This window comes from Methylorubrum sp. GM97 (assembly GCF_024347855.1).
Classification (GTDB): Bacteria; Pseudomonadota; Alphaproteobacteria; order Rhizobiales; family Beijerinckiaceae; genus Methylobacterium; species Methylobacterium extorquens.
In genome coordinates, this window is record NZ_AP025942.1 from 1,705,422 (window position 1) to 1,761,157 (window position 55,736).

Consider the following 55,736-nt stretch of genomic DNA (forward strand, 5'->3'; position numbering starts at 1 on the left):
GAGGGCGCGTAAGGGGCGGTCCACCAGGGAGGCCTGCGCCTCGATATGATACTGCGGCAGGTTCTCGTCGGCGTCGAGGAAGCCGAACCGCGAGGTCGTCTGTCCCTCGGAGCCGTCGGCGTGGAAATGGGCTGCGTCGTCCTGTGCCGCCATGCGAAGCGCCTTTTTGCCGTTGATCCGATGCGAGCGAGGTGACCCTCGCAAATCGAAGGCCGCCGATCGCCTCGTAGCGACCGGCGGCCCTGTCGGACCCATTCAGTTAGGCGCTCTGCCGGCCCCGGCGAGGGCCGGGGCGGGTTTTCGTCGAGCGGTTAGGCCGGCATCGCGGCGACGTGGATCGGGCCGTGGGCCGTACCGTTCAGCTCACCGTACTGGGGCGAGAAGGCGCCGGCGGCGGGCATCTTGAGCACGTTTCCCTGGCCGGCCAGGAGCTGCTCGTAGGCCGAGACGTACTTGCGGACCATGACCTCGGCGGTGAAGCGGCCCTCGAAATGGGCGCGGACGCCGGCACGCGGCAGATCCTTGACCTTGCGGCACGCCTCGATCGCCTCGTCCATCGAGTTGACGATAAAGCCGCTGACGCCATCCTTGATGACTTCCGGTACCGAGCCGTTGCCGAAGGCGATCACGGGGGTGCCGGCCGACATCGCTTCGATCATCACGAGGCCGAAGGGCTCCGGCCAGTCGATCGGGAAGGCGAGCGCGAGGGCGTTGCCGAGGAAGTCCTTCTTCTGCTCCTCATTGATCTCGCCGATATACTCCACCAGCGGGTGGTGGATCATCGGCTCGATCTTCTCGTCCCAGTACTCCTGGTCGGCCTTGTCGACCTTGGCGGCGATCTTCAGCGGCGTGCCGGAACGGATCGCCATCTCGATCGCGCGGTCGGGGCGCTTCTCGGGCGAGATGCGGCCGAGGAAGGCGAGATAGCCGCCCTTGGCCTCCGGATAGTAGGGGCAGTTCTGCTTGGGCAGGCCGTGATGGATCGTGGCCAGCCAGTTGGAGCTCTCCGGCATCGGATCGCGCTGGTTGTCCGAGATCGAGACCAGGGGCATGCCGGTGAAGGTGTTGTAGACCGGCATGAAGTCCGGCACGTCCAGGCGACCGTGCATGGTCGTCAGGCACTTGTGATAGAGATCCTCGAACATCGGATACTGCAAGAGATCGATGTGGAAGTGGATCACATCGAACTCATGCGCCCGGCGATGCACGTGATGCAGCATGGCGAGGTGGCCTGCGGTGTGATCGCGGTAGCCGAGAAGGCGCAGGCCCTCCGGGTGGCAGGCGGCAAGCTTGGCCGAAGTCTGAGAATCACCGCTCGCGAACAAGGTCACGTCGTGACCCTGGCGAACGAGTTCTTCCGTGATCCACGACACGACACGCTCGGTGCCGCCATAGAACTTCGGCGGCACGGCTTCCGCGAGCGGGGCAACCTGGGCAATGCGCACGAAGACGTCTCCTGTGACAGGAAATAGGGATGTTGGCGAGACTAATGGGGGACGCGGCCTGAGCGGGACATGAACGAAACAGACAGCCAAGGTTTATGGTTCCGCCCCGCGCCTGGGGCGAGCGGCAATCTTTGCAACCCCACGGAATACCAGTTTTCCACATATGTTGGCCGGCGACTTCGGCTCCGGCGCGCCCACGCCTAGACGGTAACCGCGACGCAATGAGCGTGCCTCCACGCGGGCGGCTCGGGCGCGCTCGCACGCGGCGTTCCTCCAAGGGCTCAATCGACAAAGGCCGAGTCGATTGAAACCGGCGGATGTTTCTGCCATAAGCCGCCCGCGTCGAACCGCCCGGCCGATTAGGGCTGCCGTGGCGGTTCCCGTTGCTCCAGCAGCATCAAGCGCGAAGTCCCGGCCGCCGGCCGGATCGCTGTCGCGTTTCAGGAGAGCGAAATGCCCAAGCTGAAGACGAAGTCGGGCGCCAAGAAGCGCTTCAAGATCACCGGCACCGGCAAGGTGATGTACGCCCAGGCCGGCAAGCGCCACGGGATGATCAAGCGGACCAACAAGCAGATCCGCAACCTGCGCGGCACGACGACCCTGTTCGAGGGCGATGCTGCCAACGTGAAGAAGTACTTCCTGCCGAACCAGCGGTAAGTCCTTCCACCCCTCGCGATCTGTTTTGTCTTAACGTTCCAGGAGATCTCCCATGGCCCGCGTCAAGCGTGGCGTGACCAGTCACGCGAAGCACAAGAAGGTTCTGAAGGCTGCCAAGGGCTATTACGGCCGCCGCAAGAATACGATCCGCATCGCCAAGCAGGCGGTGGAGAAGGGTCTGCAGTACGCCTACCGCGACCGCAAGAACAAGAAGCGCACCTTCCGCGCTCTCTGGATCCAGCGGCTCAACGCGGCGGTGCGCGAGCACGGCCTGACCTATTCCCGCTTCATCAATGCCCTGGCCCAGTCCGGCATCGAGGTGGACCGCAAGGCGCTGTCCGAACTCGCCATCCACGAGCCGGCCGCTTTTGCCGCCGTCGTCGAGAAGGCGAAGTCGGCCCTGCCGAAGGCCGCCTGATCGCTCCGCCGAACGGCGGAACGCTCGAAGCTCTGACAAGGCGCGGCGCGGCAAGCGCCGCGCCTTCTTCATTTCGGGCCGGGGCGTGTCTGCCCGACGGCCCCGGTCCGCCCCCTTCGCGCGCTTGCAGGAATGCAAACGACGCGCGAAGGCAGCCCCGGACGACTGGCCAAGGACAGCGGTAATGGATCTCGACGCTCTCGAACGCGATCTTCTCGGGCAGATCGAGCAGGCCGGGGACGAGGCCGGCCTCGAAGCCCTGCGCGTGGCGGCGCTCGGCAAGAAGGGCAGCGTCTCGGAGTTGCTGAAGACGCTGGGCGCGATGACGCCGGAGGAGCGCAAGGAGCGCGGCCCCCTCATCAACGGTCTGCGCGACCGGGTGCAGGGCGCGATATCTCAGAAGCGCGAGGCGCTGGCCAACGCCGCCCTCGATGCGCGGCTCGCCGCCGAGCGGATCGACGTGACGCTGCCCCTTCGCGAGGCGCCGGAGATCCGCGGCCGCATCCACCCGATCAGCCAGGTGATCGAGGAGATCACCGCGATCTTCGCCGATCTCGGCTTCTCGGTGGCGGAAGGGCCCGATATCGAGACGGACGAGCTGAACTTCACCGCGCTCAACTTCCCCGAAGGCCACCCGGCGCGGGAGATGCACGACACGTTCTTCTTACGCCCCGACCATCTCGGGCGGCGCAAGCTTCTGCGCACCCACACCTCGCCGGTTCAGGTGCGGACCATGCGCGCCAAGCAGCCGCCGATCCGCGTAATCATGCCCGGCCGCACCTACCGGCACGATTCCGACCAGACCCACACCCCGATGTTCCATCAGGTCGAGGGCCTCGTCATCGACCGCTCGGCCAACATCGCCAACCTGAAATGGGTGCTCGAATCGTTCTGCCGCGCCTTCTTCGAGGTTGAGAACGTGACGATGCGCTTCCGTCCCTCGTTCTTCCCCTTCACCGAGCCGTCGGCCGAGGTCGATGTTCAGTGCTCGCGCAAGGGCGGGGAGCTACGCTTCGGCGAGGGCACCGACTGGCTGGAGGTTCTGGGCTGCGGCATGGTCCACCCCAACGTGCTGCGCAGCGGCGGCCTCGACCCGGATCAGGTCCAGGGCTTCGCCTTCGGCATGGGCATCGACCGCCTCGCCATGCTCAAATACGGCATGCCGGACCTGCGCCCCTTCTTCGAGGCGGATGTGCGCTGGCTGGAGCATTACGGCTTCCGGCCGATCGACGTGCCGAGCCTGGTCGGCGGCTTGACCGCCTGAGCCCCGCCGCCCTGATTTTCGATCCCGGCCCGGTCCGCTCCGGCGGCCGCGAGGATGTTCTGAGATGAAATTCACCCTCTCCTGGCTCAAGGACCACCTCGACACCGAGGCTTCCCTCGACGCGATTGCCGAGACGCTGACGCGGATCGGCCTCGAGGTCGAAGGCATCGAGGACAAGGCCGCCGCGCTTCGCCCCTACGTGATCGCGCGGGTGATCTCGGCCGAGCAGCACCCGAATGCCGATCGCCTGCGGGTCTGTCAGGTCGATGCCGGCGACGGCCAGCCGCTCCAGGTCGTCTGCGGAGCGCCGAACGCGCGCGCCGGCATGCTCTCGGTCTTCGCGCCGCCCGGCACCTACGTGCCGGGCAAGGCCATCACCCTGTCGGTCGGCACGATTCGCGGGGTCGAGAGCCGCGGCATGCTCTGCTCCGGCGCGGAACTCGGTCTCGGCGACGACCATGACGGCATCCTCGACCTGCCCGCCGACGCGCCGGTCGGCACGCCCTATGCCCTCTGGGCCGGGCTCGACGATCCGGTCATCGAGATCAACCTGACGCCGAACCGCTCGGACTGCACCTCGATCCACGGCATCGCCCGCGATCTCGCCGCCACCGGCCTCGGCACCCTCAAGCGCGAGCCGATGCCGCCGGTGCGGGGCGAGGGGCCCTGCCCGGTGCCGGTCACACTCCAGTTCGACCCGCACGACAAGGGTCTCTGCCCGCTCTTCGCGCTCCGCCTCGTGCGCGGCGTGACGAACGGTCCGTCGCCCGAGTGGATGCAGAAGCGCCTGCGGGCGATCGGCCTGCGCCCGATCAACGCGCTGGTCGACATCACCAACTACATGACCTTCGACCGCGGCCGGCCGCTGCACGTCTTCGACGCGAAGAAGGTCGCGGGCGGCCTCACCGTGCGCCGGGCCGAGGAGGGCGAGAGTCTCGTCGCGCTCGACGGCAAGACCTACCGGCTCGATTCCGATGCGGTGGTGATCGCCGACGGCAACGGCGTCGAGTCGATCGCCGGCATCATCGGTGGTGAAGCCTCGGGTTGCGACGAAAGCACCACCGACGTGCTGATCGAGTCGGCGCTCTGGGATCCGCGCAACATCGCCCGCACCGGCCGGCGCCTCGGCATCATCACCGATGCGCGCTACCGCTTCGAGCGCGGCGTCGATCCGGCCTTCACCCTGCCGGGGCTCGACCTCGCCACCCGCCTCGTGATCGACCTGTGCGGCGGCAGCCCGAGCGAGGCGCGCATCGCCGGCGAGATCCCGGATCTCGACCGCGTCATCGATTTCCCCTGGACCGAGGTACGGCGGCTGGCCGGCATCGAGCTGTCGCGGGCCGAAATGAAGGTGACGCTGGAATCGCTCGGCTTCCACATCTCCGGCTCGGGTGACCGGGTGAAGGTGCTGCCGCCGTCCTGGCGGCCGGACGTGGAGGGCAAGGCCGATCTCGTCGAGGAGATCGTGCGCATCGCCGGCCTCGACCGGATCGAGCCGAAGCCGTTGCCGCGCGTCGAGACGGTGGCGGTCGAGCCGATGCTCACCGTGCTGCAGCGGCGCGGCCGCCTCGCCAAGCGGGCGCTGGCGGGCCGCGGCATGCTGGAGGCGGTGACCTATTCCTTCGTCGCGCACGAGGATGCCCGGCTGTTCGGCGGCGGCGGAGCGGATCTGGCCCTCGCCAACCCCATCGCCGCCGACCTCTCCGACATGCGCCCGAGCCTCGTGCCGGGCCTGTTGCGGGCCGCGCAGCGCAACGCCGACCGCGGCTTCCCCGACACCGCCCTGTTCGAGGTCGGCCAGTGTTTCGCCAGCGACGAGCCGGAGGGCCAGAGCCTGCGCGCCACCGGCCTGCGCCGCGGCACGGCGCGCCATGCCGGCTCTGGTCGCCACTGGAGCGGCGCGGCGGAGACGGTCGATGCGTTTGAGGCCAAGGCCGACGCGCTGGCGCTGCTCGCGGCGCTCGGCGTGCCGACCGGCGGGCTTCAGGTCGTGGCCGGCGGGCCCGATTGGCTGCATCCCGGCCGCTCGGGCGCGCTGCAATTCGGGCCGAAGAACGTGGTCGGCCATTTCGGCGAGCTGCACCCGCGGCTCCTGAAGGCGATGGACCTCAAGGGCACCCTGGTGGCCTTCGAGATCACCCTAGATTCCCTGCCGCTGCCGCGCCACCGGCCGACCAAGGCGAAGCCCGCCCTGGTGCTGCCCGACCTTCAGGCGATCTCCCGCGACTTCGCCTTCGTCGTCCCCCGCGACGTGGCCGCCGCCGACATCCTGAAGGCAGCGCAGGGCGCCGAGCGAAAGCTGATCACCGGGATCGAGGTGTTCGATCTCTACGAGGGCGCCGGCATCCCGGACGGGTCGAAGTCGGTCGCGGTCGCGGTGCGGCTGCAACCCTCCGAGCGCACCCTCACCGATGCGGAGATCGAGGCGGTGAGCGCCAAGATCGTCGCCGAGGTGTCGAAGAAGACCGGCGCGACCCTGCGCTCCTGATCGAGTCCGACGGAGGGAGACGGCCATGGATGCGGAACTCGTTGCGGTTCTCACGCAGGAGAACCATCTCCCGGCCGAGGCGCTGAAGCGGGCCGCCCAGAATCCCGAGGCGATCGCCGAACCGGTGCTCGCCCTGCTGGAGCGGGCGGCGGAGGATGCCGAGGCGATCGCGGACGAGGAGACCAACCTCCTGTTCTGGGGGCTGCACGCCCTGGCCGCGGCGCGCGACACGCGAGTGTTCCCGCTGCTGATGCGGCTGATGCGCCAGGACGGCGAGGCGGTCGACGGGCTTCTCGGCGACGCCTCGTCCGAGACGCTGCCGGCCGTGATCGCCTCGACCTTCGACGGTGACACCGCGGCGCTCGCCCGGCCGATCCTCGACAGCACCGCCGACGACTTCCTGCGCAACGCGGCCTTTGCGGCTTTGGGCTTCCTGACCCGCCAGGGCCGGATTCCGCGCGACGAGGCGGAAGCGCTGCTCGTGCGTTTCGACGAGGCGCGGGCGGCGGTCGAGGAAGCACCGGCCTGGATCGGCTGGGAAGAGGCGGTCGCCTATCTCGGGCTGAGTGCGCTCGCGCCGCGGGTGGAGGCGGCCCGGCGCGACGGTCGCATCACCGACGAGTTCAGCGACCTTCCGTGGTTCCGCAAGGCGCTCAAGCAGGCCAGCGCCACGCCGCCGGACCTCAGCGCCTTCGATGCCCACCGCTATACCTATCTCGACGATCCGGTCGGCGCGCTGGGCTGGACCGCGGAATCCTTCGGCCAGCCGATCAAGAACCCGTTCAAGGATGTCGGCCGCAACGATCCCTGCCCCTGCGGCTCGGGCAAGAAGTACAAGAAGTGCTGCCTCACCGCGGCGGAAGCGGGTGCCCCGCCGCCTCGGCTGCCGGGCCTGTCCTGACCCCGTTCAGCGGGTTGTCCGGGTCCCAGGCATAGGCCAGCGTCTCGAAGCGCATCGAGCGGGCATCCACCATCAGCAGGCGCCCGACCAGGGGCTCGCCGAAACCGGCAAGTGCCCGGATCACCTCCATCGCCATCAGCGAGCCCATCACGCCGGCGAGCGCCCCGAGCACGCCGGCCTCGGAACACGGCGCGACGCTGCCCGGCGGCGGCGGGCTCGGGAACAGGCAGCGATAGGTCGGGTTCGGCTCACCCGTCGGCCCGGTCTCGTGCGCGCGGATCGTGGTGAGCGAACCGTCGAAGGCGCCGAGCGCCGCGGTCACCAGCGGTTTTTTGCCGGCAAAGCACGCATCCGAGACGGCGTAGCGGGTGGCGAAATTATCGGAGCCGTCGGCCACGAGATCGTAGTCGGCAAGCAGGGCAGCGGCGTTCTCGGGCGTCAGGCGGCAGGCATGGGTCTCGACGCGCACATGCGGGTTGAGCCGGGCCACGGCCTCGGCCGCGCTCTCGACCTTCGGGCGGCCGAGATCGGGCGTGCCGTGGATGACCTGCCGCTGCAGGTTCGAGAGCGAGACGGTGTCGTCATCGACGATGCCGATCGTGCCGATGCCGGCGGCGGCGAGATACTGGATCAGCGGCGCGCCGAGCCCGCCCGCGCCGATGACGAGCACGCGCCCCGCCTTCAGCCGGGCCTGACCGGGGCCGCCGACCTCGCGCAGGACGAGGTGGCGGGCGTAGCGTTCAATCTCTTCGGAGTTGAGGGCCATGCGCGCCATGTAAGCCGCTTGGACGGGGAGCGGAAGCGGTCGGGGGCTTGCTGCGCGCGGAGCAGGTGCGTGCTAGGGCTTACCCCTTCGACGATCGCCGCTGTTTCCCACCCGCTCCCTCATCCTGAGGTGCTGCGGAGCAGCCTCGAAGGATCCTCCAGAAGCCGCGCGGACGCTGGAAGATCCTTCGAGGCCCGCTGACGCGGGCACCTCAGGATGAGGGACAGGGTTGGGAGGAGCCGTCCTTCCCCGAGCCATCTTTCCCGAGCCACCGGTGCCGCCCTTGTCCGACCATTCCCCCCTCGCCCTCGCCCAGGCACTGATCCGCTGCCCCTCCGTGACTCCGGAGGAGGGGGGGCTCTGTCGTTCCTGGCGGATCGTCTTTCGCGGGCGGGCTTCTCGGTCGAGCGTCCCGTCTTCTCCGAGCCCGGTACGCCGGACATCCAAAACCTCTACGCCCGCATCGGCACCGCAGGGCCGGTCCTTGTCTTTGCCGGCCATACCGACGTGGTGCCGCCCGGCGAGACGGAGGCCTGGACCCACGGGCCGTTCTCGGGCGAAGTCGCCGACGGCTTCCTCTACGGGCGCGGCGCGGTGGACATGAAGGGCGGCATCGCCTGCATGCTCGCCGCAACACTCGCCTTCCTCGACCGGCACGGGCCGGATTTCGGCGGCTCCATCGCCTTCCTCGTTACCGGCGACGAGGAGGGGCCGGCGGTCAACGGTACGGTGAAGCTGCTCGATTGGGCGAAGGCGAGGGGCGAGCGCTTCGACCATTGCCTGCTCGGCGAGCCGACCAACCCCGACACCCTCGGCGAGATGATCAAGATCGGCCGGCGCGGCTCTCTGACCGGGCGCATCACCGTGCACGGCCGCCAGGGCCACGTCGCCTATCCCCACCGGGCCGAGAATCCGATTCCCGGCTTGCTGCGCCTCGCCTCGGCGCTCACGGCTGACCCCCTCGACGGCGGCACCGCGCATTTCGACGCGTCGAACCTCGAATTCACGACGATCGATGTCGGAAACCCGGCCACCAACGTGATCCCGGCCTCGGCCAAGGCCGTGTTCAACGTGCGCTTCAACGATGACTGGACGGCGGACACCCTCGGCGCCGAGATCCGGCGGCGGCTGGAGGCGGCGGCCGGCAACGCAGTGCGGTTCAGCCTCGACCTTCAGCCCTCGAACTCGCCGGCCTTCCTGACGCAGCCCGACGCCTTCGTCGATCGGGTGGCCGATGCGATTGAGGCCGAGACCGGACGGCGCCCGGCGCTCTCCACCACGGGGGGCACCTCGGACGCCCGCTTCATCAAGGATGCCTGCCCGGTGATTGAGTTCGGCCTCGTCGGACGGACCATGCACGAGACCGACGAGCGGGTGGCGGTGGCGGATCTCGACCGGCTCACCGCGATCTACGGGCGGGTGCTGGACGCTTACTTCTGACGCATCGTCCCGAAAGGTGGTTGCCGGCTTGTCTGAAGAGACGATGCGCCGACGCTAGGGATAATCGACACCCACAAACGTCAGCCCGCAGGCCGGCGCCAGCGGCCCGCAGCGGTGCTTGGCCCCTGTCGCCAGGATCTCCGCCACGTCGTCGGCGGAGAGGCGTTTGCAGCCGGCGAGCATCAGCGTGCCGGCCATGGCGCGCACCTGATGGTGCAGGAACGAGCGCGCCGAGGTCGCGATCACGATCTCCTCGAACAGGCCCATCCGCTCGCGGGTCACGTCGAGCTGTTCCAGCGTGCGCATGGGCGACTTTGCCTGGCACTCGGCGGCGCGGAACGCCGAGAAATCATGGTGGCCGAGGAGCCGTTGCGCGGCCCTGTGCATCAGCTCGGCATCGAGCGGCCAGGGCACCTGCCAGACATGGGCACGGGTGAGCGCGGCGGGGCTGCGCCGGTTGAGGATGCGGTAGCGGTAGTGCCGCCGGATCGCCGAGTGCCGCGCGTCGAACTCCTGTGTCACCACCTCGGCGGAAAGGATGGCGACGGGCTGCGGCCGCAGATGCGCGTTCAGCGCGTCGCGCACGGTGTCGGTGCGCCAATCCTTCGCAAGGTCGAGATGGGCGACCTGATGGATCGCGTGCACGCCGGCATCGGTGCGACCGGCGCAGGTGAGCCGCGCCGTCTCGCCGGAGAAGCGCGTCACGGCGGTCTCGATGGCGGCTTGCACGGTCGGGTCGTCGGCCTGACGCTGCCAGCCGCGGAACGGCGCGCCGTCGTACTCGATGACGAGCTTGTAGCGGGGCATCAGGCTTGCGCGCTCACCCGAGCCGCGCCCCCGCCGCCAACCGGGCGCCGCGCAAGAACTCCTCGCCGCTGGCGGTGCCGCCCTTGCCGGCCCGGCGCAGTTCGAGGAGTCGCACCGCACCCGTGCCGCAGGCAACCGTGCCGGCGGCATCGAGCAGCGTGCCCGGCGCGCCGGAGCCCTCGGCGGTGACGGCCCGCAGCACCTTCACCCGCTCCAACCCCTTGCCGAGATCGGCCTCGACATAGGCCCCCGGAAACGGCGACAGCCCGTTGATGTGGCGCGCAACCTCCGCCGCCGGGCGCGACCAATCGATCCGCGCCTCTTCGTTGGTGATCTTGTGGGCGTAGACGACACCCGCCTCCGCCTGCGGCGTGAAGGTCAGGCCGTCCCGCTCCAGCGCGCGGATCGCCCGCCCCATCAGGTCGGCGCCGAGCGGCATCAGCGCATCGTGCAACTCGCCCGCATTCATGCCCTCGGAGATCGGCACGCGCGCTTCCATCGCCACCGGCCCGGTATCGAGCCCGGCCTCCATCCGCATCACACCGACGCCGCTCTCCGCGTCGCCCGCCATCACCGCCCGCTGGATCGGCGCGGCCCCGCGCCAGCGCGGCAGCAGCGAGCCGTGCAGGTTGAGGCAGCCGAAGCGCGGAAGGTCGAGGATCCTTTGCGGGAGCAGCATGCCGTAGGCCACGACCACCGCCACCTCCGACCCATGCCCGGCGAAGGTCTCGGCGGCCTCCTCGCTCTTCAGCGTCGTCGGCGTCAGAACGGGAAGGCCCAGAGCCTCGGCGCGGGCATGGACCGGAGAGAGCTTGAGCGCCATGCCGCGGCCGGCTCTGGCCGGGGCGCGGGTGTAGACGGCGGCGATCGTGTGCCCGTCGGCGTGGAGACGATCCAGGGTGGGAACGGCGAAATCCGGCGTTCCCATGAAGACGATGCGCATCGGACCTTCGTCAGGCGGCGTCGCGCTTGGCGGCCTTGGTGAACTTCTTCATCACCCGGTCACGCTTCAGCTTCGACAGGTGATCGATGAACAGGACGCCGTTGAGGTGGTCGATCTCGTGCTGGAGGCAGGTCGCGAGCAGGCCGTCGGCCTCCTGCTCCACAATCTGCCCGTCGAGGTTCATGTAGCGCACCCGGACGCGGTCCGGCCGCTCGACCTCACCGTAGAATTCGGGGATCGACAGGCAGCCCTCGTCGTAGACCCGCTTCTCCTCCGACACCCAGACGATCTCCGGGTTGAGGTAGACGGTCGGGTTCTTGGCGTTCTCGTCCTTCGAGGTGTCGATGGTGACGACCCGCTTGGCCACCCCGATCTGGATCGCGGCGAGGCCGACGCCGGGGGCGTCGTACATCGTCTCGATCATGTCGCGAGCAAGCGTCCGGATCTCGTCGGTGACGGCCGCCACCGGCTCGGAGGTGAGGCGCAACTGCGCGTCGGGCAGGATCACGAGGGGGCGGACGGTCATGGCTTCCGGGCTGGGATGGGCGAGAGCGCGAGCAGGAGCCTGAAAAGGCGTTTCACCACCCGCAGATAGGCGGCAGCGCCGGGGTGGTCAAATATCCCCGCGTGCAACGAGGGTGATCGCTTCAAGCGATCACCCTCGTTTTATTCTGGCCTCAAGTGCCGGCGGCCGCTCCGCTCGATGCCTTTCACGACCGAAGGTCCTGAAAAGCCCGCCCCGCGCGACGCTCTTCGCGCTCTGGCTCTGGGTGCATCTCCGTCACAGCGCCGCAGACGCCTGCAGCGCGGCCGCGGCCGGATCGGTCTGTAATGCCGAAGCCGGAGCCCGCTCTCGCCGCAGGACGTGCCACATCAAGGCGAGCAGGATCAGCAGAAGCGGACCGGGCAGCGACAGCGTGACGAGAGGTTCCGCTCCCACCGGAACGAGGTGCTCGTTGATCGTCCCGGCGACGAAGCCGTAGCCGCTGGCCACCCAGCCGAGACCGAGCAGGGCGGCCTGTTCGCGGCGGCTCGCGCGATCGAGAAGATCCGGAAGCAGCAGGGCCAGGCCGACGCCATAGAGCGACAGATCGTAATCGTAGGCGTAGGGGCTCACGAGCAGGCCCGCCACGGCGGCGAGGCCGACCACCTGACGCCGCGCTACGCCGCGCCGGAGCGCGAGCAGGACGAGGCCGAGCGCCGTGACGGCCGTCACCACCTGCGCCGCGAGTGCGACCGCGGCCGGCAGATCGAGGCTGCGCAGCGAGGCGTAGACCGAGACCATCCGGAACAGGGGATAGAGGCCCGCGGCCAGGTTGGCCGATGCCTCGTCGGCGCCCCGTAGGAAGGCCGGCCAGATCGCCGGGCCGAGCACGGCGGTGGCGAGCGCCGCCGCGAGGCCCGCGGTGACCGCGGCCACGGCCAAGCACGCCCATCGCCGTAGGGCCAGGGCACAGACCGCGACGCCGACGGCGAGATGCGGCTTGATCACCATCAGGCCGAGCGGCAGGCCGGCCGAGGCCCTCCCATGCACCAGCCCGAGACAGGACAGGCCGATCAGCGTGCCCGTGAGGAACCCGTTCTGGCCGCAGGACACCGTGATGAAGAGGGCTGGAAACAGCGCGATCAGGAGGGCGGGGAAGAACGGACCGGCGATCCGGCGCAGCACGAACAGGAACGCGGCGAGCGTCGTGCCGGTGAACAGCAGGTAGGCGAGGCTGACCGGCAGGGTCGCGAGCACAGCCACCACGAGGTTGAACGGCGGCGGATAGGCCCAGGGCAGGAAGTCCTGCTGCCCCGTGAGGTCCTGCTGGACCCGCAACAGGGCAGGAAGGTGATAGGCATCCGCGATGTCGCCCCGCCACACCATCCGGCCCGCGATGTGGAGGATGTCGAAATCCGAGAGCCCGATGGGGCCGAAAAGGCCGGTAAACCGCGCCGTCCGGCCCAGGATCACCACCGTGAGGGCCGCGAGAAGGGTGCGCACCACCAGCGGCGTCGCAAGCCGCTCGTAGACCGTCGCCGGGCGGGGCCGACTCTGCTCCGCTGGCAACGATGCGGTTCGCATCCCAGACCACCCGACTTGGACAGGACCGTCGCGCGACGGCCGATGCCGGGCTTTTATCGTGTCGCGACTTAAGGGGCGGTTAGAGCCTCGTTCCGGCCCGCGCCGACCGCCGGGTCAGAACGCCGTGCGGCTGCGGATCGCCGCTGTCAGAGTGCCCTCGTCGAGATAATCGAGCTCGCCGCCGACCGGCACGCCGTGGGCGAGGCGGGTGACCGTCAGCCCGAAAGGCTTGATCGACTCGGTGACGTAGTGAGCCGTGGTCTGGCCGTTGACGGTGGCGTTGAGCGCCAGGATGATCTCCTTCACCCCCGGCTCGCCCGCCCGCTCCACGAGACGGGCGATGGTGAGGTGCTCCGGCCGCACCCCGTCGAGCGCCGAGAGCACGCCGCCGAGCACGTGGTAGCGCGCCTTGACCGCGCCGGACCGCTCCAGCGCCCAGAGATCGGACACGTCCTCCACCACGACGAGGGTGGTGGGGTCGCGGGTCTCGTCCCGGCAGATCGTGCAGGGGTCGCTGGTATCGACGTTGCCGCAGGAGCGGCACACCACAATGCGCTCGGCCGCGACACGCATTGCGTCGGCCAGGGGCGCGAGCAGGGTCTCGCGCTTCTTGATAAGCTGGAGCGCGGCCCGGCGGGCGGAGCGGGGCCCGAGCCCCGGCATGCGCCCGAGAAGCTGGATCAGGCGCTCGATCTCGGGGCCGGCGACGGCTTGGGGCATGCGGGTGCGAAACGGCTGTGACTGAGGAGGAGCGGCGGGCGCCTTCCCTCACATAAGCCTTCCGCCGGGATTTTGCCGCCGGGATTTTGCCCGTTCAGGTTTGCGACAGCTTGGCCGCTGCATGGGGAGCCGGCGCGCAAATTTTATTTGAGCCCATACCAAGGATTAGTTGACGGCCAAGCCGGAGACCGATCCATTGAACGGACGGGGCGGAGAACCTGCGTGCGGCGGCCCTGAGCGACCGCACGGACGCCCCACCGACAACGCGAAACAGCCGGATCGACCGGCGTGGCGGCGCGATCAGGGGCCGTGAGGGAGGAACACCCCGTGAAGACCATCGGTGAATTCAACGCGGCCCACGGTCCGGAGGCGATCGGCCTGACCGATCTCGCCGCCGTCCACTGGAACCTGGAGGCGCCGCGCCTCTACGAGGAGGCCCTGCGCCGGAACGAGGCGCAGCTCGCCCGCGGCGGCGCGCTGGTGGCGACCACTGGCAGCCATACCGGCCGCTCGCCCAAGGACAAGTACGTGGTGCGCGATGCCGGCACCGAGAACGAGATCTGGTGGGACAACAACGGCTCGATCACGCCCGACCAGTTCGCGACGCTGCTCGACGACTTCCGCGCGCATGCCCGCGGCAAGGAACTGTTCGCCCAGGATCTGTTCGGCGGCGCCGACCCGGCCCACCGGGTGCGGGCGCGGGTCTATACCGAGCTCGCGTGGCACTCGCTGTTCATCCGCAACCTGCTGATCCGCCCCGAGCGCGCCGATCTCGCCGCCTACGTACCGGAACTGACGATCATCGACCTGCCGAGCTTTCAGGCCGATCCGGCCCGGCACGGCTGCCGCTCCAAGACCGTCATCGCCATCGATTTCAGCCAGAAGATCGTGCTGATCGGCGGCTCGGCCTATGCCGGCGAGATGAAGAAGTCGGTCTTCACCTATCTCAACTACGTGCTGCCGGGCACGGGCGTGATGCCGATGCACTGCTCGGCCAATGCCAGCCTCGACGAGACCGGTGATTCGGCCCTGTTCTTCGGCCTGTCCGGCACCGGCAAGACCACGCTCTCGAACGATTCCTCGCGCCAACTGATCGGCGATGACGAGCACGGCTGGAGCCGGGACGGCATCTTCAACTTCGAGGGCGGCTGCTACGCCAAGACCATCCGGCTCTCGCGCAACGCCGAGCCGGAGATCTACGCCACCACCGAGCGCTTCGGCACGGTGATGGAGAACGTGGTGATCGATCCGCTCACCCGCGTGCCGGACTTCGACGACGCCTCGCTCACGGAAAATACCCGCTGCGCCTATCCGCTGGATTTCATCGCCAATGCCAGCGCCACCGGCCGGGCCGGGCATCCGAAGAACATCGTGATGCTGACCTGCGACGCCTTTGGTGTGATGCCGCCGATCGCCAAGCTGACGGGTGCCGAGGCGATGTACCACTTCCTCTCGGGTTACACCGCCAAGGTGGCGGGCACCGAGCGCGGCCTGACCGCACCGGAGGCGACCTTCTCGACCTGCTTCGGCGCGCCGTTCATGCCGCGCCACCCGAGCGTCTACGGCAACCTGCTGCGCGAATTGATGGCCGAGCACGGCGTCGATTGCTGGCTCGTCAACACCGGCTGGACCGGGGGCGGGGTCGGCACCGGCCGGCGTATGCCGATCCGCGTCACCCGCCGGCTGCTCTCGGCGGCGCTCGACGGCTCGCTGGCGCAGGTCGAGTTCCGCCGCGACCCGTATTTCGGCTTCTCGGTGCCCGTCGAGGTGCCCGGCGTCGAGACGCAGGTGCTCTCGCCGGTCGAGACCTGGACCAACAAGGCGGCCTTCGCCGACACCGCCACGCGCCTCGTCACGATGTTCCGCGAGAACTTCAAGCGCTTCGAGAGCCACGTCGATGCCGACGTGCGCGCCGCCGAGCCGGTCGCCGCAGCGATCGCGGCCTGAGCGGTCACAGCCCCTCCCCGCGCGAGCGGGGAGGGGACAAAAGAATCAGTCGACCTGATCGGCGTAGACGGCCTCGGCGCCCATGCCCTCTTCGAGCATCAGCCGGGCGCGGGCGCGCAGCTTCTCGGTCTCGCTCTTGAGCTGGCCGCAGGCCGCCAGGATGTCACGCCCGCGCGGGGTGCGCACCGGCGAGGCGTAGCCGGCGGTGAAGACGATCTCGGAGAAGCGCTCGATCCGCTCCCAGTCCGAGCACTCGTATTTCGAGCCGGGCCAGGGGTTGAACGGGATCAGGTTGATCTTGGCCGGGATGCCCTTGAGCAGCCGCACCAGGGCGCGGGCATCGGCGTCCGAATCGTTGACGCCCTTGAGCATCACGTACTCGAAGGTGATGCGCCGGGCGTTGCTCAGCCCCGGATAGTTCCGGCAGGCGTCGAGCAACTGGGCGATCGGGTATTTGCGGTTCAGCGGCACCAGCTCGTCGCGCAGGTCGTCGCGCACCGCGTGCAGCGAGATCGCCAGCATGGCGTTGGCTTCCAGCCCCAGCCGCTCGATCTGCGGCACCACGCCCGAGGTCGAGACCGTGATGCGCCGCCGCGAGAGCGCGAGGCCTTCCTGATCCGACATCACCGCGATGGCATCGATCACCGCGTCGAGATTGTAGAGCGGCTCGCCCATGCCCATGAACACGATGTTGGTGACCAGCCGACCGGGCTCGCCGCCATCCTTGCCCGGCATCTGGCCGGTGAAGTCGCCGAGCGCGTCGCGGGCGACGACGAGCTGCGCCACGATCTCCGCCGTCGAGAGGTTGCGCACGAGGCGCTGCGTGCCGGTGTGGCAGAACGAGCAGGTGAGCGTGCAGCCGACCTGGGACGAGACGCAGAGTGTGCCGCGATCGTCGCCGGGGATGTAGACACACTCGATCTCGGCGCCGCGGTTGTGGTCGTGCGCGCCGGTCGGCGCCATGCGCAGGAGCCACTTGCGGGTGCCATCGCGAGAAACCTGCTCGGTGACGACCTCCGGACGCTCCAGAGTGAAGTGGTCGGCAAGCTGCGCCTTCAGGCCCTTGCCGACATTGGTCATCTCGGAGAACTCGCGCGCGCCGCGCACGTAGATCCAGTGCCAGACCTGGCTCACCCGCATCCGCGTCTCGCGCTCGGGCACGCCGATGCCGATGAGCGCCTGCTTCAGGCCCTCGCGGGTGAGGCCGACAAGGGAGGCCTTGCGGCCGGGCAGGGTCGAGAGGGCCGTGACCTCGGGGGCCTTCTCGATTGCGGGGAGGGCGCGCGATGCGCCCGGGGCGGAGTCGAACGACGCCGTCGCCATGGCTCAAGACCTTAGAAAGCTGGAACGGCTCTCATATAGTCGTATTCGGGCGGGAACGCGACTGCGCCCGCTCCGGCCCTCCCTTGCACCGTGGTCCTTGCGCCGCGTGGGCTCGCTCAGCCCCGCAGTTCCGCCTCCAGGAAGGCCCGCACCTCGGCCGCATCGATGCCCGGCGCGATGAAGCTCTGGCCGATGCCGTGGGCGAGGATGAAGGTGAGCTGCCCGTCGCGGACCTTCTTGTCCTGAGCCATGGCGTCGAGGAGGGCATCCGGGTCGCCGGCCCCGCCGGGCACCTGTTGCAGGCGGGTCGGCAGTCCGGCGAGCGCGAGGTGGTTGGCCACGCGCCCCGCATCCTGGCCGGGGCAGAGGCCGAGCCGGGCCGAGAAGCGGAAGGCCAGCGCCAGACCGATCGCGACGCCCTCGCCGTGGACGAGGCGGGCCGCGTCGTAGCCGGTCAGCCGCTCCAGGGCGTGGCCGAAGGTATGGCCGAGATTGAGCAGGGCGCGCTCGCCGTCCTCCCGCTCGTCGCGGGTCACGACGCCGGCCTTGGCGCGGCAGCAGGCGGCCACCGCCTCGTCGCGCTCCGGCCCGCCGGAGAAGATGCCGGCCCAGTTCGCCTCGCACCACTCGAAGAAGCCCGCATCCCCGATCAAGCCATACTTGGCGACCTCGGCGTAACCCGCCCGCATCTCACGCTCCGAGAGCGTGTCGAGGGTGGCGGTGTCGGCCAGTACGAGGCGGGGCTGGTGGAAGGCGCCGATCAGATTCTTGCCGAGCGGCGAGTTGATCCCGGTCTTTCCCCCCACCGAGGAATCAACCTGCGCGAGCAAGGTCGTCGGAACCTGAAGGAAGCGGACACCGCGCCGCAGGGAGGCTGCCGCGAAGCCGGCCAGATCGCCGACCACGCCGCCGCCGAGCGCCACGACGAGGTCGCCGCGCTCGATCTTCTGGGCGAGCAGGCCGTCGCAAACGCGGGCGAATTCCGCGTAGCTCTTCGAGGCCTCACCCGGCGGCACGGCGATGATGCCGCAGCGCAACCCGGCGGCCTCGAGGCTGGCCCGCACGCGCTCGCCGTAGAGGCCGGCGACCGTCTCGTCGGTGACGATACCGGCAGCCCGGGCGCCGAGATTCCGCGCCTCCGCACCCACCGCGTCGATAAGACCCCGACCGATCCGAATATCGTATTCGCGTCCACCCGACAGGGGAACGTTCACACGCGAGGGTTGCTGCGTCATACTGAATGTCAAATGTTGTGATTGTGTCGTATGAGACGGGTTGATGTGGATATCGAGAGCTTCCATCACGTCCTCCACCACGCGGTCGTGGGACACTTCGCGGGACAGCACCGTGACATCGGCTTGGGCATAGACCGGATGGCGCACCTCCATCAGTGTGCGCATGGTCGCCTCCGGATCCTCGGTCTGGAGCAGAGGGCGCGTGTTGCGTTTGCGCACGCGTCGCATCAGCACGTCGAGGTCGGCCTTGAGCCAGACCGAGATGGCCCCCTCAGCGATCCGCGCCCGCGTCGCCTCACGCATGAAGGCGCCGCCGCCGGTGGCCAGCACCATCGGTCCCTCGCGCAGCAGACGCGCGATCACCCGTTCCTCGCCCTCGCGGAAGCTCGCCTCGCCGTAGATCGAGAAAATGTCGGCGATGGTGAGCTTGGCCGCCGCCTCGATCTCGTGGTCGGCATCCTTGAACATCAGCCCGAGACGCCCGGCGAGGCGGCGCCCAACGGTGCTCTTGCCCGCCCCCATCAGGCCGACGAGCACGATCGACCGGGCTCCGAGGCCGCGGCGCAGTCGTGCTTCGATCGGTTCGCCGGGCGGCGGCGCCGGCGGCAGGGGGACGGTCATCGGGCGGTCATAGACGGTTTTGCGGAAGCGGCGAAGCGTCCGGTACCCCCGTCGGCGCCGAGTCGAAAGCCCCACAATCTCGGCTTGACTGCAATCCAAGCGGGATTCGCAGAAAAACCGGTGCCGAGAGGGGTTGCAAAGTGCCGCTCGGAGGGGAAGGCTTGTACGCGAGCGCGTGGGACGGCACCGCTCTCGATCAGGCTCGCTTGGTCGAGTGCACCCACGCTTGTTGTCTCTGTGCCGGGAAAATGATGTTGCCGTACGGATCTTTCACCATCCCCGTCACCCTGGCCGAGAGCGAGAGGGAGGCGAACGATCCAGTTTCCGATCCGCGTGCCGCTCCCTCTCGACCGTCGCGTCTCACCGGCCCGGCCGCCCGCGCCCGGTCCACGCCGGTCTCGACGGACGCGCGGCTGCTCGCCATCGCCACGGAGCACCTGACCCGGCTCGGCCCGAAACGGGTGACGGTGGTGGCGGTCGCGGCGGAAGCGGGCATGACCCATGCCAACGTCTACCGCTACTTCCCCTCGAAGGACGCCCTGCTCGATGCGGTCGCCGGCCGCTGGCTGCGCGATCTGGAAACGGAACTCGCCGGCATCGCCGACGCGCCCGATCCCGCCGACGACAAGATCGAGCGCTTCGTCAGCGCGCTGGCCAGCGCACAGAGCGAGATGCTGACCCGCGAACCGAACCTGTTCGCCGTGCATCTCGACGCCACCGTCGCCTCCCGTCCGATCGCCCGCCGACACCGCGTTCGGCTGCGCGCGCTCGTCGAGCGCGTGGTGGAGGAGGGCATCGGCACCGGCGTCTTCGCCGCCCGCGACCGCGAACGCGCCATCGCCGTCATCTTCGACGCGAGCTACCGCTTCACCCATCCGGTCGCGATCCAGCACGACGCGGACGTGCCCCGCGATCTGCTCGATGCCCGGCTCGGCGCGGTCATCCAATCGATCCAGCGGGCGCTGCGGACCGGTACTTTCTGAATACGGAATATAGTTTCGGTGCTGCATCGCGGCGCGGTCGGGATGTCACTCAATGACAGACTGCAAAACATGTCACCGACCCCTTGCCGGCTGCAGTTCGGCGCGAGGAAAAGAGATAGATCGCTGAAATAGAAGGGTTTTTACTGGCACCCTCCGGGTTCGGCACGTCGTCGGGCCTCGCTGCAGCCCCGCTCACCCGGACCTTCGTCGGGTTGAAGCTCTGTGGCTTTTCCGCCAAACACCGGCCCATCAGAATTGACCGGCGAAGGTTCGGCCGCAGCGCACCATTTGCAACATTGCTGCATCCATTTCCGAACCGTCGCGAATTCCGACCGGAGGCTAGATCATCCATGGCACGCAGCAAGATCGCGCTCATCGGCGCCGGACAGATCGGCGGCACGCTGGCCCATCTCGCCGGCCTCAAGGAACTCGGTGACGTGGTGTTGTTCGACATCGTCGACGGCGTGCCGCAGGGCAAGGCGCTCGACATCGCCGAATCCGCTCCCGTCGACGGCTTCGATGCCAAGTATTCGGGCGCCAGCGACTATTCCGCGATCGCCGGGGCCGACGTGGTGATCGTGACCGCGGGCGTGCCGCGCAAGCCCGGCATGAGCCGTGACGACCTCATCGGCATCAACCTGAAGGTGATGGAGGCGGTCGGCGCCGGCATCAAGGAGCACGCGCCCGACGCCTTCGTGATCTGCATCACCAACCCGCTCGATGCGATGGTGTGGGCGCTGCAGAAGTTCTCGGGGCTGCCCACCAACAAGGTCGTCGGCATGGCCGGCGTGCTCGACTCCGCCCGCTTCCGCCACTTCCTGGCCGAAGAGTTCGGCGTCTCGGTCGAGGACGTGACCGCCTTCGTGCTCGGCGGCCACGGCGACGACATGGTGCCGCTGACCCGCTACTCGACGGTGGCCGGCGTGCCGCTGACCGATCTGGTCAAGCTCGGCTGGACCACCCAGGAGAAGCTCGACGCCATGGTCGAGCGCACCCGCAAGGGTGGCGGCGAGATCGTCAACCTCCTGAAGACCGGCTCGGCCTTCTACGCGCCCGCCGCCTCCGCCATCGCCATGGCCGAGAGCTACCTGCGCGACAAGAAGCGGGTTCTGCCCTGCGCCGCCTACCTCGACGGCCAGTACGGCATCGACGGCCTCTATGTCGGCGTGCCGGTGGTGATCGGCGAGAACGGCGTCGAGCGTGTGCTCGAAGTGACCTTCAACGACGACGAGAAGGCGATGTTCGAGAAGTCGGTCAATTCGGTGAAGGGCTTGATCGAGGCCTGCAAGAGCGTCAACGACAAGCTCGCGTAAAGCGCCGTCAGGCTCGGCGGCGGGAGGCTTGGGCCGCCCGCTCAGCCCTCCCTTCCTGCTCGTCCGACGAGGTCTCGATGAACATCCACGAATACCAGGCAAAGGCTGTCCTGAAGGAATTCGGCCTGCCGGTCTCCCGCGGCGTGCCGATCTTCAAGCCGGAGGAGGCCGCTGCGGCGGCCGACGAACTCGGCGGCCCGGTCTGGGTGGTGAAATCGCAGATCCATGCGGGCGGACGCGGCAAGGGCACCTTCAAGGGCGCGCCCGAGGGCGCCAAGGGCGGTGTGCGCGTCACCAAGTCCAAGGACGAGGTGGTGCAGTTCGCCCGCGAGATGCTCGGGCAGACGCTCGTGACCGTGCAGACCGGCGAGGCCGGCAAGCAGGTCAACCGCCTCTACATCGAGGAAGGCGCGGCGATCGCCGCCGAGTTCTACCTGTCGATGCTGGTCGATCGCGAGACCGGCCGGGTCGCCTTCGTCGTCTCGACGGAAGGCGGCATGGATATCGAGCAGGTCGCCCACGACACCCCTGAGAAGATCGTCACCTTCTCGGTTGATCCGGCCACCGGCATCATGCCCCATCACGGCCGCGCGGTCGCCAAGGCGCTCGGCCTCTCCGGGCCCCAGGCCAAGGAAGCGGGCGCGCTCACCGAGAAGCTCTACGCGGCCTTCACGGCCAAGGACATGAGCATGCTGGAGATCAACCCGCTGGTGCTCACCGGCGACGGCGGTCTCAAGTGCCTCGACGCCAAGATCTCCTTCGACTCGAACGCCCTCTACCGCCACCCCGAGATCGTCGCGCTGCGCGACGAGACCGAGGAGGACGCCAAGGAGATCGAGGCCTCGAAATACGACCTCGCCTACATCGCCCTCGACGGCACCATCGGCTGCATGGTCAACGGCGCCGGCCTCGCCATGGCGACCCTCGACATCATCAAGCTCTACGGCGAGGAGCCGGCGAACTTCCTCGATGTCGGCGGCGGCGCCTCCGAGGAGAAGGTCACGGCGGCCTTCAAGATCATCACCGCCGATCCGCAGGTGAAGGGCATCCTCGTCAACATCTTCGGCGGGATCATGAAGTGCGACGTGATCGCCCGCGGCGTGATCGCGGCGGTGAAAGCGGTCGGCCTCGAAGTGCCGCTCGTCGTGCGCCTGGAAGGCACCAACGTCGAGGAGGGCAAGGAGATCATCCGGAACTCCGGCCTCAACGTGATCCCCGCGGACGATCTCGACGACGCCGCGCAGAAGATCGTCGCCGCGGTGAAGAAGGGTTGAGCTGACAGATGTCCATTCTCATCGACCAGAACACCAAGGTCATCTGCCAGGGCTTCACCGGCAAGAACGGCACCTTCCACTCCGAGCAGGCCATCGCCTACGGCACCAAGATGGTCGGCGGCACGAGCCCCGGTAAGGGCGGCTCCACCCATCTCGGCCTGCCGGTGTTCGACACCGTGGCCGAGGCGCGCGAGGCCACCGGCGCCGACGCCTCCGTCGTCTACGTGCCGCCGCCGGGCGCGGCCGATGCGATCTGCGAGGCGATCCAGGCGGAGATTCCGCTGATCGTCTGCATCACGGAGGGCATCCCGGTGCTCGACATGGTGCGGGTCAAGCGCGCGCTCGAAGGCTCGAAGTCGCGCCTGATCGGGCCGAACTGCCCCGGCGTCGTCACCGCGGGCCAGTCGAAGATCGGCATCATGCCGGCCAACATCTTCAAGCCGGGCTCGGTCGGCATCGTCTCGCGCTCCGGCACGCTGACCTACGAGGCGGTGTTCCAGACCACCGTCGAGGGGCTCGGCCAGACCACCGCCGTCGGCATCGGCGGCGATCCGGTCAAGGGCACCGAGTTCATCTCCATGCTGGAGCTGTTCCTGGCCGATCCCAAGACCGAGTCGATCGTGATGATCGGCGAGATCGGCGGCTCGGCCGAGGAAGAGGCGGCACAGTTCCTGGCCGACGAGGCCAAGCGCGGCCGCAAGAAGCCGATGGTCGGCTTCATCGCCGGCCGCACCGCGCCTCCCGGCCGCCGTATGGGCCATGCCGGCGCGATCATCTCCGGCGGCAAGGGCGGCGCCGAGGACAAGATTGCGGCGATGGAGGCCGCGGGCATCCGCGTCTCGCCTTCGCCAGCCCGTCTCGGCTCCACGCTCGTGGACGTGCTGAAGTCCAGGTGATGAAGAGTCGCTGGGGTCTGTAACCGGGACCTGCGCGGCTGTGTTGCACCGCACGCGAGCTCGGGCGACCCATATGGAAGAACATGTCGGGGCGCGACCGTGCCCCGGCCTGATCCGGAGGCGCGAGGCGGGGTTCTGAGACCTCGCTCGGATCGACGCGCCGGATCGAACTCGACGCGGCGGCCCGCTGTGACAGCGCCGCCCGAGCGGTAGGACAGGCAGCGATGGCACGCCAGGACGCGAACGAAGCGCTTCTTCGAACCTCCTTCCTCTACGGCGCCAACGCCGCCTGGATCGAGGAGCTGCAGGCGGCCTATGCCCGCGACCCGAACTCGGTCGATCCCGAGTGGCAGCGCTTCTTCGAGGATCTGGGCGAGGACGACGCCCTGGTGAAGAAGAACGCCGAGGGCGCCTCCTGGGCCAAGCCGAACTGGCCGGTCGTGGCCAACGGCGAGATCGTCTCGGCGCTCGACGGCAATTGGGGCGCTCTCGAAAAGACGTTCGGCGAGAAGATCCAGGCCAAGGCCCAGCCCGGCAAGCCCGGCGACTCGACCAAGGGCGCGGCCATCGTCGCGGCCACGGGCGTTTCCGTCGAGCAGGCCACCAAGGATTCCGTGCGCGCGATCATGCTGATCCGCGCCTACCGCATGCGCGGCCACCTCCACGCCAAGCTCGACCCGATCGGGCTCGCCCCGCGCGGCGACCACGAGGAGCTGCACCCGCAGCATTACGGCTTCCAGGAGAGCGACTGGGACCGCAAGATCTTCCTCGACAACGTGCTCGGCATGGAATTCTCGACGATCCGCGAGATCGTCGCGATCCTGGAGCGCACCTACTGCCAGACGCTCGGCGTCGAATTCATGCACATCTCCGACCCTGAGGAGAAGGCGTGGATCCAGGAGCGCATCGAGGGCAAGGACAAGGAAATCTCGTTCACGCCGGAAGGTCGGCGGGCGATCCTGAACAAGCTGATCGAGGCCGAGGGCTTCGAGAAGTTCCTTGATCTCAAATATACCGGCACCAAGCGCTTCGGCCTCGACGGCGGCGAGTCGATGGTCCCGGCCATGGAGCAGATCATCAAGCGCGGCGGCGCGCTCGGCGTCGAGGAGATCGTGCTCGGCATGGCCCATCGTGGCCGGCTGAACGTGCTCACCAACGTGATGGCCAAGCCCTTCCGGGCGGTGTTCCACGAGTTCAAGGGCGGCTCGGCCTCACCCGCCGAGGTCGAGGGCTCGGGCGACGTGAAGTACCATCTCGGTGCTTCGTCCGACCGCGCCTTCGACGACAACACCGTCCACCTCTCGCTCACCGCCAACCCGTCCCACCTCGAGATCGTCGATCCGGTGGTGCTGGGGAAGGTGCGGGCCAAGCAGGACCAGAAGGCCAAGCCGAACGTCGAGCGCCGCCGCGTGCTGCCGCTCCTGATCCACGGCGACGCGGCCTTTGCCGGCCAGGGCGTGGTGGCGGAATGCCTCGGCCTGTCCGGCCTGAAGGGTCACCGCACCGGCGGCTCGATCCACTTCATCATCAACAACCAGATCGGCTTCACCACCGATCCGCGCTTCTCGCGCTCCTCGCCCTATCCGTCCGACGTGGCGAAGATGGTGGAAGCGCCGATCTTCCACTGCAACGGCGACGACCCGGAGGCGGTGACCTTCGCGGCGAAGGTCGCGGTCGAGTACCGGCAGAAATTCGGCAAGCCGGTCGTGATCGACATGCTGTGCTACCGCCGCTTCGGCCATAACGAGGGCGACGAGCCGGCCTTCACCCAGCCGAAGATGTACCAGCGGATCCGCAAGCATCCGACTGCACTGGAGACCTACGGCAAGAAGCTGGTCGCGCAGGGGGACCTGACCCAGGAGCAGCTCGACGCGCGCAAGGCCGAGTTCCGCGCGATACTGGAGAGCGAGCTCGAGGTCGCGGGCGGCTACAAGCCCAACAAGGCCGATTGGCTCGACGGCCGCTGGTCCGGCTTCAAGGCCGTGCGCGAGGACGTGGACGATCCCCGCCGCGGCCGCACCGGGGTGCCGCTCGAGACGCTGCGCGACATCGCCACCCGGATCACCACGCCCCCGCCGGGCTTCCACCTGCACCGCACGATCCAGCGCTTCTTCGACAACCGCGCCAAGGCGGTCGAGACCGGCGTCGGCATCGATTGGGCCACCGCCGAGGCGCTCGCCTTCGGCTCGCTGCTGATCGAGGGTCACCGGGTCCGGCTCTCGGGCCAGGACGTCGAGCGCGGCACCTTCTCCCAGCGCCACGCCGTGGTGATCGATCAGGAGAACGAGCAGCGCTACACGCCGCTCAACTCCCTGCGCGAGGGGCAGGCGAATCTGGAGGTCATCAACTCGATGCTCTCCGAGGAGGCGGTGCTCGGCTTCGAGTACGGCTACTCCCTCGCCGAGCCGAACTCCCTGGTGCTGTGGGAGGCGCAGTTCGGCGACTTCGCCAACGGCGCGCAGGTCGTCATCGATCAGTTCATCTCATCGGGTGAGCGCAAGTGGCTGCGCATGTCCGGCCTCGTGATGCTGCTGCCCCACGGCTACGAGGGCCAAGGGCCGGAGCACTCGTCCGCCCGTCTGGAGCGCTATCTCCAGATGTGCGCCGAGGACAACATGCAGGTCGCCAACTGCTCGACGCCCTCGAACTACTTCCACATCCTGCGCCGTCAGTTGAAGCGCGACTTCCGCAAGCCGCTGATCCTGATGACGCCGAAATCGCTGCTGCGCCACAAGCGGGCGGTCTCGAAGATCGAGGACATCGCGGACGGCTCGACCTTCCACCGCATCCTGTGGGACGACGCCGAGCACGATGAGAACGGCGTGAAGCTCGTGCGCGACGACAAGATCCGCCGCGTCGTGCTGTGCTCGGGCAAGGTCTATTACGACCTCTACGAGGAGCGGGAGAAGCGCGGCGTCAACGACGTCTACCTGATGCGCGTCGAGCAGCTCTACCCGTTCCCGCTCAAGGCCCTGGCCAACGAGATGACGCGCTTCCGCAACGCGGAGGTGGTGTGGTGCCAGGAAGAGCCCAAGAACATGGGCTCGTGGACCTTCGTTGAGCCCTATCTCGATTGGGTGCTGGGCCAGGCCGGCTCCGCCTCGAAGCGCGCCCGCTATGTCGGCCGTCCGGCCTCGGCCTCGACCGCGGTCGGCCTGATGTCGAAGCACCTCGCCCAGCTCCAAGCCTTCCTCAACGAGGCGCTGGCGGTCTGACGCCGCCGGCCCTTTTCGACCGATCCACCAACCGGGGCCGCGCCGGCTCGATGCGCGCCCCGAAACCGCGGTGAAGACATATTATGGCGACCGACATCCTCGTCCCCACGCTCGGCGAATCCGTCAGTGAGGCCACGATCGGCCGCTGGTTCAAGAAGCCCGGCGACACGGTGGCCGCCGACGAGCCCCTCGTCGAACTCGAGACCGACAAGGTCACGCTCGAAGTGAACGCCCCGGCCGCGGGCGAACTCGGCGAGATCCTCGTCAAGGACGGCGAGACGGTGGAGCCCGGCGCGGTGCTCGGCTCGATCGTCGAGGGCGGCAAGGGCTCAGGAAAATCGGATGCGAAGCCCGCTCCGAAGAGCGCCGAGCCGGCCGAGACCAAGACGCAGTCCCGCGAGGAGAAGGGCGAGAGCAAGCCCGCCAAGGAAGACGCGCCCGCCCAGGAATCCTCGGCCTCCTACGGCAGCCACGGCGACGCGCCGCCCACGGACGGGCGCCCGGCCGACGACAGCGGCCCGGCGGTGGCCAAGCTCGCCCGCGAATCCGGCATCGACCCGGCGAGCCTCAACGGCAGCGGCAAGGACGGCCGCGTGACCAAGGGCGACATGCTCGCCGCGATCGACAGGAACGGCCAGAAGGCTCCGGCTCAGGAAGCCCGGAGCGAGACGAAGGCCCCGCCGCCGCGCGCCCCCTCCGCGCCGGACGACGCCGCGCGCGAGGAGCGCGTGCGGATGACCAAGCTGCGCCAGACCATCGCCAAGCGCCTCAAGAGCGCCCAGGAAACGGCGGCGATGCTGACCACGTTCAACGACGTGGACATGGGCGCGGTGATGGCGATGCGCTCGCAGTACAAGGACATCTTCGAGAAGAAGCACGGCACGAAGCTCGGCTTCATGGGCTTCTTCACCAAGGCGGTGATCGGTGCCCTCAAGGACGTGCCGGCGGTCAACGCCGAGATCGACGGGCAGGATCTCGTCTACAAGAACTACTACCACATCGGCATCGCGGTCGGCACCGATAAGGGCCTCGTCGTGCCGGTGGTGCGCGACGCCGACGACCTCTCGATCGCCGGCATCGAGAAGAAGATCTCGGGCTTCGGCAAGAAGGCGCGCGAAGGCAAGCTCTCCATCGACGAGATGCAGGGCGGTACCTTCACCATCACCAACGGCGGCATCTACGGCTCGCTGATGTCGACCCCGATCCTCAACGCGCCGCAATCGGGCATCCTCGGCATGCACCGCATCGAGGAGCGGCCGGTGGTGCGCAATGGCAAGATCGAGGCGCGGCCGATGATGTATCTGGCCCTCTCCTACGATCACCGCATCGTCGACGGGAAGGAGGCCGTGACCTTCCTCGTTCGCGTCAAGGAAGCCCTGGAGGATCCGGCCCGCCTCGTGCTGGACCTGTAAGGCCACAATGTCGGCAGCTCCAGCCGATGCGCCCATAGGCTGGAGCTGCCGACACAGACGTCCCGCGGCATGACCCGCGGCTTTACTGACTTTCGATTTAAAACGCATTCCGACGAAGTGGTGACCGGTTCGTCGAAAGAATGCGCGTTGAAACAGAGACCTAGAGACGCCGGCCTGATGCCATCAGGCTGGATACGGCTCTAGCCGCGGTCGCCGCGCTCGCTTGCGATTTTTCATCTCTGCGGGCGTGCTTGTTCGACGCCTCCTCCGACACGTCAGGCAGACTTGATGTCCTACGATCTCATCGTCATCGGCACCGGCCCCGGCGGCTATGTCTGCGCCATCCGCGCGGCCCAGCTCGGGCTGAAGACCGCGGTGGTCGAGAAGCGGGCGACCCACGGCGGCACCTGCCTCAATGTCGGCTGCATCCCGTCCAAGGCGCTGCTGCACGCATCGGAAGCCTTCGAGGAGGCCAACAAGCACTTTTCGGAGTTGGGCATCGACGTGGGCACGCCGAAGCTTGATCTCAAAAAAATGCAGAGCTTCAAGCAGAGCGGCGTGGACGGCAACACCAAGGGCGTCGAGTTCCTGCTCAAGAAGAACAAGGTCGATACCTATCACGGCCGCGGCCGCATCGCCGGGGCCGGCCGCGTCGAGGTAATCTCGGACGACGGCGGCAACCAGTTGCTGGAGACGAAGAACATCGTCATCGCCACCGGCTCCGACGTGACCCGGCTGCCGGGCGTCGAGATCGACGAGAAGACGGTGGTCTCCTCCACCGGCGCGCTCGAACTCGCCGAGGTGCCCAAGCGCCTCGTGGTGATCGGCGCGGGCGTGATCGGGCTCGAACTCGGCTCGGTCTGGCGCCGCCTCGGCGCCGAGGTCACCGTGATCGAGTATCTCGACCGCGTGCTGCCGGGCATGGACGGCGAGGTCGGCAAGCAGTTCCAGCGCATCCTGGCCAAGCAGGGCATGGTCTTCAAGCTCTCGACCAAGGTGACCGGTGTCGAGACCGGCAAGAAGGGCCGCGCCACCGTCACCGTCGAGCCGGCGCAGGGCGGCGAGCCGGAGAAGCTCGAGGCCGACGTGGTGCTCGTGGCCATCGGCCGGGTGCCCTACACGGAAGGGCTCGGGCTCGAGACGGTGGGCGTGGCGACCGACGACAAGGGCCGGATCGAGGTCGATTCGCACTACGCCACCAACGTCACCGGCATCTACGCCATCGGCGACGTGATCGCCGGGCCGATGCTCGCCCACAAGGCGGAGGACGAGGGCGTCGCGGTCGCCGAGATCCTGGCCGGCCAGTCGGGCCACGTGAATTACGGCGTGATCCCGAACGTCGTCTACACCTTCCCCGAGGTCGCCTCGGTCGGCAAGACCGAGGAGGAGCTGAAGAAGGACGGGATCGCCTACAACGTCGGCAAGTTCCCCTTCACCGCCAACGGCCGGGCCAAGGCCAACGGCACCACCGACGGCTTCGTGAAGATCCTCGCGGACGCGCAGACCGACCGGGTGCTCGGCGTGCACATCGTCGGGGCGGATGCCGGCAACCTCATCGCCGAGGTCGCGGTGGCGATGGAGTTCGCAGCCTCCGCCGAGGACATCGCCCGCACCTGCCACGCCCACCCGACGCTGACCGAGGCGATCAAGGAAGCCGCCCTCGCCGTCGACAAGCGCGCGATCCACGTCTGATCCCATCATGGCCGGACCCGGTCCTCGGGTCCGGCTGCGATCCGCCCTGAACCGGCGGCAGCCAAGCTGAGAGACAGCTCTGCGGCATCGTGCCGTTCACGAAGCGCTCAAGCCGTCGCTTCCGATGGAACGAGCCGTCGCCGCATCGGATTGATACGCGCAATCCGACCCAGTGGGTCGTCCCCGCTGGAAAACGTTGATGCCCTCGTCACCGGAGAAGCCCAGGGCACCTGGGCCCAATACGCCTGTCACCGGCAGCGGCGCCTCGGGCGTCGTCGATCAGCATCACGACATCTTCTTCGCGGCCGTCGAGACGACGCGCATGCCGATGATCGTCACCGATCCGCACCAGCCCGACAACCCGATCATCTTCGCCAACCGCGCCTTCGTCCGGATGACCGGCTATTCGGCCGAGGAACTGATCGGATCGAACTGCCGCTTTCTCCAGGGCCCCGATACGGACCGCGACACCGTCTCGGAGGTGCGCGACGCCATCCGAGAGCATCGGGAGTTCGCCGCCGAGATCCTGAACTACCGCAAGGACGGCTCCTCGTTCTGGAACGCACTGTTCGTCAGCCCGGTGTTCAACCGCTCGGGCGACCTCGTCTACTTCTTCGGCTCGCAGCTCGACGTGTCGCGCCGCCGCGACGCGGAGGAATCGCTGCACCAAGCCCAGAAGATGGAGAGCCTCGGCCAGCTCACCGGCGGCATCGCCCATGACTTCAACAACCTGCTCCAGGTCGTGTCGGGCCACAATGAGGTGATGCTGGCGCTGCTCGACCATCCCACCCTCGACGTGTCGCGGATGCGCCGGGCCGGTGAGGCGGTGCGGGCGGCGACCGATCGGGCGGCCAAGCTCACGCATCAGCTCCTCGCCTTCTCGCGCAAGCAGCGGCTGGAAGGGCGGCTCCTGAACCTCAACGGCCTCGTCGAGAGCATGGGCGAGATGGCCGGGCGGACGATCGGCGACGACGTCGTCCTGAAATCCGTCCTCGCGCCGGATCTCTGGACCACCCGCATCGACCCGACGCAGGCCGAGGTCGCCCTGCTCAACGTGCTGATCAACGCCCGCGACGCGATGCCGGAGGGCGGCTCGGTCACGGTGCGCACCGAGAACCTGCTGATCGAGGACGAGGACACCGCCCTCTACAAGACCGTGCCGCCCGGCGCCTACGTGGTGATCTCGGTGACCGATACCGGGACCGGCATGCCGTCCGAGATCCTGGCCCGCGTCATGGAGCCGTTCTTCACCACCAAGGGCGAGGGCAAGGGCACGGGGCTCGGGCTCGCGATGGTCTACGGCTTCGCCAAGCAATCCGGCGGCTCGGTGAAGATCTATTCCGAGGTCGGGCACGGCACGACGGTGCGGCTCCTGTTCCCCGCCTCCGACCAGAAGGCCGAGGAGGAGCAGAAGCCGACGATCCGCGCCGCCGACCGGCACGGCACCGAGACGGTGCTCGTCGTGGACGACCGGCCCGACGTAGCCGAGACCGCCGGCATCATCCTGGAGGATTTCGGCTACAAGGTCACCGTCGTCGACGGCCCCAAGGCGGCGCTCGACATCCTCGACGGCGAGGGGCGCATCGACCTGCTGTTCACCGACCTGATCATGCCCGGCGGCATGAACGGTGTGATGCTGGCCCGCGCCGCACGGGAGCGGCAGCCCAAGATCAAGGTGCTGCTCACCACCGGCTACGCCGAGGCCTCGATGGAGCGCACCGACGCGGGCGGCACCGAGTTCGAGATCATCAACAAGCCCTACAAGCGCATGGAGCTGGCCCGCCGGGTGCGGCGGGTGATCGACGGGCCGACCGGGGTCGGGTAGGGGCGCGAGCCTCGGCCTCTGGGTTTGCCCGCTGCGCGGAAGGCGGGTAGAGGCGGCGGATGGCTGAGACCGCGATCCGCGCCGGAGCGCTGCCCTTGCGACGCCGCCCATCCCGTCGGGTCGCGCGGGGCATCGTGGCCGGTCTCACGGCGCTCGTCGCACTTCCGTTGCCGTCTCTCGGCGCAGGCCAGGGCGCGGCCCCGTATCCGCTGGTCTGCGCTTATTTCCGTCGGGATCTCGACTCGTACGCGCATTGCGCCCGGCGCGAGGACGGGATGGTCCGGGTCGCCCCGGCGCATCTCGCGCGGATGCGTTTCGAGCGCGGCCTCGCCGAGTTGCGTGTGCCGGGGATCGGCTGTCTCTGGGTGCGCCGCGACGGGCTGGCGCTGCCGGTGTTCCTACTCGACAACGGGCCGGACCCGTTCGAGCAGGGCCTTGTGCGCAGTTGGCGCAACGGCAAGGTCGCCTTCTACGACCGCCGCCTGCGGCTCGTCCTCGCCACGCCCTACGACTGGGCCTTCCCGTTCAACGCTCGTGGCGAGGCTTTGGTCTGTGAGGGCTGCCGCTCGGACGGGTGGGAGCCCGCCGCGATGGTCGGCGGGCGCTGGGGCCTGATCGACCGGACGGGACGCCTCGTCCTACCGCTGGCCGAGACGGACGCCGCCGACCGGCGCTATTTCGACCGGCGCTGATCCGCGGCCTCGACCTCGTAGCCGAACTCGGCCGCCGCGTGCTCCAGCCAGCGCCAGAAGCTGCCGGCGAAGCTGCGGGCGACCGCGAGGTCGTAGGTCGGGCCGGCATCGCGCTGCCAGAGCTGCACGCCGATATGGGCGATGCTCGTCACCGCCGCCCGGCCCGGCCCGAAGGCGCGGGGGTGCAGATCGATCGCAACGCCCTTGGCGAGCATGGCACGGGCCTGGGCGCCAGAGATCCGCACCAGGGCGCGGCTGTCGCTCTGGTCGGTGACGGAGGCGACGCCGCGCAGGGCCTCGGGCCAATCCCTCAGATCGCGCGGTGACGGCGCCACCGCGAGCCACTGGCCGGGCGCGGACCAGACCAAACCCGTCTCGCCCTCGAAGAGTGCGGTGCCGGCATCCGGCAGGGACGGGCCGAACCGATCCGCAAGGGCAGTTTGTAAGTCGGCTTCCTTTCCCTCGGTCGCAATGAGCGTGGCGAGGCCGAACCCCTCGCGCAGGCTCAGGCGGATGCCCGCCGGCCCTGCGGCCGCTCCATGGCGCCCGATCCGTGCGGTCCCTTCCCAGGCGCCGCGCGGCTGCCACAGGCTCGTCATCGCCTCAGACACGCAGCTTCTCCTCCTTGGGGTCCACGAAGACGGGCGAACAGATCTCGACCTCGATCTCGGCGCCGCGCACCGGATCGTAGGCGCGCACCCGTTCGCCGTGGCGCTCGGGTCCGCGCCGGATCAGGCCGATTCCGATCCAGGATTTCAGGCTCGGGGAGTAGGCCACCGAGGTCATCACCCCCTCGTCGGCCTCCAGGCTCGGCTCCGCGTCGAGGCCGAGGAAATGCGCCCCCGCCCGGAGCCGCGCGCTCGGATCGACGGGGCGAAAACCCACGAGGATCGGCCGGTCCGGATCGACCAGCGCCGGCCGCTCCTTCATCAGGCGGCCGATATAGTCCTTCTTCTGGGCGAGCATCCCGCCTAGCCCGAGGTCGCGGGCGGTGGTCTGGCCGTTGATCTCGGCGCCGGCCGCGTGGCCCTTCTCGATGCGCATCACCGAGAGCGCCTCGGAGCCGTAGGCGGTGATGCCGTAGGGCAGGCCCGCCTGCATCACCGCTCGCCACGCGGCGTCGCCGTAGGCGGCCGGCACAGCGAGCTCGTAGGCGAGTTCGCCCGAGAACGAGATTCGGAACAGCCGTGCCGGGATGCCGCCGCCGACGGTGACGTCGGCGCAGGCGAGAAACGGGAAGGCGTCGTTGGAGAGATCGAAACCGGGATCAACGATCCGGCGGAGGGTATCGCGGGCGCGCGGGCCGGCGACCGCGTATTGCGCCCATTGCTCGCTGACCGAGGCGAGCTGCACGTCGAGCTCCGGCCACAACCATTGCCGGCAAAATTCGAGATGCTGCATCACCCGCGCGGCGTTCGCCGTCGAGGCGGTCATGACGTAGTGGGTCTCGCCCATCCGCGCGATCGTGCCGTCGTCCAGGATGAAGCCGTCCTCGCGCAGCAGCACGGCGTAGCGCGCCTTGCCGACGGGCAGCGTCGCGAAGGGGTTGGCGCAGACCCGCTCGATGAAGGCCAGCGCGTCGCGGCCCTGGATGTCGATCTTGCCGAGCGTGGTGACATCGCAGATCCCGACGCGGGCGCGCACGGTCTCGACCTCCCGCACCACCGTGTCGAGCCAGTCGGTCTCGCCTCCCTTCGGGAAGTAGGCCGGGCGCAGCCACAGGCCGGTCTCCACGAAGACCGCGCCGTTCTCCTCCGCCCAAGCATGGGAGGGGACGTGGCGGGTGGCGCGAAACTCCTTGCCGCGGTGATGGCCGGCAAACGCGCCGATGGCGACCGGCGTGAAGGGCGGGCGGAACACCGTGGTGCCGACGCTCGGGATGTCCTTGCCGGTCAGCTCGGCCATGATCGAGAGGCCGGCGAGGTTCGAGGTCTTGCCCTGGTCGGTCGCCATTCCGAGGGTGGTGTAGCGCTTCAACAGCTCGACCGCGCGGAACCCCTCGCGGTGGGCGACTTCGACGTCGGAGGCCGCCACGTCGTTCTGGAAATCGACGAAGGCTTTGCCGCGGGGCTTTGGTGCGCGCCAGAGCGGGGTGTGGTCCACGCTTTCCGGGTCGGTCGGCGGAGCGGCCTCGGCCGAGGCGGTGAAGCCGCAATCGCTCGCGGCCTCGGCGCCGGCCCGGGCGCCGGTCTCCAGGCATTCGGCCAGGGTGAAGCGTCCGGCGGCGGCGCCGGCCGCCTGCATGCCGGAGGGGAGGGTGCCCGGCACGAAGGCGTGGATCGCCGCGTCCCAGACCGGCCGGCGCGACAGGTGCGAATCGAGGTGAACGACCGGATTCCAGCCATTGGCCATGGCGAGGCCGTCGCAGGAAATCGTCTCGGTGCTGTTGTCGCCGTCCAGGACCTGGATCGCGCTCAGGCCCAGATGCCCCTTGGTGCCGGCCACGTATCCACCGGCCACCACCCGCGCCCCGGCGGCCTCCGCCATCCGGCGCAGATGCGGGGGGACCGCGGTGCGGGTGTCGATCACCGCCGCGAGCCCGCCGCCCGCGGCCAGGATATCGGCGGCGGTGCGCCAACCGTCGTCGCTCGACGTGAACACGGCCAAGCGGCGCCCCGGCAGCACGCCGTAACGGTTGAGATAGGTCCGCACTGCGCCGGCCAGCATCACGCCGGGGCGGTCGTTGCCGCCGAAGACGTGCGGGCGCTCGATGGCGCCGGCCGCGAGCACCGCGCGCCGGGCCACGATCCGCCACAGCCGCTGGCGCGGGGTGTGGGGGGGCGGCACCGCGAGATGATCGGAGACGCGCTCGACCGCGCCGTAGGCGCCGTGATCGTAGACGCCGAACAGGGTGGTGCGCGACAGGATGCGCACCTCGGGCAGGCTCTCCAGCTCGGCCACCGCGCGCGCGGCCCACGCGACCCCGCTCGCGCCGCCGATCTCGCGCCGTTCCGCCAAGAGGCGCCCGCCGGTGGCGAAATCCTCGTCGACCAGGATGACCCGCGCCCCGGAGCGGCCGGCGGCGAGCGCCGCCGACAGGCCGGCCGGGCCGCCGCCGATGACGAGCACGTCGCAATGGGCGTGAGCGTGGTCGTAGGTGTCGGGATCGGGGGCGTCGGCGGCCCGACCGAGCCCGGCCGCGCGCCGGATCACCGGCTCGTACAGCTTCTCCCACAGGGAAGCCGGCCACATGAAGGTCTTGTAGTAGAAGCCCGCCGCGAAGACCGGCGAGAGCAGCGCGTTGACCGAGAGCGCATCCACGGCGAGCGAGGGCCAGCGGTTCTGGCTCGTCGCCTCCAACCCCTCGTAGAGCTCGGCCATGGTGGCGCGGGTGTTGGGCTCGCGCCGGGCGCCCGAGCGCAGCTCCACCAGGGCGTTCGGCTCCTCCGAACCCGCCGAGAGGATGCCGCGCGGCCGGTGATACTTGAACGAGCGGCCGACGAGGCGCACGCCGTTGGCGAGCAGGGCTGAGGCCAGCGTATCGCCATGGCAGCCGGTGAGGCGCCGCCCGTCGAAGCTGAAATCGCGCGGCCGGTTCCGGTCGATCAGGCCGCCTGTGGCGGTGCGGAACGGCTGGTCGGCGGACGTCACGGAAGCGAGCGCCTCCGCGCGCTGAAGGGCGAGCGTGGTCATGCGGCCTCTCCCGAGCGGCGCGCCCGCGCGACGTCGCGCGCCGGCTCGACGGCTTCGATGGCGTGGGTGCGGGTGTCGCGGGTCACGACCAACCAGGAGCGGCAGCCGGCGGCGTGGTACCAGAGTTCGCGGATCGTCCCGGCGGGGTTGTCGCGGAGATAGACGTAGTCGTGCATGGCCGCCGCCGAGGCGTCGAGCCCGTCGGGACGCTGAGGCGCGGCGTCGCCGAGGTAGCTGAACTCCCCGTTGTCGCGCTCGCCGCAGAAGGGGCATCGGATGCGCATGGCGTGTCGTCCTCTTTTGAGACCGATGCCCGCTCAAGCGGGCATCGCAAGCGCGACTGCGCGTCGCCGCCCATGCGGCGGATGGCGTCGGCCTCGGCCGACGCCGCCAAGGAAGTCTCAATGCAGGTTGGGCTGGGCGCCCATGCCCTTCTCGTCGATGAGATGACCGGTGGCGAAGCGGTCGAGGCGGTAGGCGCGCGCATCCGCGTGGGGTTCGTCGCGGGCGATCAGGTGGGCGAAGCAGAAGCCGGCGGCCGGCGTCGCCTTGAAGCCCCCGTAGCACCAGCCGGCATTGAGATAGAGGCCGCCAATATCCGTGCGGTCGATGATGGGCGAGCCGTCCATCGACATGTCCATGATGCCGCCCCAGTGGCGCAGCAGCCGCAGGCGGCCGAGCCCCGGCCAGAGGGCCATGCCGCCCTCCATCACATCCTCGATGGTGTGGAGGTTGCCGCGGCTCGCATAGGAATTGTAGCCGTCGATATCGCCGCCGAAGACGAGGCCGCCCTTGTCCGACTGGCTGACGTAGAAATGGCCGGCGCCGAAGGTCATCACGCCGTCGATCAAGGGCTTCACGCCCTCGCTGACGAAGGCCTGGAGCACGTGGCTCTCGATCGGCAGGCGCATGTCGACCATGCCGGCGAGCAGCGACGACGAGCCGGCGACCGATAGCGCGACCTTCCCCGCGCGGATGAAGCCGCGGCTGGTCTCGACGCCGGTGACGCGGCCGTTCTCGCGGCGGATGCCGGTGACGGCGCAGTTCTGGACGATGTCGACGCCGCGGTCGCTGGCGGCGCGGGCATAGCCCCAGGCCACCGCGTCGTGGCGCACGGTGCCGCCGCGGCGCTGGAGCAGGCCGCCCTTCACGGGGAAGCGCGCGTTGTCGAAATCGATGAACGGGACCAGCCGGCGCACGCCCTCGCGGTCGAGCAGTTCCGCATCGATGCCGGCGAGCCGCATGGCGTTGCCGCGGCGGGCATAGGCGTCGCGCTGCGCGTCCGAATGGTACAGGTTCAACACGCCGCGCTGGCTGACCATGGCGTTGTAGTTGATGTCCTGCTCCAGCCCTTCCCACAGCTTCATCGACCGCTCGTAGAACGGGATGTTGCCGGGCAGGCCGTAATTCGAGCGCACGATGGTGGTGTTGCGCCCGACATTGCCGGAGCCGATGTGGCTCTTCTCCAGCACGGCGACGTTGGTGAGGCCGTGCTCCTTGGCGAGGTAGTAGGCGGTGGCAAGCCCGTGCCCGCCGCCGCCGACGATCACCACGTCGTAGGCCTCCTGCGGGGCGGCGTCGCGCCATTGCGGGGTCCAATCCCGCTGGCCGCGCAGGGCCTGCCCCAGGACGCTGAACAGGGAGTAGCGCATGGGGTCAGCCGCTCTTGCCCGAGATGTCTGTGTGGTCCCAGACGTAGCCGCGATCGCCCGTGGCAGACTTGCATTTCGCGACACGTTTCCGGCAAATCGCGCAGAAATGCGCCGCCCGTCCTTCGCCTGATCCGAGCGCAGGCCGTATCGCCGAACCCGCATGACGGCCGCATCGGCCATCCCGGAGGGATCGATCGGACATGTCGGACGACACCCCCGAACCGGGCCAGCAAGCCCGACCCCGGCGAAAGCCCGCGCGGGCCGAAGATCCCGCTCCGCGAACGGTCGGCTTCGTGCTGGTGCCGGACTTTCCGCTGATGGCCTACACCGCGGCGGTCGAGCCCCTGCGCGCTGCCAACACCCTGTCGGGCTGCGAACTCTATCGCTGGTGGCACGCCGCGCCCGGCGGTGGGGTGGTGCAGGCCTCGAACGGGCTCGGCATCCTCACCGACGTCGCCGTCGGCGCGCGTGCCAGCGCCGACCGCGTCTTCGTCTGCGCCGGCGGAAACCCGGCCGAGTTCGACGATCCCTCCCTGTTCGCGTGGCTGCGTGGGCTCGCCCGCCACGGGGCGACGCTCGGCGGCATTTCCGGCGGGCCGTATCTTCTCGCCCGCGCCGGTCTGCTCTCGGGACGGCGCTGCACGCTGCACTGGGAGCACGTCCCGGCCTTCGAGGAGCGCTATCCTGAGATCGAGGTGGTCCGCTCGCTGTTCGAGATCCAGGGTGACCGCATCACCTGCTCGGGCGGCATCGCCGCGCTCGACCTGATGCTCGACCTGATCGGCCGCGACCACGGCGCCGGGCTCGCCGCGGGCGTCAGCGACTGGTTCCTGCACAACCAGATCCGTGAGGGGTTGAGCCCGCAACGGATGGACCTGCGCCAGCGCTTCGGCGTGCGCGACCCCCGGCTGCTGCGGGTGCTCGCGGCAATGGAGGCGAACCTCGAAGCGCCGCTCCCGCGCGAGGCCTTGGCCGATCTCGCCCGCGTCTCGGTGCGGCAGCTGGAGCGGCTGTTTCGCGACAGCCTCGGGCGCGGCCTCCACCGGCATTACCTGCACCTGCGCCTCGACCGGGCGCACCAGCTCGGCCGGGAAAGCGCCCTGAGCCGCGCCGAGATCGCCACGGCGACGGGTTTCGCGAGTGCGGACGAGTTGTCCCGGGCCGAGCGGCGTCGGCAGCGGCAAGAGGCGGAGCGTTGAGGCGTCGCCGCGAGCATCATCGAAGCGATGACAGAGCCGGTGTGCCGTCGCGGCGAGCCCTCCGGCTATCAGGCGAGATGTTTCATGAGAGGAAATTTTCGTGCTTGTTAGTTGACGCATCCATCGGAGCATGCGATCCCTCGCGACAGTGATCGAACGGACGGGGCGGCGCCGATGTGCGGTATTGTCGGACTATTCCTCAAGAATCCGGAGCTTGAACCGCAGCTCGGCGCGATGCTTTCCAAGATGCTGGAGACGATGACCGATCGCGGCCCCGACAGCGCGGGCTTCGCAGTCTACGGCTCGGACGGCGCCTCGAATGCCGGCAGCGTGAAGCTGACCCTGCGCGGCCCCGGCCCGGAGGCGCTGCGCGGCGCGGTCGCGAAGATGGAAGCGGCGCTGGCCCTCTCGGCGCAGGCGACCGAGCGCGACACTCACACCGTCCTCGCCGTTCCAGCGGAGCGCGAGGCCGAGATTCGCGCTTGGCTCAAGGACAACACCCCCGGCATCGACGTGGTGAGCGCGGGCCGGCGCATGGAGATCTACAAGGAAGTCGGGCTGCCGGCTTCCGTGGCCGAGCGCTTCGCCCTGGAGGGCATGTCCGGCACCCACGGCATCGGCCATACCCGCATGGCCACCGAGAGCGCGGTGACGACCAATGGCGCCCACCCGTTCTCGACGGGCACCGACGAATGCCTCGTCCATAACGGCTCGCTGTCGAACCACAACGACCTGCGCCGCCGCCTCCGCCACGAGGGCCTGAGCTTCGCCACCCAGAACGACACCGAGGTCGCCGCCGGCTACCTCAGCTGGCGCATGCGCGGGGGCGCCTCGCTGAAGCAGGCGCTCGAATCGAGCCTGACCGATCTCGACGGCTTCTTCACCTTCGTGGTCGGCACCGAGACGGGCTTCGCCGTGGTGCGCGACCCCATCGCCTGCAAGCCCGCCGTGATGGCCGAGACCGACGACTACGTCGCCTTCGGCTCGGAATACCGGGCGCTGGTCGGCCTGCCCGGCATCGACACCGCCCGCGTGTTCGAGCCCGAGCCGGCCAAGGTCTACGCGTGGGAGCGCACAGGTTCCGAGCACGCTTCCGGGGAGCGCCAGTGATGCCGAGCTTCGACCTGCGATCCGCGCCCCTGCGCGAGCTGAACCGGGCCCTGCACGCCCTGCGGCCCGACACCAACGAGACCCACTGGACCGTCACCGGTCCGGACGGGCGCCACGCCATCGCCGCCGGGCTCGACGCGCCGGTCTCCGTCGAGATCGAGGGCAATGTCGGCTATTACTGCGCCGGCATGAACAAGCTCGCCACCGTTCTCGTCAACGGCAATGCGGGCGTCGGCGTGGCCGAGAACATGATCTCCGGCCTCGTCCATGTGCGGGGCGATGCCAGCCAGTCGGCCGGCGCTACGGCCCATGGCGGCATGCTCATCATCGACGGCAATGCGGGTGCCCGTTGCGGCATCTCGATGAAGGGCGTTGACATCATCGTGAAGGGCTCGATCGGTCACATGTCGGCCTTCATGGCCCAGGCCGGCACGCTCACCGTCCTCGGGGATGCCGGTGAGGCGCTCGGCGACTCGCTCTACGAGGCCAAGCTCTACGTGCGCGGCTCGGTGAAAAGCCTCGGCGCCGACTGCGTCGAGAAAGAGATGCGCGACGAGCACCTGCGCGAACTCGCCGACAAGCTCGCCGCCGCCGGCCTCGCCGGGGAGGTGAGCCCGAGCGAGTTCCGCCGCTACGGCTCGGCCCGCACCCTCTACCATTTCCACGTCGACAACGCCGGAGCCTACTGATGGCCGACCGCAAGGATTCCCGCGAGACGCCGCGCACGAAACCGCGCCTGTCGGCGACCTTCACCCCGGACGTGATGTCCGAGATCCGCCGCGCGGCGGCGACCGGCATCTACGACATCCGCGGCGCCGGCGCGAAGCGCGCGCTGCCGCATTTCGACGACCTGCTGTTCCTCGGCGCCTCGATCAGCCGCTACCCGCTGGAGGGCTACCGCGAGCGCTGCGGCACCGAAGTGGTGCTGGGCGCGCGCTTCGCCTCGAAGCCGATCCATCTGAAGACACCGGTCACCATCGCCGGCATGAGCTTCGGCTCGCTCTCGGCCAACGCCAAGGAGGCGCTCGGGCGCGGCGCGACGCTGGCCGGCACCTCCACCACCACCGGCGACGGCGGCATGACGCCGGAGGAGCGCGGCCACTCCAAGACCCTGGTCTACCAGTACCTGCCCTCGCGCTACGGCATGAACCCGGACGACCTGCGCAAGGCCGACGCCATCGAGGTCGTCATCGGCCAGGGCGCCAAGCCCGGCGGCGGCGGCATGCTGCTCGGCCAGAAGATCACCGAGCGCGTCGCCGGCATGCGCTGCCTGCCCCCCGGCGTCGATCAGCGCTCCGCCTGCCGCCACCCGGACTGGACCGGGCCGGACGACCTCGCGATCAAGATCGAGGAATTGCGCGAGATCACCGACTGGGAGAAGCCGATCTACGTCAAGGTCGGCGCGAGCCGCCCCTATTACGACACCGCGCTCGCGGCCAAGTCCGGCGCCGACGTGGTGGTGCTCGACGGCATGCAGGGCGGCACCGCCGCGACGCAGGACGTGTTCATCGAGCATGTCGGTATCCCGACGCTGGCCGCAATCCGCCCCGCCGTGCAGGCGCTTCAGGATCTGGGCCTGCACCGCAAGGTGCAGCTCGTGGTGTCGGGCGGCATCCGTTCGGGTGCCGACGTGGCCAAGGTGCTGGCGCTCGGCGCCGACGCGGTGGCCATCGGCACCGCTGCGCTGATCGCGCTCGGCGACAACGATCCCCGCTGGCAGGCGGAGTACGAGGCGCTCGGCACCACGGCCGGCGCCTACGACGACTGGCACGAGGGCCGCGACCCGGCCGGCATCACGACGCAGGACCCGGAACTCGCCAGGCGCCTCGATCCGGAACTCGCGGGCCGCCGGCTCGCGAACTACCTCGCGGTGATGACCCTGGAGGCTCAGACCATCGCGCGGGCCTGCGGCAAGAGCCACCTGCACAACCTCGAACCCGAGGATCTCGTGGCGCTCACCATCGAGGCCGCGGCGATGGCCCAGGTGCCGCTCGCCGGCACCGGCTGGATCCCCGGCAAGACCGGCATCTGACCTGCAAGGGCCGCTCCTGACGCTTCGAGGGCGGCCCTTTTTCTTTTGTGGCGATGGGGCCGCACCACCAAGCCGGGAGGATTCTTGCAATGACGCATGAACTCGAAACCGCCGCCCGGGAGCGCGGCATCAAGTATTTCCTCGTGTCCTACACCGATCTGTTCGGCACCCAGCGCGCCAAGCTGGTGCCGGCCGCCGCCATCGGCAGCACCTGCCGCAACGGCGCGGGCTTTGCCGGCTTCGCCACCTGGCTCGACATGAGCCCCGCCGACGCCGACCTTCTCGCCATGCCCGACGCGGACGGGCTGATCCAGCTTCCCTGGAAGCCGGAGGTCGGCTGGCTGCCCGCCGACCTCGTGATGAACGGCAAGGCGGTGGAGCAGGGCCCGCGCAACATCCTCAAGCGCCTCATCAAGGAAGCGGCCGAGGAAGGGCTGCAGATGAAGAGCGGCGTCGAGTGCGAGTTCTTCCTGATCACGCCCTGCGGCTCGGAGCCCGCCGACACCGCCGACAAGCAGACCAAGCCGTGCTACGACCAATCCGCCCTGATGCGCCGCTACGAGGTGATCACCGAGATCTGCGACGCGATGCTCAGCCTCGGCTGGAAGCCCTACCAGAACGACCATGAGGACGCGAACGGCCAGTTCGAGATGAACTGGGACTACGACGACGCGCTGATCACCGCCGACCGGCACGCCTTCTTCAAGTACATGACCCGCTCGATCGCCGAGAAGCACGGCTTCCGCGCGACCTTCATGCCCAAGCCCTTCATGGACCTGACGGGCTCCGGCTGCCACGCCCACGTCTCGCTCTGGCGCGACGGTCAGAACGTCTTTGCCGACCGCTCGGACGAGATCGGCCTGTCGCAGATCGGCTATCACTTCATCGGCGGCCTGATTCACTCCGCCGACGCACTGGCCGCGCTCACCAATCCGTGCGTGAACTCCTACAAGCGCATCAATGCGCCGCGCACCACCTCCGGCGCAACCTGGGCGCCCAACACCGTGACCTACACGGGCAACAACCGCACCCACATGATCCGCATTCCCGATGGCGGGCGCTTCGAGTTCCGCCTCGCGGATGGGGCGGCTAACCCCTACCTGCTCCAGGCGGGCCTCCTCGCCGCCGGCCTCGACGGCATCCGGCAGCGGCGCGATCCCGGCCAGCGCCTCGACATCAACATGTACACCGACGGTCACACGGTGGAGGGCGTCAAGCGCTTGCCGCTCAACCTGCTCGATGCCTTGCGCGCGCTCGAAGCGAGCCCCGTCCTCAACGAGGCGCTCGGCGCCTTCGTGCCGAGCTACCTCAAGCTCAAGCGCCAGGAATGGGACGATTACTGCCGCCACCTTACCCAGTGGGAGCGCGACACCACGCTCGACTGCTGAGCGATCCTCCGGCATCCGGCCGATCACTTCGGTCAGCCCCCGATCCTCCCCGAGGGGCCGAACGCGCCCAGGGGGCAGGGCGGCATGAGGTCGGTTGCTCGATCCGGCCCCGTCGGCCTATCGATCGCCCAGCCGCCGTCGCTCCGACGGAGCAACAGGGAGACCCGATGGCCGATGACGTGGCTCGGACGCCTCCTTCTGGCCGCCTTCGCCCTGATCGTGGCCATCCCGGCCGGCGCCCTGACGCTCGGCGCGGGGGTGCTTCTCGACCCAAGCTTCCGTGAAGCGTTGGGTGAACTCGGCCTCGTCGGCCTCTTCGCCGGCCTGTCGGATCTCGCGCAAGGTGTTCCGCCGGACATGGCGGTGATGGCCGTGATCCTCTTCGCCCAGGCGCTCAGCCTCCTGCTGATCCTGCCGCCGACGCTGGCCGCGCTCGTCGGCGAGACGCTCGGGCTGCGCTCCCCGTTCTGGTACGGCGGTGCGGCGGCCGGCCTCACGGCGCTTCTGCCCTGGCTCGCCCGCGGTGGCCCGCCGCCGGCCGCCGGGTCGGTGGCGTCGGCCGCGGAAGCGCGGCTGGCCGCAATCCTCCTCGTGACGGGCGCCGTCTCGGGTCTGGTCTATTGGCTGATCGCCGGCCGCAGCGTCGGCAACCGGACACAGCGGCGCGGCGCCGACGCATTTTAGGGGTGGACAGGCGTCCGCCATCGCTTATGAAAATGGAGTGCTTCCGAAGCCTCGCGCTCGGAATCACCCTCCGGCTCAAGAGCGCCTCACCGCTCCGCGAGCGGCCGGATGCGGGCGTAGTTCAGTGGTAGAACGTCAGCTTCCCAAGCTGAATGTCGTCGGTTCGATCCCGATCGCCCGCTCCATTCCCCTCAAGCACTTAGCGAGGGTCGGTGGTATCCCGGTAACGAGGGATACCACCAGGATACCACCACCAGGTCATCCTTCCGCCTCCGGGGGCACTCGGTTAACCGGGGTCTAGCCATGATGCGCGCCAGCAGGTTACGGGGGCGGACGTGCTTCAGGGGGTCAATGTCTCGCGGGGGCCTTCCGGGTCTGGGTCGTGCTGACCGCGCTCTGGCTGGCGCTGGTCGGGTTCCTGGCGTGGGAGGGGGTCTCCGACGCGACGCGAGGTCGCTACCAGTACGCGGCCGAGCTCAAGGAGGACGTGAAGCCCTGGGAGGAGTACGACAAGAAGAAGCCCATCTCAGAGCTCTTCAAAAAGCCGTCCGAGGCCAAGTGGCCGGCGAGTTTCTCCAAGATCGAATACCAGTACCAGGCCAACTTCGACGCCTCCGTGAAGGATGGCAGCCAGACCGTCGTCGACTTCCCCGACGGTAGTTCGCTCTACCTCTACACCGCTTTCGGCAAGCCGGAGCAGGAGGTCGTCAGCCGGTGGTTCTGGGAGAAGCGCTGGCAGCGTCGCCTGGACGCCATGGGAGGGCAAGGACCTCTGCTCGCGTTCGCCCTCGTCCCGCCGCTGCTGCTGCTCGCGCTTTGGTTCGTCGCCCGGTGGGTGCTCGCGGGATTCCGCCGGACCTAGCGCCCGCTTGAGGCAGGCGGCACGCGCAGGCCGCGGAAGGGGCGGACGACCCGCTCGCCGTCGGCGCGCTCGATCAGCACGTTCCGCGGGCCGCCGCCCTTGCCCCAGCGCACCAGGACCACGACCGGCTTGCCCCGCTCCAGGTAGGTCTTCCCGATCATGCCGCCGGCGGCCTCCCGTGCCGGGTCGTGCCGTCGGGCCAGTCCCAGCGGTGCTCGCAGTCCGGCTCGAACTCGATGCCGACGATGGTGGCGTTCAGCCGGCTGACCTTGTCCCGGAGGTCGTTGACGCCGTTCCGGTCCATCGCGATGCAGCCCGCCAGGTCGCCGAGGATCGCGTAGGCCTGACGGGATGCCTCTTTCAGGCGCTCGGCCTCGGACATGGTCGTGGGGTCCGGCTCGGGCGGGAAGATCTCCTCCAGCTTGGCCCGGCGAACCACGAGGGCTGTCAGCGAGGCACCGACGGACCCTTCCTTGCCGACGACCTTCCAGTGCTCGGCGGTCTCCAGGTGGGCCGCTTCCCCGACGCCCTGGGTGTAGACCAGGACGACGTCGCCGACCGCGTGCCGGTCCCATGGGGCCCGGACGATGACGCCCCGGCCGCGGCCCTGCAGGTCGTGCCAGTCGGTGGCCTTAACCCAGTAGGAGTGCGTGGATCGCGCGGTCATGCCTTGCTCTCCCTTCCGCCCCACGGGGTCTCGTGGACCTCGTCGAGGCTGACCACCTTGCTGGCCAAGCGGTCGATCCTGATGCGCTCGGCCCGCATCTCGTCCTTGCAGGTCCACTCGCCGCATGGGGTGACGTCGCGCGGCCCGGTTTCGACCCGGATATGCACGGACGCCCCGTTGCGGAAGACCCGGCTGTGCCAGGCGGTCGTCACAGGCCACCCATCAGGCCGACCGGCAACTCGGAAACCCTCATCCGAACCTCGATCCTACCGTCCCAGAAAGCCTCGTCGTCGATGCCGACCTGAACCGCGACAGGCATGCCCTCTTCGTCCTGCGAGACAACGAGCGCGGTTTCGTGGCTGAGAGGACCCTCGTCGTCGAGACGCCAGAGCCCCTCCCAAAAGGGACGGAGCTCCTCGGCCGTCTGCGAGGCCTTGCCGTAGTTCGAGACGTAGCCCCAGGTGAGGAGCTGGCCTTTGCGGCCGCACTCAACCCCTTTGCCAGCGGCCACGAAGTCGAGGAACCGGATCGCCTCGTCGGAGACCTGGCCCTCGTGCATGCCGGCCCGGACCTTCGCCGCGAGAGCACGGGTGGATGGGCAGTCAGTGGGATGCGTCTCCGGGTTCACCGGGACGACGATGAAGAACTGATTAGCGCGGCCCATGGCTCTCCCCCTGCAGGATGTCGAGGACTTCCATCGCCCCCTCGGTCGATTGGTCGACGTGCCAGCTAGAGTTCACGATCTCTTCCAGCTTCTCGACCGCCGCCGCGGCGCGCCCGGCCGGGAGCACCCGCTCGATCAGGCGCACCGCATCGGCATGGAGGCCGCAGTCGTTGCCCAGCAGCAGGACCTCCTCGACGCCAGTGCCGTTGAACCAGACCTGCGCCACCTCAGGCTCTGCCTCAGTGCCGTCCGCCTGTTTGACCGCGACCCACCAGGTCTGCCTGCTCGACATCTCAGCCATGGAAGGTCCCCACCTGCGGGAGATCGGCATCTCGGGTGCGGGCCAAGGCGGCCGCGCGGACGGGATGCACCGGCCGCTCCCGGCCGGCGCGATGCTCGGTGATGGCGGCCAGCGTCGCCTCCTGCTCGCGCCGGGCCCGGATGACGGCCCGGGCCTCGGCGTGGGCGGCCCGCTTGGCTGCCCGCAGGGATTTGATTCCTTATCCGTCAGCATGGTCAGGCGGCCTCGCTCAGGGCCCGGTCCATCGCGAAGGACGGCACGTAGCCGTCCAGCACGTTCCCGGTCGGCCGAAGGGTCCGGAGCATGGCCACCCGGAGCTTGGAGCGGGCCTCGTCGGTGGTGGCCTTTCGGAAGGGGAAGACGAACGGGCGGATCGCCTCGGGCACATCGGACAGGCGCAGCCCAAGCTCCTTGTCCGACAGCCCGTCCGCATCCTGCGCGGCATGGCAGACGCTCGCCGCCAACCGGATGAACCGGGTCTGCAGGATGCGGTGGATCGCGTCGAAGTCCGCCCAGAACTCCTCCGGCAGGTCCCGGCGCATCTCGGCGACGTCGCCGCCGGCCGCCATAATGTCCCAGACCGCCAGCGGCGTGCAGCGGGTGATCAAGGCGTGGATGCGCTTGTACTCGGCGCCCTTGATCTTCAGCCGGGAGCCGTCGGCGAACCGGACGACGAAGCCCTCCTTGTCCCCGGGAAGCGTGGTGGCCCGGGCGACCATCTCCCCAATGGACGCGAACGCGTGACGCTGGACGACCCGGAAGGCGAACCGGCACGCCTCGCCGAGGTCCATCAGCTCGTCGTAGGCGACCTCGCGCCCGTCGGCGTCGTAGGCTGCCAGCAGGGCCAGCCCCGCGTCCGGGTACCGGACGACGATGACGTTCTCCGGGTAGATGGCCTCGAACAGGTAGGTCGTCCCGGGCGCCAGGCGCGAGGTGTCCATCGCGTCGAGGCGGGCCTGCGCCCACGCGGCCTGGGAGCTATCGAACGCCCCCTTGGTCGCAGAGCGCCACCGGCCGGCGTGGTGGAAGGCGACGATGAGGCTGCCGTCGAGCTTCTCGAACGCCTCAAACGGCAGGTCGGGGGCCGCGGCGCCGCGCTCCCCGAGGTTGAAGAACTTCGGGAACGGCGTCGCGACGACGGCGCGCGCGGCCGGGTCTAGGATGAGGCCCCGCGCCATCAGCGAGAAGGCGTCCCAACCCTCGTCGTAGACGCAGCGCTGGGTGTAGACGTAGAGGTGCAGGCCCGTCTCGGCGCAGACCTTGCGGCTGACGAAGCCGGCGCGGCGCGCCTGCTCCAGGCCGGCGACCAAGGCATCGAAGCCGGTCGCGCGAGCCGGGTGAATACTGTCCGACATCATGCTGATCCCCATCCCATCAGGGAGGGTACGGGGATCCCCGGATTCGCATAGGGGACGCGCCACAGGCGTTAACGGGATCGCAGAAAGCGCTCTCAGAGTGTCTTCTATAGACGACACGAAACCCGAGCCCCCTCGGGACCCGAAAACGAGTGTCTTCTACAGACGACATTTCCGGTCGTCGCGGGCCGGCCATTCGTTAACGCGAGCTCGCCGCGATGCCTGTCGTCAACTCGTAAACGAGCTACTCCGGGCCGCATGGCCCCGTCTGCAGCAGATCCGAGTTAGGTGCCGCCCGCATTCGACCGGTTCTGTTAACCACGTCCGCCCCGGCCCGTGGTATGCCGGGGGGCATGGAGATCGTGCTCGAATACCTGTCGCCGGAGAACTGGCCGCGCCCCAAGGGCTGGACAGTCGTCGGGCGCGTCGGAACCCTGGCCCTCGCGTTCGACCCTGCGCGGCAGCCCTTCCTGATCGGGGACGGCGAGCCGCATCCGCTCGACGCTGCCGAAGTCAACCAGGCGCTGGTCGCCGCGGTGGATCGGGCCGGGATGACCGTGTGGCCGGGCGGCTGGACGCACGCGCTGCCGGCCGCGTTCGGGCTGAACAAGCGGACGACGCAACGCGACCGCATCGAGCGCCAGGGACTGCACCCGGCGGTCCTCCAGGCCCTAGGTAGCGCGGCCTCATCCTCCGACGCGGACGGCATCGGCGTGCTCCTCGTCGCCCTCGCGTCCTACGCCGACCGGCATGGCGATGGCGGCACCGATCCGCGAAGGGCGCTCGACGACGCGGAGAGAGCGGCGGCCAACGCCCTCGACATCCTGCGCGGGGTCCGGCGCGGCAAGACCTTGCTCAACCGCGAAGGACACGGATGACAATTCTTCATCCGGTAGGATTCCGTTAACGGGTAGGGGTTAGAACGGGAGCTGGTCCTGGCTCGGCATGTGCCGTCCCCGGGGCCGTCGGAGTGTCCCGAGATGAAGAAGCCCCCCCGGGCGGCTTTCGCGCCGACGCGCGAGCTCTACGCCTGCACCGCACCCCTAATCAACGACAGCGTCGCCCAGGACGGCGCCGCTTGGGTCCGCCACACGCTGGCGACCGGGCCCGAGCTCGACATCGCCGTCGGGTCGTGGACCGATCCTGTCGTCCTGCCGTTCCTCCGCGGTGTCGAGCGGTCGTTCGCCGACTGCCGCGCCGCCGGCGAAACGCCCGCTGCCAAGGAGGTGCTCTCCGAGCGCATCGTCGACTACCTCCGCCTCGGCCATGACGTCCTCGTCGACGACGACGGCTTCGACCGCCCCCTGATGCCTGGCGCCCTGGCTCGCTTGGCCTACTACGGCGTGTCGCACGGCGCGCTGATGGCGAAGCCCTACGCCCAGGACGCCCTCATCGACCTGGCGCGCCTTTCGCCGCCGGGAGACCCCATCCACTACGTCGCGTACGGGCTGGCGTTGATGACGGACGTCCATCCGCACTTCGCGACGCCGAACGACTTCTCGACGCGCGACGTCTGCCTCGTCGTCCCCGCGGCGCTTGTGCTCGGGCTGGAGCACCTCCAGGCCATCGGGCCGGCCGCGACGGCCGCGCCCCTCGACGAGGAGGAGCGGCTCGACCTGGAGGAGGACCGCGCCGGCATCGTCCGCTGGCGCCAGGCTCCCCCGCCGCGGCCGCGCCCCAAGGCCGAGCCGGTCGGCGAGGCGGCGGAGCCCGCCGGCCCGGGCGTTGTCATCTTCCCGGCGAGCGTCCTCGACGCCCACGCGACCGCCGAGGGCAAGCGGGACGTCAAGGCGGCGCTCGGCGCGGCCCTGGACAAGCCGCTCGCGCTGACGCCGGTCCCGGAGGACTGGAACGCCTGGGAGACGGCACGCCTCGCCATCTCCCCTTGGGGCGGCGACGCCTTCCGGGCGATCCGCGAGGGTCAGGCCGGCCGGACCCACGTCGGCCGGGACGTGATCTGCTTCGTCGGCCCGGCCGGCGCCGGGAAGTCATATCTCGTCCGGGAGGCCGCCGAGAGCCTGGGCGTGCCGTTCGCCCGGTTCGGGGCGGACAGCGCGGCCGAGAATTCGTTCGCCGGGACCAATGCCAGGTACACGACCAAGCACCTCGGCTTCGTCGAACAGGCGATGGCACGGCACCGGCACGCCGGCCCCATGATCCTCGTCGACGAGCTTGAGAAGGCCGCGGGCACCCGTCACTCGAACGGGGGCAAGTTGCACGACTGCCTCCACGGCATGTGGGAACCGGAGACGGCGGGGGCCTGGCATTCGGTCTTTCTCCTCCACCCGGTGTCGCTCGCCCACGTCCCGTTCATGTGCACGGCGAACTCGCTCGACGGCCTGCCCGCGAGCCTGCTCGACCGGATGAGGATCGTGCACGTCCCCGAGCCCGGTCCGGAGCACCTGGGCGTGCTGGCGCCCCGGCTGGCCCGGGTGGTCTGCCGGGAGACCGGGCAGGACGAGCGTTTCGGCGACCTCGACGGCGACGAGCTCGCGGCCCTGGCCGACGCTTGGCGGGGTGGCTCGATCCGCCGCCTGCGCCGCCTAGTCGAAATCTGTCTCCGGAGCCGCGAGAGCGGCCCCGCGGCGATGCCCCGCCACTAGCCCTCCGGAGACCGCCATGACGACGACACCCGGCCTGGACGCCGTCCAGGAACGCCTCCGCGCGGCCCAACGCGACCGCCGCGCCTCCCTCCTCGTGATCTCCGCCGTCGGCATCGAGGTCCAGCGCATGCGGGACGACGTCCGCGCCGGCCGGGCCCGCGAGGACGACCTGATCCACGACGCCGGCGTCCTGCTCGGCGCCGCCCTTTACACCCCCTACCGCCCCCTCATGGAGACCCGCGATGTCCGCACCAGCCGCTCGTTCTGAGAAGCAGAAGCCCCCGATGTCGCAGACCGACATCGACTCCGTGCGGGCCGTCACCGCCGCGCAGATCGACACGTACCAGCGGCTGGAGGCCATGAAGGAGGCCGGCCAGGTCTGTGAACTGATGCTGATGGCGTTCCTGACCCGCACGGCACGGGCGGTCGAGCTGGCCGCGCGCGGGCAGATCCCGCCGGCGCAGGCCGCGCTCGAATACGTCCTGGCCGAGCAGATGGTGCTGACCAGGAAGCCCTTGCCGACCATCGACCGCAGCATCGCGCCCGCCGTGACCTTCGACGATGCGGACCGGCGCAGGGCCCATCTCCCACGTATCGACGGTCATATCGTCGAGAACCGTCACTTGAACGAACCCAGCCCGAATGATGGCGACTGGTACGCCCCACCCACGCCCGAGGACCTCGATGCCGCCTGATGCCATAGCCACCCCGGCCGCGCGAATACCTCGGCCCATCCCAACGGCGCCGATGCGCGCCCGAACCGGCCAGGCCGGCATGCCCGTCCCCGGCGCGTCCCCCCGCGCCGCCGTCCCAACGCTCCCGGAACGCCCGCCATGACCGAGCAGCCATCATCCGTGCACGTTTTTTGGAACCGGAACCGTCACATCTGGTCTATCCGCCGCGGCCGTTTCGTCTTCGACCGTCGCCCGTCCGTGGCGCTCGTCGGTTGCGTCATGCGCGCGAGCGAGGCCGGCCGCCTCCGCTGCCAGGCGGCGGCGCGTCGCGAGGTCGTGGCGACCATCGTCGGCACCCCGGCCGACAGCGCCCGGCCGGCTGACGCTATCCGCATCGGCTACCGCCCCACCGAGCCCGGCTTCCGCCGCCGCGACACCGGCGCCGTCGTCACCGCCGCCGCCGCAGTCTGGTTCGAGCCCGACGGCACCGCCTGGGCGGCCAACCCCACCCCCTCTATGGAGACCATGTCGTGATCGACCCCACCCTCACCGCGGTCGCCGACCGCCTCCAGGCCGCATGGGAGAGCGGCGAGATCTGCTCGTTCGTCGGCCGTGGCGCCCGGGCGCGCGTCCTGCGGGCGGCCCGCCTCGTCGAGGCCGGGCTGCTACCGCTGGACGAGGCCCATCGCGTCGCGGCGCGGGCTTGGTCCCTCGCCGCGGGCGTCGAGCCGCTCCCGGCGCCGCCCCTCGGCGACGACGCTTCGGAGGCGCTGTCGTGATCGGCATCCGCATCCTCGCCGCCGTCCTGGCCGCCGTCGCCACCGTCCCTGCTCGGGGAGCAGAGGCCCCGTTCCCCTCGCGCGGGGACATCTGGCGCTACGGCCTGCAGGCCCCCGGAGGCCGCGGCGTCACGCGCTACACCACCGTCGAGGCCACGCCGGCGGGCGCGTCGTGGGCCGTCACGGTGACGTGCGGCACGCACGAGGCCCGAACCGGCCGCATCCTCACGCGCCACGTCGGCCAGGGCACAAGCGGCCGCGGTCGCGGCTCCGGCCTCGGCGGCACTTACCTCGTCGAGGGCGTAAGGCAGAACTTCATCATCACGCTCAAGGGCGCCGAACTCGACCTGCCCGGGCAGTTCACCGACGCGCGGTGCGCGAGCGGGATCGGCCAGCTTTCGACGGGCGACTAAGGCCCCTTCCGCGGAGACCACGCCATGATCGCCATCCGCATCCTCGCCGCCGTCCTGGCCGTCCTCGCCACCGTCCCGGCCGAGGCGGCCCGCCAGGCCAAGCCCGCGCCGGAGCCGCCGCCGTTCCCCCAGCACGACGACCGGTTCGTCATGGCAGTGCGCGGGCCCGTCGTCGGCGGCCGCGCGGGATTCGCGCGCGTCTACGCCTCGCCCGCCGGCCGGGACGGCTGGACGACGACGGTGACCTGCGGGACCGTCGACGTCCGGACTGGGTGCGAGCGGATCGAGCTCCAAGCCCCCGGGAACGCCTACCGGGACCGGACCTCGTTCACCGGCACATGGACGCCCCTGGGCGGCGGCGGCCGCTACGGCGAGAACCAGATGCGGACATGGAGCGTGACCCGCCAGGACGGCCTCGACGTAACGGTCGCGATGAGCGGGCCGTGCCCCTCCGGCGTCGGCGACGTCTCGTCGGGCGACTGAGGCCCTCGTGTCCTGGCGCTAGGCCTGGGATCCCCGATCATGCCGGGGACGGAGGACCTCGGCATGGACAAGACGTGCGCGGTGGCGTGGATGCTGTGCGGCCTTGGGGTGGCAGTGACGACGTGGCTAGACCGCGACGTCGCCGAGATCGAGGTCGACAGTCCCGGAGCGGCCGCAGCGGCTGCACATGACTGCGGCGGTGCCCGAACTGATGTCGGTGCCGGCGCTCCACTCCGAGCCGCACACGGCCGGGTGGGGCAGGGCGGGTTGAAGGGGCGCTCCGAGAAGGAGACGATGTCGGCGGCGTTCACTGGGCTCTCTCGGTGCAGATCCACTGGGCCGGCCATGCCATCGCGAGGCGCGCGACGTCCTCGGTGGCGAGGCCGTGCCAGTAGGCGTGGATCGTCTGGGCGGGGGCGGAACGGGTGGCCCGGAGCGCCTCGGCCTCGTCGGGCGCGAGCTCGCGGCGAAGGGCGACGGGGGCGGCCGGGATCGGCGCCGCCGGGGCCGCGGCGCGGTGGCGACGACGCAGTAGACGGCCTTCCGCGAGAGGCCGAGAACGGCGCCGATGGTGATGGCGGACGCGTCGGGCCGGGACGACCAGGCGTCGAGCACGGCGTCGCGGTGGGGGGCTCGGGGGGCGCCCATCAGTGCAGGCTCCGGGCGGCGCTGCCGGCGTAGTGGCGCGCGATCAGGTCCCCGGCCTCGACGCGCAGGGCGTCGCAGAAGACCAGCAGCCGCTTCCAGGTGACGAGCTCGCCAGCGTGCTGGCGGATGGCCGCGATCTCGTCGCGGAGATGCCCGTCGGCGCTCTCGGGCTGGCCCAGCAGGGCGCGGATCTGCGGCGACGTCAGTCGACGGTCCCGGATGACCCCGGAGAGGCCCTTCATCAGGACTCGGTTGAGGGCGTCCTGGGGCGAGACCCGATAGGAGCCGCGGACTGGCTTGAAACGCTGCCCGCCGGTGAGCGCCGGGGCGCTCGAACCGCAGAAGTCGGCCGTTGGTTCCATAGAAAAGGATGGAGGGACCAACGGCCGGTTTCGACAAGGGATTCCAGGGGCTAAGCGGTGGTTCGCGTCGCTTCGCCTGGACTGTTGGGGGCGCTCGTCAGCCCCAGACGCGCGCCGCGGCCACCCACGATCACGGCGCCGGGCGCGTCAGCAGCCGCTCGCGCGAGCGGTCGAGGTACTTAGCCCGCGGGCCCAGCGCCACCGTCACGAGACAGTTCGTCCGCTCCCGGGCGTCATCGTCGGGGTCGCCGGCGAGGAGCATTCCGGCCGCGACGAGGGCCTGCCGCACGGCGCCGCCCCGCTCGTCGTCGTCCGACCCCAGCAGGGCGTACTCGCCCGTCCGCCATCCCTGGAGGATCGCGCGTAGTGCGGCTTGGCCGGCGGCGGGCGCGGGCAGCGGGGAATTCGGCGCGTGGTTCTCCGTCAGGTAGACGACGCGCCTGTAGCGGTACGAACGGCGACCGTGCGGGCTGACGGGACGGGCGCCGCCGTACCAGGCGTCGAGGGCGCGGGCCCGCAGCGCCTTGAGCTCGACGGCGCGGACGACCTTTGGGTGCGGCTGATCGATGACGAGGATCATGTGTCGCCTCCCGGGAGCAGGTGCCGCAGGAAGTCCGGCAGATCGCCGCTTTCGGAAACAAAGACGCCCGCCGGGCCGGTAAGAGCCGAGCGGGCGTCGGTGTCGTCACAATGGGGTGCAATGCTCCGAACAAGGACATCATAGCCCTCGACCGGGCCAGCCACAACAGCACCCGCCCCGACGTCACCGCGAGCACACGCGTCAATAGACCCGGTCGAACCGTGAGGGTTTTCGGTGCGGGTCTTGGCGGAGCGCGCGGCGGCCTTGTCGAACCCCGTCCGCCTCGACGGCTTGCGGGGACGGCCGGGCTTGGCCTTGGCCGCGGGCTTGCTGATGGCAGCGACCTGCCGGGCCTCGCGCTGCGCCTTCTCGACCTGCGCGACCGACACGCCCTCCTCGGCGGCGACGGCGGCGACGGTCATGCCGGCGGCCCGCTTCTCTAGGGCCCGCTGCCCGAGGGCGAGGCGTGCGGCCTGCGCGGCGGTGCGGGACTTGGCCCCGGCGGCGTCGCGACGGTCCTGGCTGCGCTTCGCCTCCCGCTCCCGCTTGACGCCGTCGGAGAGCAGCACGCGCAGGTCGAGGTCCTTGTCCCTCATCTCGGCTACGGTCACACCGAGGTCGCCCACGAAGTGCTCCGGATTGAGCTTGTATCGGGGGTCGGAGTTCTTGCCCCCGCCGCGCGGGTCCAGGCGCCCCTGCTCGGCCCGCGTGGCCTTCCGGACGGCGGCCTTGGCGTAGCCGCGGGCTTCACGCCGCGACAGGCCGCAGAGGGGTGCCAGGCGGTCGACCTCGGCTTCGAGCTCGCGGACGGTCATCATCCACGCAGCCGCCTTGACGAACGCGAACAGCCACGTGTCGCGCTCGCCGCGGTACACGGGGCGGCCACCGAAGCGGCGCTCGAACAGCCTCGTCAGGTCCCGGTGGACCGCCTTGGCGAAGGTCTCGTACGTCAGCCGCGGGGGAGGCACCACGAGCCCGGCGGCCTTCCTGGCGGCCCGCTTCTCCGCCTTGGCGGCGCGCTCGCGGGCCTGGGTTTTCCGGTGCGCGGCGACCTGCTGGGGGGTGTACGGCAGGACCGCAGCCCGCAAGACGTCGAAGGCGTAGCGCTCGATGTCCCCGAACGTCGTCGGCCAGACGATGCGGGCCGGCACCGAGTTCTTCTCGTTCTTCACCCCGGGGAGCTTGAACGCCATCGTGGGGTTTGAGGCGCCGCGGTCGGGACCGAAGTCGTCGAACTCCTCCAGGAGCCGCTTCTGCATGGCCCTCCAGACCGGCAGAGCCGAGGGCGACTGGCGGGTGTGG

Annotated in this window: 54 protein-coding genes, 1 tRNA gene and 1 pseudogene (2 of these 56 cut by a window edge); 33 read left to right on the plus strand and 23 right to left on the minus strand. The window is 69.5% G+C overall.

Annotated elements, in window-relative coordinates; genetic code table 11:
* Positions 1 to 153, minus strand: partial view of a glycogen debranching N-terminal domain-containing protein gene (locus tag MSPGM_RS07990; RefSeq protein ID WP_003602672.1) — the 5' end (the start) only. The gene continues 2,184 nt to the left of window position 1, outside the view; only the first 153 of its 2,337 coding nucleotides appear in the window; it begins with the start codon at positions 151 to 153; its stop codon lies beyond the left edge, outside the window.
* A gap of 158 nt (positions 154 to 311) precedes the next feature.
* Positions 312 to 1,445, minus strand: a complete 1,134-nt coding sequence (locus MSPGM_RS07995; RefSeq protein WP_003602671.1) for a glycosyltransferase family 4 protein — start codon at positions 1,443 to 1,445, stop codon at positions 312 to 314.
* A gap of 453 nt (positions 1,446 to 1,898) precedes the next feature.
* Between MSPGM_RS07995 and rpmI the strand changes: the two genes are divergently transcribed.
* The 5 genes from rpmI to MSPGM_RS08020 all read left to right on the plus strand — a co-directional run bounded on the left by rpmI (position 1,899) and on the right by MSPGM_RS08020 (position 7,173).
* On the plus strand, positions 1,899 to 2,102 hold the full coding sequence (gene rpmI / locus MSPGM_RS08000) for a 50S ribosomal protein L35 (RefSeq protein ID WP_003602670.1): 204 nt from the start codon (positions 1,899 to 1,901) through the stop codon (positions 2,100 to 2,102).
* A 52-nt stretch (positions 2,103 to 2,154) separates the two neighbouring features.
* Entirely contained in the window at positions 2,155 to 2,520 is a 366-nt protein-coding gene (rplT, locus tag MSPGM_RS08005; protein ID WP_003602669.1) for a 50S ribosomal protein L20, read from the plus strand.
* Between the two features lie 184 nt (positions 2,521 to 2,704).
* The gene (pheS, locus tag MSPGM_RS08010; protein ID WP_003602668.1) at positions 2,705 to 3,784 is read left to right on the plus strand and encodes a phenylalanine--tRNA ligase subunit alpha; all 1,080 of its coding nucleotides are present in this window, start codon (positions 2,705 to 2,707) and stop codon (positions 3,782 to 3,784) included.
* Between the two features lie 64 nt (positions 3,785 to 3,848).
* A complete protein-coding gene (pheT, locus tag MSPGM_RS08015; RefSeq protein WP_209688631.1) occupies positions 3,849 to 6,272 on the plus strand; it encodes a phenylalanine--tRNA ligase subunit beta in 2,424 nt (807 codons plus the stop codon).
* 25 nt (positions 6,273 to 6,297) lie between these two features.
* On the plus strand, positions 6,298 to 7,173 hold the full coding sequence (locus tag MSPGM_RS08020) for a DUF1186 domain-containing protein (RefSeq protein WP_003599869.1): 876 nt from the start codon (positions 6,298 to 6,300) through the stop codon (positions 7,171 to 7,173).
* Here MSPGM_RS08020 and MSPGM_RS08025 read toward each other — a convergent pair.
* Positions 7,121 to 7,939: a HesA/MoeB/ThiF family protein gene (locus MSPGM_RS08025; RefSeq protein ID WP_158022427.1), complete on the minus strand. Its 819-nt coding sequence runs from the start codon at positions 7,937 to 7,939 to the stop codon at positions 7,121 to 7,123. The genes MSPGM_RS08020 and MSPGM_RS08025 overlap by 53 nt on opposite strands.
* 274 nt (positions 7,940 to 8,213) lie before the next feature.
* Between MSPGM_RS08025 and dapE the strand changes: the two are divergent.
* Positions 8,214 to 9,379 (plus strand): annotated as a pseudogene (dapE, locus tag MSPGM_RS08030) (succinyl-diaminopimelate desuccinylase).
* A gap of 54 nt (positions 9,380 to 9,433) precedes the next feature.
* Here dapE and truA read toward each other — a convergent pair.
* The 5 genes from truA to recR all read right to left on the minus strand — a co-directional run bounded on the left by truA (position 9,434) and on the right by recR (position 13,917).
* Positions 9,434 to 10,186: a tRNA pseudouridine(38-40) synthase TruA gene (gene truA, locus MSPGM_RS08035; protein WP_003599872.1), complete on the minus strand. Its 753-nt coding sequence runs from the start codon at positions 10,184 to 10,186 to the stop codon at positions 9,434 to 9,436.
* 13 nt (positions 10,187 to 10,199) lie between these two features.
* On the minus strand, positions 10,200 to 11,129 hold the full coding sequence (gene fmt, locus MSPGM_RS08040) for a methionyl-tRNA formyltransferase (RefSeq protein ID WP_003599873.1): 930 nt from the start codon (positions 11,127 to 11,129) through the stop codon (positions 10,200 to 10,202).
* A gap of 10 nt (positions 11,130 to 11,139) precedes the next feature.
* A complete protein-coding gene (locus MSPGM_RS08045) occupies positions 11,140 to 11,655 on the minus strand; it encodes a peptide deformylase (RefSeq protein WP_003599876.1) in 516 nt (171 codons plus the stop codon).
* A 255-nt stretch (positions 11,656 to 11,910) separates the two neighbouring features.
* Complete coding sequence (locus MSPGM_RS08050; RefSeq protein ID WP_003599878.1) at positions 11,911 to 13,197, minus strand: glycosyltransferase family 87 protein; 1,287 nt, start codon at positions 13,195 to 13,197, stop codon at positions 11,911 to 11,913.
* A gap of 114 nt (positions 13,198 to 13,311) precedes the next feature.
* Positions 13,312 to 13,917, minus strand: a complete 606-nt coding sequence (gene recR / locus MSPGM_RS08055; protein ID WP_261926249.1) for a recombination mediator RecR — start codon at positions 13,915 to 13,917, stop codon at positions 13,312 to 13,314.
* Between the two features lie 327 nt (positions 13,918 to 14,244).
* Here recR and MSPGM_RS08060 point away from each other — a divergent pair, with 327 nt between their 5' ends.
* Entirely contained in the window at positions 14,245 to 15,864 is a 1,620-nt protein-coding gene (locus MSPGM_RS08060; RefSeq protein ID WP_003599882.1) for a phosphoenolpyruvate carboxykinase, read from the plus strand.
* Positions 15,865 to 15,909: 45 nt separating this feature from the next.
* On the opposite strand, the gene rlmN is transcribed toward MSPGM_RS08060, so the two are convergent.
* Complete coding sequence (gene rlmN, locus MSPGM_RS08065) at positions 15,910 to 17,187, minus strand: 23S rRNA (adenine(2503)-C(2))-methyltransferase RlmN (protein ID WP_003599884.1); 1,278 nt, start codon at positions 17,185 to 17,187, stop codon at positions 15,910 to 15,912.
* A gap of 116 nt (positions 17,188 to 17,303) precedes the next feature.
* The gene (gene aroB / locus MSPGM_RS08070) at positions 17,304 to 19,043 is read right to left on the minus strand and encodes a 3-dehydroquinate synthase (protein WP_003599886.1); all 1,740 of its coding nucleotides are present in this window, start codon (positions 19,041 to 19,043) and stop codon (positions 17,304 to 17,306) included.
* Positions 19,044 to 19,294: 251 nt separating this feature from the next.
* On the opposite strand from aroB, the gene MSPGM_RS08075 reads away from it, so the two are divergent.
* The 9 genes from MSPGM_RS08075 (at position 19,295) to MSPGM_RS08115 (ending at position 32,345) form a co-directional block, all read left to right on the plus strand.
* On the plus strand, positions 19,295 to 20,026 hold the full coding sequence (locus MSPGM_RS08075) for a TetR family transcriptional regulator (protein WP_003599888.1): 732 nt from the start codon (positions 19,295 to 19,297) through the stop codon (positions 20,024 to 20,026).
* A 350-nt stretch (positions 20,027 to 20,376) separates the two neighbouring features.
* Positions 20,377 to 21,339, plus strand: a complete 963-nt coding sequence (mdh, locus tag MSPGM_RS08080) for a malate dehydrogenase (protein WP_003599890.1) — start codon at positions 20,377 to 20,379, stop codon at positions 21,337 to 21,339.
* A 77-nt stretch (positions 21,340 to 21,416) separates the two neighbouring features.
* Positions 21,417 to 22,613: an ADP-forming succinate--CoA ligase subunit beta gene (gene sucC / locus MSPGM_RS08085; RefSeq protein ID WP_003599892.1), complete on the plus strand. Its 1,197-nt coding sequence runs from the start codon at positions 21,417 to 21,419 to the stop codon at positions 22,611 to 22,613.
* 8 nt (positions 22,614 to 22,621) lie between these two features.
* Positions 22,622 to 23,509 carry a succinate--CoA ligase subunit alpha gene (sucD, locus tag MSPGM_RS08090; protein ID WP_003599893.1) on the plus strand — a complete coding sequence of 296 codons (888 nt, stop codon included), beginning with the start codon at positions 22,622 to 22,624 and terminating at the stop codon, positions 23,507 to 23,509.
* Between the two features lie 224 nt (positions 23,510 to 23,733).
* Positions 23,734 to 26,724 (plus strand): 2-oxoglutarate dehydrogenase E1 component, encoded by a 2,991-nt coding sequence (locus tag MSPGM_RS08095; protein WP_003599895.1) that lies wholly within the window; start codon positions 23,734 to 23,736, stop codon positions 26,722 to 26,724.
* Positions 26,725 to 26,807: 83 nt separating this feature from the next.
* Entirely contained in the window at positions 26,808 to 28,136 is a 1,329-nt protein-coding gene (gene odhB, locus MSPGM_RS08100; protein WP_003599897.1) for a 2-oxoglutarate dehydrogenase complex dihydrolipoyllysine-residue succinyltransferase, read from the plus strand.
* Positions 28,137 to 28,424: 288 nt separating this feature from the next.
* Complete coding sequence (gene lpdA, locus MSPGM_RS08105; protein WP_003599899.1) at positions 28,425 to 29,828, plus strand: dihydrolipoyl dehydrogenase; 1,404 nt, start codon at positions 28,425 to 28,427, stop codon at positions 29,826 to 29,828.
* Between the two features lie 199 nt (positions 29,829 to 30,027).
* Positions 30,028 to 31,653 (plus strand): hybrid sensor histidine kinase/response regulator, encoded by a 1,626-nt coding sequence (locus tag MSPGM_RS08110; RefSeq protein ID WP_003599902.1) that lies wholly within the window; start codon positions 30,028 to 30,030, stop codon positions 31,651 to 31,653.
* A 59-nt stretch (positions 31,654 to 31,712) separates the two neighbouring features.
* A complete protein-coding gene (locus MSPGM_RS08115; RefSeq protein WP_003599904.1) occupies positions 31,713 to 32,345 on the plus strand; it encodes a hypothetical protein in 633 nt (210 codons plus the stop codon).
* Here the strand turns inward: MSPGM_RS08115 and MSPGM_RS08120 are convergent.
* The 4 genes from MSPGM_RS08120 to MSPGM_RS08135 all read right to left on the minus strand — a co-directional run bounded on the left by MSPGM_RS08120 (position 32,327) and on the right by MSPGM_RS08135 (position 37,630).
* On the minus strand, positions 32,327 to 32,956 hold the full coding sequence (locus MSPGM_RS08120; RefSeq protein WP_003599905.1) for a sarcosine oxidase subunit gamma: 630 nt from the start codon (positions 32,954 to 32,956) through the stop codon (positions 32,327 to 32,329). The genes MSPGM_RS08115 and MSPGM_RS08120 overlap by 19 nt on opposite strands.
* On the minus strand, positions 32,949 to 35,978 hold the full coding sequence (locus MSPGM_RS08125) for a sarcosine oxidase subunit alpha family protein (RefSeq protein ID WP_012752524.1): 3,030 nt from the start codon (positions 35,976 to 35,978) through the stop codon (positions 32,949 to 32,951). The genes MSPGM_RS08120 and MSPGM_RS08125 overlap by 8 nt, the downstream gene beginning before the upstream one ends.
* Positions 35,975 to 36,262 (minus strand): sarcosine oxidase subunit delta, encoded by a 288-nt coding sequence (locus MSPGM_RS08130; protein ID WP_003605125.1) that lies wholly within the window; start codon positions 36,260 to 36,262, stop codon positions 35,975 to 35,977. Before MSPGM_RS08130 ends, MSPGM_RS08125 begins: the two co-directional genes overlap by 4 nt.
* Positions 36,263 to 36,379: 117 nt before the next feature.
* A complete protein-coding gene (locus MSPGM_RS08135; protein WP_003605127.1) occupies positions 36,380 to 37,630 on the minus strand; it encodes a sarcosine oxidase subunit beta family protein in 1,251 nt (416 codons plus the stop codon).
* Between the two features lie 200 nt (positions 37,631 to 37,830).
* On the opposite strand from MSPGM_RS08135, the gene MSPGM_RS08140 reads away from it, so the two are divergent.
* From MSPGM_RS08140 to MSPGM_RS08175, 8 genes are all read left to right on the plus strand, one after another.
* Complete coding sequence (locus MSPGM_RS08140; protein ID WP_003605128.1) at positions 37,831 to 38,829, plus strand: GlxA family transcriptional regulator; 999 nt, start codon at positions 37,831 to 37,833, stop codon at positions 38,827 to 38,829.
* A 174-nt stretch (positions 38,830 to 39,003) separates the two neighbouring features.
* The gene (locus MSPGM_RS08145) at positions 39,004 to 39,939 is read left to right on the plus strand and encodes a class II glutamine amidotransferase (RefSeq protein ID WP_003605130.1); all 936 of its coding nucleotides are present in this window, start codon (positions 39,004 to 39,006) and stop codon (positions 39,937 to 39,939) included.
* Positions 39,939 to 40,628, plus strand: a complete 690-nt coding sequence (locus MSPGM_RS08150; RefSeq protein WP_003605132.1) for a protein glxC — start codon at positions 39,939 to 39,941, stop codon at positions 40,626 to 40,628. The genes MSPGM_RS08145 and MSPGM_RS08150 overlap by 1 nt, the downstream gene beginning before the upstream one ends.
* The gene (locus tag MSPGM_RS08155) at positions 40,628 to 41,971 is read left to right on the plus strand and encodes an FMN-binding glutamate synthase family protein (protein WP_003605135.1); all 1,344 of its coding nucleotides are present in this window, start codon (positions 40,628 to 40,630) and stop codon (positions 41,969 to 41,971) included. Before MSPGM_RS08150 ends, MSPGM_RS08155 begins: the two co-directional genes overlap by 1 nt.
* Positions 41,972 to 42,060: 89 nt before the next feature.
* Positions 42,061 to 43,359, plus strand: a complete 1,299-nt coding sequence (glnT, locus tag MSPGM_RS08160; protein WP_003605136.1) for a type III glutamate--ammonia ligase — start codon at positions 42,061 to 42,063, stop codon at positions 43,357 to 43,359.
* A 174-nt stretch (positions 43,360 to 43,533) separates the two neighbouring features.
* Positions 43,534 to 44,043 (plus strand): hypothetical protein, encoded by a 510-nt coding sequence (locus tag MSPGM_RS08165; protein WP_012752528.1) that lies wholly within the window; start codon positions 43,534 to 43,536, stop codon positions 44,041 to 44,043.
* Between the two features lie 110 nt (positions 44,044 to 44,153).
* Positions 44,154 to 44,228: transfer RNA gene (locus tag MSPGM_RS08170), tRNA-Gly, on the plus strand.
* Between the two features lie 197 nt (positions 44,229 to 44,425).
* The gene (locus tag MSPGM_RS08175; RefSeq protein ID WP_261926250.1) at positions 44,426 to 44,905 is read left to right on the plus strand and encodes a hypothetical protein; all 480 of its coding nucleotides are present in this window, start codon (positions 44,426 to 44,428) and stop codon (positions 44,903 to 44,905) included.
* On the opposite strand, the gene MSPGM_RS08180 is transcribed toward MSPGM_RS08175, so the two are convergent.
* The 6 genes from MSPGM_RS08180 to MSPGM_RS08205 all read right to left on the minus strand — a co-directional run bounded on the left by MSPGM_RS08180 (position 44,902) and on the right by MSPGM_RS08205 (position 47,892).
* The gene (locus MSPGM_RS08180) at positions 44,902 to 45,066 is read right to left on the minus strand and encodes a hypothetical protein (RefSeq protein WP_261926251.1); all 165 of its coding nucleotides are present in this window, start codon (positions 45,064 to 45,066) and stop codon (positions 44,902 to 44,904) included. The two genes, MSPGM_RS08175 and MSPGM_RS08180, sit on opposite strands and share 4 nt — an antisense overlap.
* Positions 45,063 to 45,572, minus strand: coding sequence for a hypothetical protein (locus tag MSPGM_RS08185; protein WP_261926252.1), 510 nt, complete (start codon positions 45,570 to 45,572; stop codon positions 45,063 to 45,065). Before MSPGM_RS08185 ends, MSPGM_RS08180 begins: the two co-directional genes overlap by 4 nt.
* The gene (locus tag MSPGM_RS08190; protein ID WP_261926253.1) at positions 45,569 to 45,784 is read right to left on the minus strand and encodes a hypothetical protein; all 216 of its coding nucleotides are present in this window, start codon (positions 45,782 to 45,784) and stop codon (positions 45,569 to 45,571) included. The genes MSPGM_RS08185 and MSPGM_RS08190 overlap by 4 nt, the downstream gene beginning before the upstream one ends.
* Complete coding sequence (locus MSPGM_RS08195) at positions 45,781 to 46,236, minus strand: hypothetical protein (RefSeq protein ID WP_261926254.1); 456 nt, start codon at positions 46,234 to 46,236, stop codon at positions 45,781 to 45,783. The genes MSPGM_RS08190 and MSPGM_RS08195 overlap by 4 nt, the downstream gene beginning before the upstream one ends.
* Positions 46,223 to 46,537 (minus strand): hypothetical protein, encoded by a 315-nt coding sequence (locus tag MSPGM_RS08200; protein WP_261926255.1) that lies wholly within the window; start codon positions 46,535 to 46,537, stop codon positions 46,223 to 46,225. Before MSPGM_RS08200 ends, MSPGM_RS08195 begins: the two co-directional genes overlap by 14 nt.
* A 215-nt stretch (positions 46,538 to 46,752) precedes the next feature.
* Positions 46,753 to 47,892 carry an RNA ligase gene (locus MSPGM_RS08205; RefSeq protein ID WP_261926256.1) on the minus strand — a complete coding sequence of 380 codons (1,140 nt, stop codon included), beginning with the start codon at positions 47,890 to 47,892 and terminating at the stop codon, positions 46,753 to 46,755.
* Between the two features lie 353 nt (positions 47,893 to 48,245).
* Between MSPGM_RS08205 and MSPGM_RS08210 the strand changes: the two genes are divergently transcribed.
* The 9 genes from MSPGM_RS08210 (at position 48,246) to MSPGM_RS08250 (ending at position 53,379) form a co-directional block, all read left to right on the plus strand.
* Positions 48,246 to 48,770: a hypothetical protein gene (locus MSPGM_RS08210; RefSeq protein ID WP_261926257.1), complete on the plus strand. Its 525-nt coding sequence runs from the start codon at positions 48,246 to 48,248 to the stop codon at positions 48,768 to 48,770.
* Between the two features lie 102 nt (positions 48,771 to 48,872).
* Positions 48,873 to 50,495, plus strand: coding sequence for an AAA family ATPase (locus MSPGM_RS08215; protein WP_261926258.1), 1,623 nt, complete (start codon positions 48,873 to 48,875; stop codon positions 50,493 to 50,495).
* 16 nt (positions 50,496 to 50,511) lie between these two features.
* The gene (locus MSPGM_RS08220) at positions 50,512 to 50,763 is read left to right on the plus strand and encodes a hypothetical protein (RefSeq protein ID WP_261926259.1); all 252 of its coding nucleotides are present in this window, start codon (positions 50,512 to 50,514) and stop codon (positions 50,761 to 50,763) included.
* Positions 50,764 to 50,779: 16 nt separating this feature from the next.
* Positions 50,780 to 51,190, plus strand: coding sequence for a hypothetical protein (locus MSPGM_RS08225; RefSeq protein ID WP_261926260.1), 411 nt, complete (start codon positions 50,780 to 50,782; stop codon positions 51,188 to 51,190).
* 258 nt (positions 51,191 to 51,448) lie between these two features.
* The gene (locus MSPGM_RS08230) at positions 51,449 to 51,703 is read left to right on the plus strand and encodes a hypothetical protein (RefSeq protein ID WP_261926261.1); all 255 of its coding nucleotides are present in this window, start codon (positions 51,449 to 51,451) and stop codon (positions 51,701 to 51,703) included.
* Entirely contained in the window at positions 51,700 to 51,948 is a 249-nt protein-coding gene (locus MSPGM_RS08235) for a hypothetical protein (protein ID WP_261926262.1), read from the plus strand. The genes MSPGM_RS08230 and MSPGM_RS08235 overlap by 4 nt, the downstream gene beginning before the upstream one ends.
* Positions 51,945 to 52,361, plus strand: coding sequence for a hypothetical protein (locus MSPGM_RS08240; RefSeq protein WP_261926263.1), 417 nt, complete (start codon positions 51,945 to 51,947; stop codon positions 52,359 to 52,361). The genes MSPGM_RS08235 and MSPGM_RS08240 overlap by 4 nt, the downstream gene beginning before the upstream one ends.
* A 24-nt stretch (positions 52,362 to 52,385) precedes the next feature.
* On the plus strand, positions 52,386 to 52,844 hold the full coding sequence (locus tag MSPGM_RS08245; protein ID WP_261926264.1) for a hypothetical protein: 459 nt from the start codon (positions 52,386 to 52,388) through the stop codon (positions 52,842 to 52,844).
* A gap of 397 nt (positions 52,845 to 53,241) precedes the next feature.
* On the plus strand, positions 53,242 to 53,379 hold the full coding sequence (locus MSPGM_RS08250) for a hypothetical protein (RefSeq protein ID WP_261926265.1): 138 nt from the start codon (positions 53,242 to 53,244) through the stop codon (positions 53,377 to 53,379).
* A 112-nt stretch (positions 53,380 to 53,491) separates the two neighbouring features.
* On the opposite strand, the gene MSPGM_RS08255 is transcribed toward MSPGM_RS08250, so the two are convergent.
* The 3 genes from MSPGM_RS08255 to MSPGM_RS08265 form a co-directional block, all read right to left on the minus strand.
* Positions 53,492 to 53,854: a hypothetical protein gene (locus tag MSPGM_RS08255; protein WP_261926266.1), complete on the minus strand. Its 363-nt coding sequence runs from the start codon at positions 53,852 to 53,854 to the stop codon at positions 53,492 to 53,494.
* A 130-nt stretch (positions 53,855 to 53,984) separates the two neighbouring features.
* Complete coding sequence (locus MSPGM_RS08260) at positions 53,985 to 54,434, minus strand: hypothetical protein (RefSeq protein ID WP_261926267.1); 450 nt, start codon at positions 54,432 to 54,434, stop codon at positions 53,985 to 53,987.
* On the minus strand, positions 54,431 to 55,736 hold the 3' portion of the coding sequence (locus MSPGM_RS08265; protein ID WP_261926268.1) for a hypothetical protein. Its footprint extends 275 nt past the window's final position; only the last 1,306 of its 1,581 coding nucleotides appear in the window; its start codon lies off the right edge, out of view; the stop codon is at positions 54,431 to 54,433. Before MSPGM_RS08265 ends, MSPGM_RS08260 begins: the two co-directional genes overlap by 4 nt.

Coding starts and splice junctions, on each gene's coding strand:
- aroB (WP_003599886.1), bottom strand. CDS start 19,043: ATGACCGTCCCCCTGCCGCCGGCGCCGCCGCCCGGCGAACCGATCGAA.
- sucC (WP_003599892.1), top strand. CDS start 21,417: ATGAACATCCACGAATACCAGGCAAAGGCTGTCCTGAAGGAATTCGGC.
- MSPGM_RS08045 (WP_003599876.1), bottom strand. CDS start 11,655: ATGACCGTCCGCCCCCTCGTGATCCTGCCCGACGCGCAGTTGCGCCTC.
- MSPGM_RS08095 (WP_003599895.1), top strand. CDS start 23,734: ATGGCACGCCAGGACGCGAACGAAGCGCTTCTTCGAACCTCCTTCCTC.
- MSPGM_RS08225 (WP_261926260.1), top strand. CDS start 50,780: ATGTCGCAGACCGACATCGACTCCGTGCGGGCCGTCACCGCCGCGCAG.
- rlmN (WP_003599884.1), bottom strand. CDS start 17,187: ATGGCGACGGCGTCGTTCGACTCCGCCCCGGGCGCATCGCGCGCCCTC.
- MSPGM_RS08155 (WP_003605135.1), top strand. CDS start 40,628: ATGGCCGACCGCAAGGATTCCCGCGAGACGCCGCGCACGAAACCGCGC.
- mdh (WP_003599890.1), top strand. CDS start 20,377: ATGGCACGCAGCAAGATCGCGCTCATCGGCGCCGGACAGATCGGCGGC.
- MSPGM_RS08210 (WP_261926257.1), top strand. CDS start 48,246: ATGGAGATCGTGCTCGAATACCTGTCGCCGGAGAACTGGCCGCGCCCC.
- MSPGM_RS08215 (WP_261926258.1), top strand. CDS start 48,873: ATGAAGAAGCCCCCCCGGGCGGCTTTCGCGCCGACGCGCGAGCTCTAC.
- MSPGM_RS08125 (WP_012752524.1), bottom strand. CDS start 35,978: ATGACCACGCTCGCCCTTCAGCGCGCGGAGGCGCTCGCTTCCGTGACG.
- MSPGM_RS08050 (WP_003599878.1), bottom strand. CDS start 13,197: ATGCGAACCGCATCGTTGCCAGCGGAGCAGAGTCGGCCCCGCCCGGCG.
- MSPGM_RS08230 (WP_261926261.1), top strand. CDS start 51,449: ATGCGCGCGAGCGAGGCCGGCCGCCTCCGCTGCCAGGCGGCGGCGCGT.
- MSPGM_RS08075 (WP_003599888.1), top strand. CDS start 19,295: ATGTTGCCGTACGGATCTTTCACCATCCCCGTCACCCTGGCCGAGAGC.
- pheT (WP_209688631.1), top strand. CDS start 3,849: ATGAAATTCACCCTCTCCTGGCTCAAGGACCACCTCGACACCGAGGCT.
- MSPGM_RS08255 (WP_261926266.1), bottom strand. CDS start 53,854: ATGGAACCAACGGCCGACTTCTGCGGTTCGAGCGCCCCGGCGCTCACC.
- MSPGM_RS08115 (WP_003599904.1), top strand. CDS start 31,713: ATGGCTGAGACCGCGATCCGCGCCGGAGCGCTGCCCTTGCGACGCCGC.
- MSPGM_RS08135 (WP_003605127.1), bottom strand. CDS start 37,630: ATGCGCTACTCCCTGTTCAGCGTCCTGGGGCAGGCCCTGCGCGGCCAG.
- MSPGM_RS08180 (WP_261926251.1), bottom strand. CDS start 45,066: ATGATCGGGAAGACCTACCTGGAGCGGGGCAAGCCGGTCGTGGTCCTG.
- MSPGM_RS08260 (WP_261926267.1), bottom strand. CDS start 54,434: ATGATCCTCGTCATCGATCAGCCGCACCCAAAGGTCGTCCGCGCCGTC.
- rpmI (WP_003602670.1), top strand. CDS start 1,899: ATGCCCAAGCTGAAGACGAAGTCGGGCGCCAAGAAGCGCTTCAAGATC.
- rplT (WP_003602669.1), top strand. CDS start 2,155: ATGGCCCGCGTCAAGCGTGGCGTGACCAGTCACGCGAAGCACAAGAAG.
- MSPGM_RS08110 (WP_003599902.1), top strand. CDS start 30,028: ATGCCCTCGTCACCGGAGAAGCCCAGGGCACCTGGGCCCAATACGCCT.
- MSPGM_RS08130 (WP_003605125.1), bottom strand. CDS start 36,262: ATGCGCATCCGATGCCCCTTCTGCGGCGAGCGCGACAACGGGGAGTTC.
- MSPGM_RS08165 (WP_012752528.1), top strand. CDS start 43,534: ATGACGTGGCTCGGACGCCTCCTTCTGGCCGCCTTCGCCCTGATCGTG.
- MSPGM_RS08150 (WP_003605132.1), top strand. CDS start 39,939: ATGCCGAGCTTCGACCTGCGATCCGCGCCCCTGCGCGAGCTGAACCGG.
- odhB (WP_003599897.1), top strand. CDS start 26,808: ATGGCGACCGACATCCTCGTCCCCACGCTCGGCGAATCCGTCAGTGAG.
- MSPGM_RS08020 (WP_003599869.1), top strand. CDS start 6,298: ATGGATGCGGAACTCGTTGCGGTTCTCACGCAGGAGAACCATCTCCCG.
- MSPGM_RS08025 (WP_158022427.1), bottom strand. CDS start 7,939: ATGGCCCTCAACTCCGAAGAGATTGAACGCTACGCCCGCCACCTCGTC.
- truA (WP_003599872.1), bottom strand. CDS start 10,186: ATGCCCCGCTACAAGCTCGTCATCGAGTACGACGGCGCGCCGTTCCGC.
- fmt (WP_003599873.1), bottom strand. CDS start 11,129: ATGCGCATCGTCTTCATGGGAACGCCGGATTTCGCCGTTCCCACCCTG.
- glnT (WP_003605136.1), top strand. CDS start 42,061: ATGACGCATGAACTCGAAACCGCCGCCCGGGAGCGCGGCATCAAGTAT.
- MSPGM_RS08205 (WP_261926256.1), bottom strand. CDS start 47,892: ATGTCGGACAGTATTCACCCGGCTCGCGCGACCGGCTTCGATGCCTTG.
- MSPGM_RS08195 (WP_261926254.1), bottom strand. CDS start 46,236: ATGGGCCGCGCTAATCAGTTCTTCATCGTCGTCCCGGTGAACCCGGAG.
- MSPGM_RS08200 (WP_261926255.1), bottom strand. CDS start 46,537: ATGGCTGAGATGTCGAGCAGGCAGACCTGGTGGGTCGCGGTCAAACAG.
- sucD (WP_003599893.1), top strand. CDS start 22,622: ATGTCCATTCTCATCGACCAGAACACCAAGGTCATCTGCCAGGGCTTC.
- MSPGM_RS08185 (WP_261926252.1), bottom strand. CDS start 45,572: ATGACCGCGCGATCCACGCACTCCTACTGGGTTAAGGCCACCGACTGG.
- pheS (WP_003602668.1), top strand. CDS start 2,705: ATGGATCTCGACGCTCTCGAACGCGATCTTCTCGGGCAGATCGAGCAG.
- recR (WP_261926249.1), bottom strand. CDS start 13,917: ATGCCCCAAGCCGTCGCCGGCCCCGAGATCGAGCGCCTGATCCAGCTT.
- MSPGM_RS08245 (WP_261926264.1), top strand. CDS start 52,386: ATGATCGCCATCCGCATCCTCGCCGCCGTCCTGGCCGTCCTCGCCACC.
- MSPGM_RS08140 (WP_003605128.1), top strand. CDS start 37,831: ATGTCGGACGACACCCCCGAACCGGGCCAGCAAGCCCGACCCCGGCGA.
- lpdA (WP_003599899.1), top strand. CDS start 28,425: ATGTCCTACGATCTCATCGTCATCGGCACCGGCCCCGGCGGCTATGTC.
- MSPGM_RS08145 (WP_003605130.1), top strand. CDS start 39,004: ATGTGCGGTATTGTCGGACTATTCCTCAAGAATCCGGAGCTTGAACCG.
- MSPGM_RS08220 (WP_261926259.1), top strand. CDS start 50,512: ATGACGACGACACCCGGCCTGGACGCCGTCCAGGAACGCCTCCGCGCG.